This is a genomic window from Pantoea sp. AG1095 (genome assembly GCF_003208415.1).
Classification (GTDB): domain Bacteria; phylum Pseudomonadota; class Gammaproteobacteria; order Enterobacterales; family Enterobacteriaceae; genus Pantoea; species Pantoea leporis.
Genome location: NZ_QKMJ01000010.1, coordinates 1 through 57,671 on the forward strand (window position 1 = coordinate 1; position 57,671 = coordinate 57,671).

The window sequence follows — 57,671 nt, forward strand, 5'->3', positions numbered from 1 at the left end:
AGTTCATGCGCCATACGAAGCAGGTCAGTGATGTCGTCAGACGAGCGGTTGGGGGAGTGATGGGGTATGCAGGGGCGGTCCTCAAGACCGGATTCCCCCTCTTCAGCCCAGCGGCGAAGCCACTTGTAGGCAGTGGCGGAAGAAATGCCGTAGTGACGGCAGAGTGCGCGGATGTTCGCCCCGTCTTGCGAGGCGAACAGAACAAACTCTTTACGTAATGACACGGTATCTCTCGCATCCCAGGACATAAGCGACTCCATAAACGGGTTCTTATGCCTTAGTTGTAAGTGTCTACCATGTCCCCGAACAAGTGTTCACCATGTCCCCGGACTGTACAGCGGGAGAGGGTTAGGGTGAGGGAAAAGTCCTTACAGCAACTTACCCCAGCTCTCCACCCACGGTGAGGTCACTGATTCGGGCTCCGGATCTTCCGTCGCATCCACCAACAGCACCTCGCCGATGCGCTGCGCGCTCTGCTCCTGCAAGGTGGCATCAAAGGTTTTAGCTGCACCGCAGAAATTGTCATAGCTGCTGTCACCCAAGCCAATCACGCCATAACGCAATTCTGGTTGATAACCCAGCTGATCGCGCACTGCAACATACAGGCGGGCAATGTTATCCGGGAAGTCGCCCTGACCGGTGGTTGAGGTGACAATCAGCACCACATCCTGGCTGTATGCCTGCCAATCCGCCATCGACGGATCTTCAAACACCTTCACGTCGTGGCCCTGCTCTTCCAGCACCGTCTGTGCTTCTTCAGCTACCAGCAGCGCATTGCCGTAAACCGTACCTGTAAAAATGCCAATCTTTGCCATCTTGCCGCTCCTTTATTCTGTCGGCTTATCCTGGACTGCATCATTGGCAAACTCAACCCTGGGAACATCAGGGATCTGATCCTGCCAGCCAAACTGCTCAAGCATCTGCTGCCAGACGCGATCCAACCCGGCGCGAATCACTATGGCCTCGCCGGTAACGGGATGGGTAAAGCTGAGTACGCTGGCGTGCAGCATCAGGCGATTGAGGCCAAAATGTGCCGCCGCACCGCGATTCTGGCGCAGATCGCCGTGCGCGCTGTCGCCAATAATCGGATGACGCAGATGCACCATGTGGCGACGCAGCTGATGTTTACGCCCGGTGTGCGGCGCCATCTCCACCAGTGTATAGCGCGCGGTGTTATAGCGGCTGATGGCGACCGGCATCTCAACGTGTGCCAGCGCCTGGTAATCCGTTACCGCCGGTTGGGCAACAGGTTCCTGGGTGGCAAATTTGTCGGCAATCTTATCCAGCTCTTCCACCAGCGGATAATCCAGCGTCGCGCCGCCTTCCAGCCAGCCGCGCAGCACCGCATGATAGGTTTTCTGCATCTGATGCTGTTCAAACTGCTGCGCCAGTAAATGGGCGACTTCACTCGATAAGGCCATCAGCAACACGCCGGACGTTGGGCGATCGAGGCGGTGCACAGTGAACACATGCTGGCCAATCTGATCGCGCACCGTTTGCATCACCACCACTTTTTCATTGCGATCGAGCCAGCTGCGATGCACCAGCCAGCCGGCCGGCTTATTCACCGCGACCAGCCACGCATCTTGATAAAGGATTTCGAGCATCAGGCGGAAGGTTCCTGGAACAGCGCATCAAACTTGTTGAGCGTCAGCAATAGCACCGCATAGCCCGGCGTGTCGGCTGGCAATGCGACTTCATAATAGGGAGCGATGGCAAAATTCTGCGGCAACGGCGCGCCGCTTTCGAGCAGCGCATAAAAACGTGGCATGAACACCCATTGTAGCCATTGCAGCGGCTCCATGGTATCAAGACAGAAAGGTTCGGTACTGGCGAAGGCGCCCGCCTCGGGGGATTGTGACTGCCAATGGCCGTGTTCACGCATCACCGCTTCGACCTGCTGCAGGCGCTGAAAAATCATTTGCGACGACATGCGCCACCTCCAGAGAAAAATTGGGCGGCAAGCATACCATCAGTCACGCCCGGCGTAAAAATGGCATAAAAAAAGGGAGCACTGTGATTACAGTGCTCCCGGTTTTCGTTTGCAGCATTCCAGCTACTGCTGTGCTCCCTGCTCATCCATGACAACTTTTCCTGCGCTTTCCGTCGCTTGTCATCATGACATTGGTCCTTAGCATCCTGGCCCGCCACGTTCCGCGTGGCTCTCATTCTCCGTCCTGGAGGTGTCCTTTATACTCAATCCTGAGTGTCCTGCTTTGTCCTGAAGCCTTCCTTGTGCCGTAAACTCCGTTACGTTCCCGCCTCATGGCTGACATTCTCCTGAACGTCTCTTAATCCCCAGCATCCTGCCAGTGGTGACTATTCTCCCAGAAACCATCGCAATAACAAGCCAGTAAGAAGCGTTAATGGATTAAGTCCTGTCTTAATTTTCAGATTGATGCCATAAGTTCATGATTCACAATATTTTTACATTTAGGGCTTCCGCAAGTCTGCGCAATGATCTAGCGATCTCTCACACGTAACGTGAGAGATCTCTCACAAAGCGCAGCCTAAAAATCTGCAAATCACTGAGTAACCGGTTGTAAAGCATTAAGAAATGTCTTAACCGATGTCGCCAGGACTTCACGCTTTTTAGTGCCAGGCTCCTCAATAATGACCTCGCCGGTAAGATTGCACAGCGCAATCACATCATTCTCTGAGTTGGTGGTGGCAATAAACAGCGTTGGCGCTTGTCTTAAGCGGCGCTTCATAACCAAGTGACCAATCAGGTTTTCCTGCAGGCGAGTGAAATCCGCTTCACTCCATACCTGCAGCAGGGTAATCGGCTGCTGTTCAAAGGTTGCCGTCATATCACCTGCAAACTGGCTGGTGTAAAACGCACTGATTTCTGGTTGCAGTTGCAGATCCAGCGCACGCTCTACCGCTTCAAGCGTGGCTGGTAACGTAAACGGCTGCGGCTGCCACAACACGCGGTCATCCAGCGTGCTGATGATGCAGTCGGAGGGAACGCCAAGCAGATCGGCGCTGGCGGGAAAATGTCCGGTTTGTTGCTGCCAATGTTCCACGTAGCGGGCGGTAAACTCACGCAGAGCATCTACGGTTTGCTGCATCATTCATATTCTCGCAAGTGTTAGGTTACACTTAACCACTTTGATGAAATTCAGTGGTAACCGTTATGTCTTCTGAAAACCGGGATCAGGCATTAAGCGGCCTGACCTTAGGTAAGCCCACGGCTTATGTTGATCGCTACGATAACACGCTGCTGCAATCCGTGCCGCGCAGCCTTAACCGTGAGCCGCTGGGGCTGTATCCCGATAATCTGCCGTTTACTGGCGCAGATATCTGGACGCTCTACGAACTCTCCTGGCTCAACAGCAAAGGCGTTCCGCAGGTCGCAGTGGGCGAAGTGGTACTGCGCGCCGATAGCCAAAACCTGATCGAGTCGAAGAGTTTCAAGCTCTATCTTAACAGTTTTAATCAGAGCGTTTTCGCCGACTGGGGCGAAGTTCGCCAGACGCTGGAGCGCGATCTCAGCGCCTGCGCGAAGGGTCAGGTCAGCGTGGCGCTGTTTCGTCTCAGCGAAGTGGAAGGCCAGCCGATCGGCCATTTCAGTGGCGAAGTGATTGATGAACAGGATATCGAAATCCACGATTACGCCTTCAATGCAGATTATCTGGCGCAGGCTGCAGGCCGTGAAATTGTTGAAGAAACGCTGGTTAGCCATCTGCTGAAATCGAACTGCTTAATTACCAATCAGCCCGATTGGGGCTCGGTGATGATTCGCTACAAAGGCCCGCGTATTAATCGTGAAGCGCTGCTGCGTTATCTCATCTCATTCCGTCAGCATAATGAGTTTCATGAGCAGTGCGTTGAGCGCATTTTCAACGACGTTCAGCGCTTTTGTCAGCCAGAAGCCCTGAGCGTTTATGCACGTTACACCAGGCGCGGCGGTCTGGATATCAATCCGTGGCGCAGTAACGTGCCCTTCTCTCCGGGATTTTCCCGCCTGGTTCGCCAGTAATAGTTTGCGAGACGCCTCGCAGGCCGCTGCACGGATGCGCGGTTCCCCTTGAGCATTCACAGCGGACAACGTTACTCTGTTGAAGGCGCGATCGAAGCATGCGCGACCAGGGATTTTCGTCGCTGCGTTAATAAGTTAAGCGCAGCGTCATCAGCCACGCATTTGCGTGTAAAGGAGTTCTCTTGATTACACATATCAGCCCGCTTGGCTCGATGGATCTGCTCTCCCAGCTTGAAGTCGACATGCTGAAGCGCACCGCTAGCAGCGACCTTTATCAGCTGTTTCGTAACTGTTCTCTTGCGGTACTCAACTCCGGTAGCCAGACCGACAGCAGCCAGGAATTGCTTTCGCGTTTTGAAAACTTCGACATCAACGTGTTGCGCCGTGAGCGCGGTGTGAAACTGGAGCTGATTAACCCGCCGGAAGAGGCATTTGTTGATGGCCGGATTATTCGTTCGCTGCAGGCAAACTTGTTTGCCGTGCTGCGCGACATTCTGTTTGTAAACGGACAACTGGCGGCAACAGAACGCTACCAGAACGAGGAGCCGGAAGACTCTGCGCATATCACCAATCAGGTGTTTTCGATTCTGCGTAACGCGCGTGCACTGCACATCGGCGAATATCCGAATACCGTGGTGTGTTGGGGCGGCCACTCAATCAATGCGGTGGAATACCAATATTGCCGCAACGTCGGCACACAAATGGGTCTGCGCGAACTCAACATCTGTACCGGTTGCGGACCTGGCGTCATGGAAGCACCGATGAAAGGTGCGGCGGTAGGACATGCGCAGCAGCGTTATCATGACAGCCGTTTTATCGGCCTGACTGAGCCCTCAATCATTGCCGCCGAACCACCGAATCCGCTGGTCAATGAGCTGATCATCATGCCGGATATCGAAAAACGCCTTGAAGCCTTTGTGCGTATCGCCCACGGTATCGTGATCTTCCCTGGCGGCGTGGGCACAGCCGAAGAGCTGCTGTATTTGTTGGGTATTTTAATGAATCCGCACAACAGCGATCAGGTATTGCCGCTGATTCTGACCGGACCCAAAGAGAGCGCCGACTACTTCCGCGTGCTGGATGATTTCATCGTCAATACGCTGGGCGAAGCCGCACGCAAGCACTACAAAATTATCATTGATGGTGCCGCTGAAGTGGCGCGTCTGATGAAGAAAGCCATGCCGCAGGTGAAAGAGTATCGCCGCGAAACCGGCGATGCCTACAGCTTCAACTGGTCGATTCGTATCGCACCCGAATTGCAAGTGCCCTTCCTGCCGACGCACGAGAATATGGCAAACCTGAAGCTGTTCCCGGATCAGCCCGCCGAGCTGCTGGCAGCCGATCTGCGTCGCGCCTTCTCCGGCATTGTGGCGGGTAACGTCAAAGAGATCGGAATTCGTGAAATTCGCGAGAAAGGCCCGTACAAACTGCACGGCGATGCCAATCTCATGCACCGCATGGACGAACTGTTGCAAGGTTTTGTCGCACAGCAGCGCATGAAGCTGCCGGGCAGCGCCTACACGCCTTGCTACGAAATCATCAAATAACCCATCAGGAAGGCAGCCTGCGGGCTGCCGCTATCGCTATGTCGCTTCATCTTCTTATCATTGATGCACTCAATCTGATTCGCCGTCTGCACGCTGTTCAGGGTTCGCCGTGCCGCGACAGCTGCGTTGCCGCCTTGCATCAGTTATTGGGACATACACAACCCACGCACGTGGTGGCGGTGTTTGATAGCCATGAGCGTCAGCCCGGTTGGCGCCATCAGCTATTGCCGGATTACAAAGCGGGTCGCCCGCCGATGCCGGAGGATTTGCATCTGGAGATGCCCGCGTTGCAGGATGCCTTCCGCGCAGCAGGCGTCAGCTGCTGGGTGGCTGATTTAGACGAAGCCGACGATCTCGCCGCCACGCTGGCGGTGAAAATGGCGGACGCTGGTCATCAGGCAACGATTGTTTCTACCGATAAAGGTTATTGCCAGCTGCTGGCACCTAACATTCGTATTCGCGACTATTTCCAGAAGCGCTGGCTGGATGTGCCTTTTATCGAGCAAGAGTTTGGCGTAACGCCCGCGCAGTTGCCCGACTATTGGGGATTGTGTGGTATCAGTAGCAGCAAAATTCCCGGCGTGCCCGGCATTGGCCCGAAAAGCGCCCGCGAGTTGTTGATGCAGTTTGGATCGCTGGATGCGATCTATCAGCAATGGGATCAGGTACCGAGCAAATGGCAGGGAAAATTGCAGGAACAGCGGGAAATGGCAGAAATTTGCCGCAAAGTATCGACGTTAAAACGTGATTTGGTACTGCAAGGCAATCTCAATACATTGAGATTTCAAACGAAACAGCCGTCGCCATAAATGGCGACTGTGCAAAACAGTTATCCTGCAAAATAATTTGTGCTACAGCAAGGCGGCAAGTGCGCGAGTCCCCGGGAGCATACATCAGTATGTGACCGGGGCGAGCAAACGCAGCCAACGCCGCTGTAGTGCAAAGTATGAAGCAGGACCGCTGTAGCGCAAAGTATGAAGCAGGATTAGCGCTCGTCGCGACGGCCGCCAACAGCCGCCCAAAGTCGACGTACGTGGACGGTGACTTCTTCTCGGTCGTGATAGAGCTGACGAGCCTGAATCTGGGCATTAATACCCTGCGCTTTCAGCGCGTCATCAATCATCGTCAGGTTCTGTGTCACTTCTTCGTAGCGCTTTTTCATGGGCAGCTTGAGGTTGAAGATCGCCTCGCGGCACCAGCCATTCACCAGCCATTCGGTCATCAGGCTTGCGACGCGCACCGGTTTTTCCACCATGTCGCACACCAGCCAGCTGATATTGGTACGCGGCGGACGGAATTTAAAACCATCTTCGCGGCAGTGCGTCACCTGTCCGGTGTCCATCAGGCTTGGCGCCATCGGGCCGTTATCTACCGCAAAAACCCACATGCTGCGTTTCACCAGTTGATAGGTCCAGCCGCCGGGGCAAGCGCCGAGATCGACGGCGTACATGCCGCTGGCTAAACGCTCATCCCACTCATCCGCAGGCACAAACACGTGAAACGCTTCTTCCAGCTTGAGCGTAGAACGGCTCGGCGCATCGGAGGGGAATTTCAGGCGCGGAATGCCCATGTAGAATGGCGAGTTGTTTTCCGGCAGCGAATAGCCGACGTAACAGGTGCCCGGCGCAATAAAGAACACGTGCACTACCGGACGCTTAGCCGTTTCGTAATTAAGCAGGATTTTGCTTTCACGCAGGCTGGCACGCAGCGGCACGGTTAATTTACGGCAGAACTTGGTGAGCTCTTTCGCTTCATTGGTATCCGGCACTTCAACCCGCAGTTCACCGCCCTTCTCCACCACACCGGTCAGCATGCCGACAATCGGCGTGATGCGGTCTTCTGGTGGCAGATCGCGCAGTAGCTCTCCCACCACCAGCATCTGCCGCGCAAAGATCAGTTCGGCAAACGGCAGCGTTTGGATCAGCTTTTCAGCATCTTGCTGCTGATAGCACTCATACAGCACGTAACCTGAGTCATCTTTGACGCGCGGGAAGCCGTAAATCTCGCGCTCAGCCGCTTTCGCGCTGATTTCTGCCGCGCACTCTTTCTCAAATCCTGGACGGCAATAGAGTAAAACTTTATTCATGGCGATCTGCCTTTCGTTTCAGACGCAGTGCGCCAATCAACATCAAGAACCAGCCAATAAGGAAGCATAAGCCTCCCACCGGCGTAACAAAAACCCAAAACTTCATGTGCGACAGCGCCAGACAATAGAGGCTGCCACTGAACAACACGATACCGAGCGCCATCGCGGCGCTACTCCAGTAAAACCAGATATTGGCACGACGCAGCATAGCGGCACCCAGGCCAATCACCGCCAGCGTGTGATACGCCTGATATTCAAGCCCGGTATGTATCCACGCCATTTCGGCTGGGCCGAGCGATTTGCTCAGCACATGCGCGCCGAAAGCACCAAACGCCACCAGCATAAATCCGCTAATGGCAGCAAAAACAAACATGGCACGACTGGACATCAAACAATCCTCAAGGTAATGCGCACATCATTGTGCAGCCAGCAACGCATTAGTGATCGTAGCGAAAACGGAATTTTTCTTGTTCATTGGCCGCTTTTTCCAGGATCCACTGACGAAAGGCGGCTATTTTACCCAGTTCTGCCTGGCTGTCATGACAAACCAGATAAAAAGCATTTTTACTGACCAATACGTCATTAAAAGGACACACCAGACGACCGGCTTCAATTTCACTCTGCGCCATCACATTATTCGCCAGCGCCACGCCCTGACCATGAATCGCCGCCTGCAACACCATGGCGCTGTGGCTGAAGATCGGGCCCTGTTGCACATTAATATGCTGCACGCCCAGCTGACGCGTATAGGATTGCCAGTCACGGCGCGATGCATCATGCAGCAGCGTGCAGTGCGCCAAATCGGCCGGCGATTTGAGAGGATGATCACCCGTCAGCAACATCGGTGAGCAGACTGGCAGCAAATATTCGGCATACAATTTCTCAACCCGCAGGCCTGGCCAATTGCCACGACCGTAGAAAATCGCCACGTCGACATCGTCCGCCAATTTCTCCTCATCACGGTCCACCGCCTGGATACGCACGTCGATGCCCGGATAAGCCATATTAAAGCTGGAAAGGCGAGGAACCAGCCACTGAATGGCGAAACTCGGCAGCAAACTGACGGTCAGCGCACCCTTAGCGCTGCGCGCCTGCAACTTGCGCGTGGCATCGTTAAGAGCGGAGAAAATCTCCTTAATATCTAAATAGTAGCTTTGACCTTCTTCCGTCAGTAAAAGCGAACGATTCCTCCGGCGAAACAGCTTAAGACCGAGGAAATCTTCCAGAGATTTGATCTGATGGCTGACAGCAGCCTGGGTAACAAACAGCTCTTCAGCGGCTTTGGTGAAGCTCAAATGACGGGCAGCAGCATCAAAGACGCGTAAAGCATTAAGCGGCGGAAGGCGTTTAGACATGGTTTTCCGTATCCGGATTGACAAAGTAATACTTCAACTTATACAAAGTCGCTACGTATTAGTTTTTTTAATCCGAGACATTATAATTTGTCCGTTGAGGAAGCTCCAGCAAATACCTATAGTTGCCGCACTTCCTGAGCCGGAACGAAAAGATTTCTGGAAACGTGCGAGAGATCGCAGACTTTTGGAGAGCTTTTGGCTTGTGGTCGTGATGTTGTGTTTGCATTTTGATCTGACGCTTGCAGATCAAGCTTTTAATTCCTGTAGATTTACCCTGTCTGTCCATAGTGATTTTAAATAGCACCGCAAATTGCGGTGCTTTTTTTTTGCCTTACTGCCCCATCTCCACCATCTCTTTGACGTCAGAGCGGTTAATCTGCTGCTTGTTGCCATTGGCATCCTGATAGCTGATCATACCGGTTTCGTCATCAACTTTAGGTTTGCCATCGGCGACGATGGTGCGACCATCGTTAGTGTGCATTACGTAATTGCTGGAACATGCGGACAGGGTAAAGGCCAGAGTACACACGGCCAGCACTGCGGTGAGTTTATTCATCTTCTATCTCCTTGCAGATTGATTGCATTAAACCACCCGCATGCGCTCACCAAAGGTAGCGCCAGTGAAATCGACTATGAATAGCGACGCGTTATGCGGGTTTCGGTTCAAACCTTGCAATAATTAGCATAACGCGCTTTTCCAGCTTTGCCAGGCAACGGGCCAGCTTTCAGCCTGGTCCTAACATGATTAACAGTGGGCTGAGTATGACCATTTTTTCTCCCGGCGCCTTCCGCCAGCAGTTCCCCGCGCTGAGCGATGCCGGAATCTACCTCGATAGCGCGGCTACTGCGCTCAAGCCGCAGGCGGTGATCGACGCAACCGCACAGTTCTACAGCCTCAGCGCTGGCACCGTGCATCGCAGCCAGTTCGCTGCCGCTCGCGCATTAACGGAAAAATACGAACAGGCGCGCGGATTAGTGGCGCGCTGGCTCAATGCTGCCGACGATCGGCAAATTGTCTGGACGCGCGGCACCACCGAAGCGATCAACCTGGTGGCGAACAGTTGGCTGGCTCCGCGATTACAGGCTGGCGATGAAATCGTGGTTAGCGAAGCCGAACATCACGCCAATCTGGTGCCGTGGCTGATGGTGGCAAAAGCGGCGGGCGCGAAAGTGGTGAAATGGCCGTTGGGCGACGATCGTTTGCCGGATATCACGCTGTTGCCAGCACTGCTCAATTCACGTACCCGATTGCTGGCCGTTGGTCAGATGTCGAACGTCACCGGCGGCTGTCCGGATCTGGCGCAGGCGATCCGTTTAGCCCATGACGTCGGTGCCAAAGTGATGGTCGATGGCGCACAAGGTGTGGTGCATTGTCCGCCGGATGTAGAGGCGCTGGATATTGATTTCTATGCTTTTTCCGGCCATAAGCTTTACGGCCCAATGGGCATTGGCGTGCTGTATGGCAAAGCGGAACTGCTGGAAGCGATGGATCCATGGCAAGGCGGCGGCAAAATGCTGACGCAGGTCGATTTTGACAGTTTTACACCGCAGCCGGTGCCGTGGCGTTTTGAAGCCGGAACGCCTAATGTTGCCGGCGTGGTGGGGTTGAGTGCCGCGCTAGAGTGGCTGGCGCAACATGATGGCAAAAAGGCCGAAATGTGGAGCCAGCAACTGGCGAGCCTCGCCGAGGAGCAACTGAGCGAGATCCCCGGTTTTCGCAGCTTCCGCTGTGGCAATGCCAGCCTGCTGGCGTTTGATATTGCCGGCATTCACCACAGCGATATCGTTACGCTGCTCGCCGAGCATGGCATCGCATTGCGCGCCGGGCAGCACTGTGCGCAGCCGCTGATGGCGGCGCTGGGCGTCACCGGCACGCTGCGTGTCTCGTTCGCCCCCTATAATAATTTGCAGGACGTGGATGCGCTGGTGCGCGCCATGCGCCATGCCGTAGACTTACTGAGTGAATAAGCCCATGACATCAACCCTGCTCGCCCCGCATCCGTTCGGCGATCTGATTACCGCCGCCAGCCTGACGGAAAAATTCACCCATTTTCATCAGTGGGAAGATCGCTATCGTCAACTGATCCAGCTCAGCCGCCAGCTGCCAGCGTTAGCGGAAGAGTTAAAGACGCCAGATATCGAACTCACGGGCTGTGAAAATCGCGTGTGGCTAAGCAGCCAGTTGCTGAACAACGGCACGCTGCACTTTTATGGTGACAGCGAAGGACGCATCGTGCGCGGATTGCTGGCGGTGTTATTGACGGCGGTGGAAGGCAAAACGCCAGCCGACTTGCTGCAGCAAGATCCGCTAGCGTTGTTTGATACGTTAGGTCTGCGCGCGCAGCTCAGTGCGTCGCGCAGCAGCGGCTTACAGGCGCTGGCGGATGCGGTGCAACGCGCTGCCCGTCAGCACGCTCAGGCCGTTTGACGCGCCGCTTTCGCCAGAAACTTCTTCAACGCGTGCGAAACCGCCACAAACCCGAACGTGGCGGTTACCATGGTCGCCGCGCCAAATCCGGCGGCACAATCCATGCGTTTCGGGCCTTCTGCGGTGGAGCGTGAAGTGCACACGCTGCCGTCCGGCTGCGGATACATCAGCGCTTCCGTCGAGAATACGCAGTCGATGCCGAGCTTGCCTTTGCTGTTCTTCACCACGCCAAAATCCCCTTTCAATCTCTCACGCAGCTTTGCCGCCAGCGGATCCTGAATGGTTTTCGCCAGATCGCTCACCTGGATCTGCGTGGGATCGATCTGGCCGCCCGCGCCGCCGGTGGTTATCAGCGGGATCTTGTTGCGACGACACCAGGCAATCAACGCAGCTTTGGGCCGCACGCTATCAATCGCATCAATCACGTAGTCAAAACCCGCCGATAACAGTTCAGCGGTATTTTCCGGCGTGATGAAATCATCGATGCAGATCACTTCGCATTCCGGATTGATGGCGCGCATACGTTCCGCCATCACTTCGGTTTTCGCCTGGCCCACTTTGCCCTGCAGCGCGTGAATCTGGCGGTTGGTATTGGTGATGCAGACATCGTCCATATCAATCAGGGTGATTTTACCGATGCCGGTGCGCGCTAAGGCTTCCGCCGCCCACGAACCCACGCCGCCAATACCGATCACGCAAAAGTGCGCGTCGGCAAAACGCTGCAGCGCGTCCTGGCCATAGAGACGCGCGGTGCCGCCAAAACGTTGTCGCCAGGCGTCGCTTACTACTGTCATAACCAAACCTTTCCGGGAAAACGGGACATTAATTAGAACCTAACAGCAGCGAACCGTTGTTGCCATTTTGTGGGTTGCTAAACAGCGGCTGACCGGTGCCCGGCGCGGCTTTCAGCACCCAGACGCGGCCATAATGGTTGTAGAAACCGGCCAGATGCGCCGCATCCGGGCCAACGCCCTGATAGATATCGAAGTGCTGGCCTTTAATCGCGCCACCCACGTCTAACGCCACCATCAGACGCATCTCATATTTGCCATTGAACTTGCCCTTCTCGTTCAGCTGCGGCACTTCGGCTAACAGCACGGTTCCGGCCGGAATCAATGAACGATCGGAGGCAACGGAAGCCTTGGCAATCAGCGGCACCGCGCTGGCACCGCGCACCGGCACATACTCTTCCGGTTTGAAGAAGACGAAGGATTGGTTGGTTTCCAGCACCGAACGCACTTCCTGTGGCGAATGCTCTTGCGCCCACTGACGAATCGCCTGCATCGACATATCTTCGCGCTTCACTTCACCGCGATCGATCAGCTCTTTACCAATACTGTGATAAGCCCAGCCATTTTTGCCGCCGTAACCAAAGAAGCGCAGCGGACGACCATCACCAAAATCAACGTAGCCGCTGCCCTGCACATCCATCATGAAGTTATCGATCAGCGAATTGCTGTAGGCAATGATGTAGCGATCGTCGAGCCCACCATTATAGATAGAAGCGCGGCTCGGCAGTTTCTGTCCACGCGGACGCGGTGGCATACGATAAATCGGATACTGGAACTCGCCCTGACGGGTATAACGCGCTTCCACAACCGGCGTGTAGTAACCGGTGAACTGCACGTTGCCGTAATTGTCAGTGCCTTCCATCTGATAAGCATTCAAACCAAACTGGTTGAGCTGGCGCGTATCCGCGCCGGACAGCAGCCAGTTTTGCACTGCGCTGTAAGTACCGTTGTTGCGCCCGAACAGGCCGGATGAGGCGGTTTGAATCTGCACCACCTGATCGCTAAAGTCTTTGCCGTTCACCGGACGCCCTTTAGCATTCGGTTGGTTGACCAGCCCAAGCGGTTGCTCCAGCTTGCCATCTATATACTGTTGACCGCGGTCGGTCGGTTTAGAACTACAGCCCGCTAGCAGCGCGATAAATGCGCCAGTGAGTGCATACTTCGCCCAATGTCCTTTCATAACCTTCTCTTTTTATCGATTGTTTGCCCGGCGACGATAGCAAAGGGGCAGAGAGAATGAAATCTGCCATCAGCGGTCACGCTCACATCTGTACAATAATCCACCCAATGGCGAGTTTATTCATCAACTGACTGTAAATTTGACGTTTTGTCTCAAAAAGGGGTTGCATCGCCGCGCGTCCAGAGTATAGTGCGCATCCACGGACGCGGGGTGGAGCAGCCTGGTAGCTCGTCGGGCTCATAACCCGAAGGTCGTCGGTTCAAATCCGGCCCCCGCAACCAATTCTTCTTAAATGAAGAGACAATGTGAAGTGTCGTGTAACGCGTCAGTCGGACGCGGGGTGGAGCAGCCTGGTAGCTCGTCGGGCTCATAACCCGAAGGTCGTCGGTTCAAATCCGGCCCCCGCAACCAATTGTCTTAAGAAGAATACAATGTGAAAAGTCGCTTAATGCGACAGACGGACGCGGGGTGGAGCAGCCTGGTAGCTCGTCGGGCTCATAACCCGAAGGTCGTCGGTTCAAATCCGGCCCCCGCAACCAATCATTTAAACACCTTAACGGGTGTTTTTTTGTTTCTGGCGTCCGGAAAAAAGCGGCATTGCTGCCGCCCTCCTCAGCGATGCGCTAGTGCAGCACCCTTATCAAAATACGCCTTAATCCCATGCAGAATCGCCTCAGCCACCTGATGCTGATAGCGCGACGTGCGCAGCTTGCGCTCCTCTTCGACATTACTGATAAACGCGGTTTCCACCAAAATCGAGGGAATATCCGGGGCTTTCAGCACCGCAAATCCCGCCTGATCGACGGTGCGCTTGTGCAGGTGATTGATATGTCCCATGCGTGACAGCACTTCTTTACCAAACTTCAGGCTGTCGCTGATGGTTTGCCGCTGCACCATGTCGAACATGGTGTGGTCGAGATAACGATCGCCGCTCATGCTGACGCCGCCAATCAAATCGGCTTCATTCTGCGTTTGTGCGAGGAAGCGCGCCGCCGCTGAGGTAGCGCCGCTGGTCGAAAGGGCAAACACCGACGAACCGCGCGCGGCCCGACTGGTGAAGGCATCAGCATGGATCGAAATGAACAGATCCGCACGCTGCTTTCGCGCTTTCGCCACGCGGACACGCAGCGGGATAAACACATCCTCATTGCGCGTCATGTAAGCTTTCATGTTGCGCTCTTTGTCGATCAGCGCCTTCAGATAGCGACCGATCTTCAACACGATATCTTTCTCACGCGTTTTATATTTGCCATGCGCGCCGGGATCCTCACCACCATGGCCAGGATCGATCATGATGATAATCGGTCGATCGCGCCCCGCTTTGCCCGGCAGCGCCGCCTGCACCGGCTGATCGCGTTCTAGATCGCCCTGATTGTAATTCTGCAGTAATGCCAGTAGCGGATCCTCTTCCCGTGATTGCTGATTAGGATACAGATCGACCACTAAGCGATGCTTGATACCTGCCACTGGCGCAAGAGTAAATGTCTTGGGCGCAATGCTACGCTTGAGTTCCAGCACCAGTCGCACCGTGTTAGCGTCAAACTGACCGACGCGCGCGGTTTTGATATAGGGATCGTCCACGCGCACCAGCTTATCGACTCCTTTCAGGACCGGGTTGATGTGCATATTTTCGATATCAATAACCAGACGATCGGGATTCCCCAGCGTGAACTGTTTGTACTTGAGGGGAACGTTTGATTCCAGGGTTACGCGGGAGTAAGTCGATGAGGGCCAGATGCGCACCGCCACAATATGCTGGCTGGCAGCCAGCCCGGTACGCGTCACGCTTAGCATTAATAATGCGCCAGCGCCCTGTAATAATCGTCGTCGTGTAAAAGCTTCGGACATGCCGCTCCAACTGCTGTGTTATGTCTAAAAAATCATCACTCGATGGCAAGAAAGTGAAAACTTTACTCGATGAGAATCGTCTTGTCTTGCCGGAAAAACCAGATAATGCAGTCTGTTAGCGCGTGTTGCATCATGAAAATCGTAAAGTAACGTCAGGCCCGGCGCTTGCAATAAAGAGCAAAAGAGCATAAAAATACGAAAATTACGAATAAACATGCATAGAGGGCTTTGCCGTGAAGGAACGCAGTACAGAACTGGTTCAGGGTTTTCGCCACACCGTTCCCTATATAAATACCCATCGTGACAAGACGTTTGTCATCATGTTGGGTGGCGAAGCCATCGAGCATGAGAACTTCTCAAGCATCGTTAATGACATCGGTCTGCTGCATAGCCTCGGCATTCGCTTAGTGGTGGTTTATGGTGCGCGTCCGCAGATTGACGCCAGCATGGCCCAGCAACAGCTGGAACCGATTTATCACAAACATACGCGCGTTACCGATGCGCAATCACTTGAGCTGGTAAAGCAGGCCGCCGGTCGCTTACAGCTGGATATCACCGCGCGTCTGTCGATGAGCCTCAACAACACGCCGCTGCAAGGCGCGCACATTAACGTAGTGAGCGGCAACTTCATCATTGCGCAGCCGCTGGGGGTGGATGATGGCGTTGATTACTGCCACAGCGGGCGTATTCGTCGTATTGATGAGGAAGCGATCCATCGTCAGCTGGATAACGATGCGATTGTGCTGCTCGGTCCGGTAGCGGTTTCTGTGACCGGCGAGAGTTTTAACCTGACGTCAGAAGAAGTGGCGACGCAGCTGGCAATAAAATTGAAGGCCGAGAAGATGATTGGTTTCTGCTCCGAGCAGGGCGTGACCAATCGCGAAGGCGCGATTATTTCTGAACTGTTCCCGAATGAAGCCCAGGCGCGCATCGACGAAATGGAGAGCGATGGCGATTTCCTCTCTGGCACCGTGCGGTTCTTGCGTGGTGCGGTCAAAGCCTGCCGCAGCGGCGTGCGTCGCAGCCACCTGATTAGCTATCAGGAAGATGGCGCGTTGCTGCAAGAACTGTTCTCGCGCGACGGTATCGGTACCCAGATTGTGATGGAGTCGGCCGAGCAGATTCGGCGCGCCAACATCAACGATATCGGCGGTATTCTCGAACTGATTCGCCCGCTGGAGCAGCAAGGGATTCTGGTGCGTCGCTCCCGTGAGCAACTGGAGATGGAGATTGATAAGTTCACCATTATCCAGCGTGATAATTTAACCATCGCCTGTGCCGCGCTCTATCCGTTCCCAGACGAGCAGATTGGTGAGATGGCTTGTGTGGCAGTGCATCCGGATTATCGCAGCTCGTCGCGTGGAGAACTGTTGCTGGATCGCGTGGCGTTGCAGGCACGTCAGATGGGGCTAAAGAAGCTGTTTGTGTTAACCACGCGCAGCATTCACTGGTTCCAGGAGCGCGGTTTTACGCCGGTGGATATTGAGTCCCTGCCCGAGAGCAAGAAGCAGATGTATAACTATCAGCGCCGTTCAAAGGTGCTGATGGCGGATTTGGGGTAGTCGCATCATTTAACTGTGCCGTTGCGTAGTTGCACATACCGCAGCGGCGCAATTTATTGCGCAATATCCGCATGGGCAAGCTGCCGCCATTGATATGCGCGATTCATCGCGCCGCGACGGATTGTGCGGAATCGATACTTAATTACTCCCCGCTCAACCGCTTCAGTAATCCGCTGCGTCGCTGGGTACGCAACTGCACGGCACGACGGAACACGCCGTCATCGCTGTACAACGTCAGCTGCTTACGCGCGCGGGTAATCGCGGTATAAATCAGCTCGCGCGTTAACACCGGCAGGAACTGCGCCGGCATCACCAACGCCGTGTGGTCAAACTCCGAACCCTGCGATTTATGCACCGTCATCGCCCACGCGGTATCGTGCGTTGGCAATCGGCTCGGTTGCACCGCCTTGATGCTGCCATCCGGCAATGGGAAGAACACCTTCAGCAGGCCTTCCTCATCAAACAGCGTAATGCCGATATCGCCGTTAAACAGGCCCAATGCGCTGTCGTTACGCGTCACCATCACCGGACGTCCCTGATACCAGCGACTGCCGCCGGTTGGACGACGAATCAGCTGCAGCTGCATCAGCTTCTGCTCAATACGCTGATTCAATCCCTGCACGCCAAACGGCCCTTCACGCAGTGCGCACAGCAGCTGATATCCGCCAAACGCCGCGATAATCTCAGCAGGATCAGCGCGTTGGCGAATGAGTGTCAGGAACGGCTGATAACCGGCCGCAATCTCCATCAGCATCGCCTGGTACGCATCCGCATCCTGCAAAGGTTGACGGGTGATATCGCTGAAACCAGCCTTGAATGCGGCTTCAACCGCCTTTGCATCACCGGCGTTAACCGCTGCGGCCAGTTGGCCAATGCCGGAGTTGGCGTCAAAGCGGTAGCTTTTACGCAGCAGGCAAATCGCGTCGCGTACCGCGGGAGCGCGGATGTCATCAATGCCTGCCACCTGGCTGCCGGTGAGCTCGCTCAGCTGCGCAGCACGCATCGGGCTGTAACCGGCTTCGGCACAGCGACAGATGTCACCGAGCACCGCGCCCGCTTCCACCGATGCCAGCTGATCGCGATCGCCGAGGAACACCACGCGCGCCTGCGCTGGCAATGCGGCAATCAAATTCGCCATCATGCTGAGATCGACCATTGAGGCTTCATCCACCACCAGCACATCCAGATGCAGCGGATTGCCGGCGTGATAGCGCAGGCGCTGCGTTTCCGGCTGCGCGCCTAACAAGCGGTGCAGCGTGGTGGCATCGGCCGGAAAGCGCAGCCGCTCCGCCTCGCTCACCGGCAACTTTTGCAGCGCCTTGCCCAGCGATTCGGTGAGACGCGCCGCCGCTTTGCCGGTTGGTGCAGCCAACTGAATACGTAACGCGCCTTCACTAAGACGGATCAGTGCCGCCAGCAGTTTTGCCACCGTGGTGGTTTTTCCGGTTCCGGGACCGCCCGAGATCACCGCAGTTTTCTGCGTCAGCGCCACCGCAGCCGCAATCTTCTGCCAGTTATCCGGCTCGCTGCCAAACAGCTGATCCAGCACTTCCCTGACCCGTTCAGGCGCAAAAGGCTGTGCTGTTGACTGTGACTGAAAGAAGCGTGCCACCTGCCCTTCGTTGTGCCAAAGGCGATGCAGATAGAGACGATCTTCGCTCAGCACGATGGGTGCCGCTTGCTCGCTGCTACTCAGCGCCGACCAGCCGGCTAAAATTGCCGGCCAATCCTGCGGTTCGCCTGCCGCTTGCCAGATGGCCTGGGCCAGCTCCGCATGACGCCCTTTAAACAGGTTGTCGCGGCTCAGCTGTGATAACGGCAAACAGACATGCCCATCTCCCGCTTCCGCGCTCAGGCAGGCCGCCAGCAGCAAACGCGCCGGTTGATCATCATCAGCCAGCAGTTGAGCGAACTGGACATCCAGCGAACGCAGCAAACGCAGCTCAGCCGCCTGTGCTAAAAGCGCGGTCATACCGCTCATGCTGTCGCTCCCGGCCCGCGAAACAGGCTATCCAGTTGTGAAATGAAGTCGAAGGTGGGACGGGTATGAAACACGCCGTTGTCTGGCGAGCTGCCGTCCATGCCACGCAGGAAGAGATAAAATACGCCGCCGAAATGCTGCTCATAATCGTAATCCGGCACGCGATGTTGTAAATAGCGGTGCAGCGCCAGCGTATAGAGCTGGTACTGCAAATCGTAGCGGTGGTCGATCATCGCCTGCGCCATTGCCTGCGGCGTATAAGCTTCATGGCTGTCACCGAGCCAGTTGGATTTATAATCCAGCAGGTAATATTTGCCCTGCCAGCGGAACACCAAATCGATAAAGCCTTTCAGCATGCCCTGCACCTGACGGAAATCGAGCGGCGGAGCCTGCGCCGATAACGCATCCTGAGCAATCAACGCGCTCAGTTCACGCGCGGTCAGCACATTGTCAATTGGCAGATAGAATGCCATCTCCACCAAACGATCGCTGCTTTGCACCTGCGCCAGATGAATACCCTGCGCGTTAAGCGGCGTGCTCAATACACGCCTGATCCACGTACTGAGCATCGGCTGCCAGTGCAGCGGATAGCCGTTTTGCTGCAGATGTTGCGCCAGCGTCTCCTCGGAAGGCGGCTGCGGGAAATCCAGCGATTCGAACAGCTCATGCAAAAACGTTCCCGGCGCAGCACCGCGCGGGAAGTGATGGGGCGTGAGCGCCGCTTCCCCTTCCTCTTCCCGATCCTCTTCGCCGGCTGCTTCCACATCGAAATTCGGCATCACCTCAAGCAGACGGTGAGAACTGTGCTGCTGCAAACCGGAATAACTGGTGACGCGCCACGGGTCGGCCAGCACGCGCGTTACGCTTCGCGCCCCCAACTCGCTATCGGCGACCGCCTCAACCTGCCAGCGCTCGGCTTGCATATCTTCAGCCAGCACCACCTCGGTGCCCGCCGCGTCCATGTTATGCAGCAACGCGCCGAGCTGTTCGGCTGTTGCCGCTACACCGCGCTGCAACAGAAAACCGAGCGCGCTTTTATGCAAATCGCTCTCGCCCTCTTTCTTACGCGTGCCGCGAAACAGCGGTGCCACGCCGACGCTGCAGTGATAGATCGAACGGGTCAACGCCACGTAGAGCAGGCGCAAATCCTCCGCCAGACGCTCCTGTTCGGCCAGCGCCAGGCTCTCTTCATCGGCTTGCAGATCCAGGACCGCGTTAAAGCTCTCACGATCGTGATAAAGCGCGGTATCCGCCTCGCGAAAACCGGCGGCGAATGGCAGCCACACTAACGGATATTGCAGCCCTTTAGATTTGTGGATGGTGACAATCTGCACCAGATGACGATCGCTCTCCAGACGCAGTTGCTGGCTGGCAGACTGGCTATCCGGGCGGGCGATCTGCTGTGCCAGATGACGCACCAGCGCGTGTGGGCTATCCAGCTGCGCAGCCGCTTCCTGCAGCAGTTCGCCGAGATGCAGTAAATCCGTCAGACGACGCTCGCCGTTCTCCGATGCCAGTAGATTTTCCGCCAGCTGGCGCTCCAGCATCATCTCGCGCAGCATCGGCAAGACGCCACGCTGCTGCCACACCAGCTGCCAGCGGGCAAAGGTATCCACCAGTTCATCCCAGCCGCGCGCGTCCTGATCCAGCGCATCCAGCTGCGAGGCATCAAAGGCAAAGAGCGAGGTTGCCAGCGCGGTACGCAGCATACGCTCCTGCTCCGGTGCCAGTACCGCCTGCAACAGCCATAACAGCTCTCGCGCTTCCGGCGTGGTGTAAACGCTGTCGCGATTCGACAGGTAAACCGACGGAATACCGAGCAGATTGAGCGCTTCGCGAATCAGGTTAGCTTCGTTACGGCTGCGCACTAACACTGTGATGTCAGAGGCTTGTACCGGCCGCAAATTGGGCGCTTTGCCCAGCATCGCGCGCTGCTGCTGCCCGGCCTGCAACCAGCGACTGATATCGGCCGCACACTGCTGCGCCATACGTTGTTGATAATCTCCAACGCTGCAGCCTTCACCCGGCTGCAGCCAGAAGCGTAACGCCGCTTGCTCAACCTGATCGATACTGAGCGACAGTTGCTGGTTGGGAGGCGCAAACTGCACCGGCTGGAACGGGATCTCAGCGAACAGGAAGGGCGCGTCGAGGCGCGCAAATAGATGGTTAACGCTGTTGACCATCGCAGGCGACGAGCGCCAGTTGGTATCCAGCGTGTAATGCGCACTGACTTCACTGCGCGCGCGGATATAGGTAAAAATATCCGCGCCACGAAAGGCGTAAATCGCCTGTTTGGGATCGCCAATCAACAGCAGCGCATGCGCTGGCTGATTGATATAAAGCGTGCGGAAAATACGGTATTGCAGCGGATCGGTATCCTGGAACTCATCAATCAACGCCACCGGGAAACGCTGGCGAATCGCCTGAGCCAGTTGCTCACCGCTCGGCTGCTGCAGTGCTTCGTCGAGGCGGCTCAGCAGGTCATCAAAACCCAACAGTGCCTGCTGACGTTTCTCTTTGCGCACCGCAGCGCGCACCTCTACCAGCGCACGCGCAATCACCAGATCGCGCAGCGACAGCGGCTGAGCAAGGAAAGTGTCGATGGCGTCAAACACACTGTGATGCGGCGGATTGCCCTTTTTGGTCTTCTCTTCAAGCATGCGCTGACCGAAGCGCGCCAGTTCGGCGGGCACCTGATAATCACGCGTTTCGCTCTGCGCCCAAAAGCTGACTTTATTGACCCAAACCGGCAAATTCTTGCTGCTGTAGCTGCGCTTATCCACGTCAGATTGCCCCACCAGCGTCAGCACTTCGTCACCCACCGCCAGCCATTGCGCTTTCATCGCGGCGATACGCGCCAGGTTTTCGCTGTGGCGCGAAGCCAGGGTTTCACTGTCGGCAGGCGGCAGACGCAGGCTGGGCGATTCGCCCTGCAACCACGGACGCAAGGTGGAAAGCAACTGCTCCGGGCCGCTCCATTCGCTGACAATCACTCGCGCGACATCCAGCGTCAGCGGATAGCAGTGACGACGCCAGAAATCGGCAGTCGCCTGGCGCAGCAGCAGCTGTTCATCCTCAATCAGCTGCTGTTCAAACAGCATGCCGGACTCAAAGGCGTTGAGATTCAGCATGCGCTGGCAGAAGCCGTGGATGGTGAAGATGGCGGCTTCATCCATCTGTCGTTCAGCGGCCAGCAGCAGCGAAGCCGCATCGGCGGGCTGTGGAATCTCCTGCAGCAGCTGCATCAGCATCGGGTTGCCGCTGACGCCGCGCAGGCAGGCCAGCCGCAGCTCGTGAATGTTGGCGCGTATACGCCCGCGCAGTTCAGCGGTCGCGGCCTCGGTAAAGGTCACGACCAGAATCTCTTCTACCGACAACGGGCGCGAATAATCATGTTGTCCGCCCAATCCCAGTAGCAGCCTTAGATAGAGCAGGCCGATGGTGAAGGTTTTGCCGGTGCCGGCTGAGGCCTCAATCAGACGCTCACCGCGCAGCGGCAGCGTCAGAGGATTGAGCGATTCAGGTAGCAGACTCATTGGGCATCACTCTTCACGGGCAACGACTGCTGCAGCTTCTGGACCTCATCCCATGTGGTCCAGCCCGGCAGCTGGGCGTAGTCATCTTTGGTCGCGCCATCATGGCTGCCACCGATCTGCGAAATCATCGCCATGCCTTGCTGCGCTAAAACCGCCTGATGGAAGAAGTCGGCCAGGCCGGCTGGCGTCAGTTGCTGAATTTGCTCAATCGCTTTTTCACGCGTATCGAAGGCAAAGTTCTGACGTTTAAAGTCACGGTTAAAGCGGTTCGCCTCTTCATCCAGCGTTTGCGGACGCTGCTTCATATCGTTGATCAGCGCCTGCTGATACTGGGCGAAATCTTCCGCTTTCATGCTGCGCAGACGCTGTTCAGCCTGCGGATAAAACGCCTGGAAGCGTTGCAGTAAAAACGCTGGCTGCTTGCTGTTACTTTGCAGCAGGAAACCGATGCCCCACTGGCGTCCGATCGGCATCTGGTAAGCAAACACCGCATAGCCGAGTTGCTCTTCGGTGCGCAACTGGTTGTAGAACCAGGGTTGAACGATCTGGCTCAGCATGGTGCTGTTGGCCATGCTTTGATATTCGCTGTAGCCCAACGGCACATAAAGCGCGGCCAGCGCCGAATCAGTGCTGCTGCCGGCTTTCTGCAGATTGGCCTTCATCGCTTTATCCACCGCCACATAATCACTGTGCCAGTAGCCGTGACCATCGCTGTGCAACTGTTGCTGCAGCTCATCGCCGAGCTGTTTCACGCGCTCTGCAGAGAGATTGCCCACCACCATCATCTCCGGGGTTGCATGATGAATCAGCGCATCGCGGTAATCGGTGACCTGTTTCAGCGTGATGTCTTTCACCAGATTGCGGCGCGTTTCACGTTGGGTGTAAGGCAGCTGCGACAACATCTGCATCGGCTGAATCGCCTGCTCAAACGCTTTGCCCTTCTCAGCCGCTTCCAGTCGATCCAGATACCAGGATTTGGCCTGTTCCAGCTGCTGCTGGTCCGGCGTAAAGGTGGCGTAACCCTCCACCAGCTTCTTCAGCAATTCCGGCAGACGTTGGGTAAACCCGCTGGCGCTAAACACGATGCCATCATCTTCCCCGGTGGAGAAACTGATGCCGCCAACCGAAGCCTGCGAATTCAATTCATCCAGCGCCAGGCTGGAGAGATAGTCATTCAACCCAAACAGCACCTGCTGGCGCGCGTCGCTGATCGCCGATTTATTGCGCAGCGCTAAGGTAATAGCGGCTTTCGGTTCGCTGGCAAACTGCTGACTTGGCATCCAGTAAATACGCATGCTGTCGCCATTGGTCAGTGCGACCGGATGATCGTAGGTTTTGCCATCGGAGGGGATAAGGGCGAAATCCGACGGAATGTAGGGATTCAGCGTGGGCATCGACAGCTGGAGCTGCGCGGCACGTTGCTGCCAGTCGCTAATTTGGGCGTCGCTGATTTTGTCCACCTGATAGGGCGCATTCACAAAGTAGGCTTCTTTGTTATGCGGCTCCTGCGGACTGATGTACCAGATGCGCGCGTTCTGCGGCGTCATTTCGGCGAGACGCGTTTTGATTGCCGCGGGATCGAACTGATCGGCCAGATAAGGCGCATCCAGCGTGTGCTCAACCGGCACCCGCAGCATGGTATCCACCAGCCACTCGATGTAATCCATATCACGGGTAATTGATGGGTAGCGGAAATCCAGCGCCAGCACGTGGGAGACTTCATCGAAGTATTCTTTACTGATGCCTTTGGTGCGCAGCATATCAAGGTAGTTGAACACCGCAGCCACCACTTCATCGCGCTGCGCCAGACCTTTGTCGGTTAACGACACGCTGATAGCGAAGACGCCGCTGTTGCGCTCGGTCATCGGGTCTGCACCGGCGCTGACGCCATCCGCCAGCCCTTGCTTTTGCAGCCAGTCGTTGAGGGTGTTTTTGCTGCGATTGCCCAGAATGTAGCTGATCAGCGTATCGGTTTTACTGCGGAACTGGCCGCTGTTGTTCGGGATGCGGAACTCAATTTTCAACTGCTTGCGCGGCTGTGCGGGCACGTAATGGATAATGATGCCCTTCTGCGCGTCGGTCACTACCGGCACGTCAATCTCTGGCACCGTCGTTTGATGATTAGCCACACGACCAAAGGTTTTTGCCGCAATGTCGGCCATCTCTGGCAGCGGTTTGTTGCTGTAAATCACCGCCTTCATCAGATTGGCGGAGTAGTGGCTGTGATAAAAATCGGTCAGCGCCTGATGCAATTTGCTGTCCGGCTTGTCACTCAACGTATCAAGGTTGCCACCGGAATAGCGCGAGCCGGGATGCGCAGGGTTGAGAGTTTCTGCACCCACCTGTGCCATACGCAAGCCATCGCGTGAGCGAGCCATGGTCAGTTCTGCGTTAACCGCATGGCGCTCACGATCGGCATTAACCGGATCGAGCAGCGGTTCAGCAATCGCATCGGCCAGACGATCAACTGCGGGCTGCAACGCGCTGTTTTCCACTTCCAGATAGAACGCCGTGCGATACGACGCGGTGCTGGCATTGTGGCTGCCACCATTTTTTTTCAGGAATTCGGCGAGATTATCAGGCTGCGGATAACGCTTTGAGCCCATTAACACCATGTGTTCGAGATAGTGCGCCAGACCCAGCTGCTGATTAGGATCATCCAGCGAACCGATCGGTAAGGTCAGCGCCGCCAGCGATTTAGGCGCTTCGGCATCCGAGACCAGCAGCACGGTCATACCGTTGTTTAACGTAATCGCCTGATAACGGCGTGGATCGTGATCGCTTTTACGAATGGTGTCATTGATGGGTTGCCAGCCGCGATCGGTATCGGCAAAGACATTCAGCGCTAACGTGCTCAGCAGCAGCGCTCCAATCCAGCGTGCGTAAATCCGCATTTAAACCCCTTACATTACCCTTTTCCGCTGGCTGTGTGCCCAGCGGTGAAATAGACAAACTTTCTTATCGTGTCAGGAACAACCTCAAACGAGGCCGTATCCCCTTGCTATTCATCATTTTGATGCGCCAGGCGCACCGGCAAATACCATTGGCGTGCGGCGGCAGTAATCGCCTGCACGGCATCATCGTCCAAAGACCGACTCAGGCGTTGCAGATAGGGATCGCTGCCCTCGCCTTCCACCTGGAAACCACCCTGCCAGGCTTGCAGTAATTTGTTAAGTGCCTTTTTCTGCGTGGCTTCGTCTTCCAGCAACTGCTGCGACTTGCTATCAAAGCTCGCTTCCAGCCAGGCTCCGCCGGATTTATTCAGCAGCATCAGCGGCTCGACTAATCCAGCCTGGTAACCCGCAACATACGCATGCAGAAACGACAGCGCCTGTTCAGCAGGCAGCGCCGCGAAGCGCCAGTGACTCTGTTTACGGCCGTACATGCGGCTTTCACCGCTGCCGCCCAACGCGCAATACACCAGATGTTCCAGCCATAGCAGCAGACCATCGTTCATGTTCAGCACGCCCGGACGCCAGCGCAGCAGGCCATCAGCTTGCACCTGCGTCAGCCAGCCGGTCAATTGCACTGCGCCGATCGTCAGATTGATTTCCCAACTTTCAGCGGGCTGGCGTTGACCACTCACCTCGGCGGCCACTTCCTGCATCTCTTCGGTTTGGCTCTGCCAGAAAAGTTCCCCGAACGCGCCATAAGGCAGATTGCCAGCGGCGCGGTGACGCGCATACAGCTGCGCCGGATCGTCACCGTTGACCAACGTATTCAGCAATTGCGCGTTGATTTGGTAGCGTTCCAGGCTGTCAGGCGCGAACGGTTCGCTGTCGGGCAGCTCGCTCTCTTCCATCCAGAAAGCCACCCCCAAGCGTTGCTGGAACCAGGCGCGTACCGGATGGCGCCAGAAACGCAGCAGTTGCTCCAGCGACAAGGTTTCTATCGGTGCAGGCAGCAAGGGCTGCACAAAATCCGGCTGTGCCACGCCGCTGCCGGTGGCTGCGGGCAACCACTCCGCAGCAAAGCTTTGCCCGTGAGCGCCCGGCTGGAAGTTCTCTGCGGCAAACGGCATGCGGCTATGCAGCTTTTGCAGATGTTCACGCACGCGCTGCTCGCTGATATCAGGTTCGAGCGCTTCATCACCCGGCAGACGGAAGCTTTGCCCCAGGTAATCCACCAGCTCGCTCACTAATACCGATGGATAGCGCTCCGTGTTGTCCTGAATCGCCCGGCCGATGTAACTGATATAGAGCTGCTGCTGCGCCGAAATCAGCGCTTCGAGGAACAGATAGCGGTCATCATCGCGGCGGCTACGGTCGCCTTTGCGCATCTGTTGCTGCATCAGGTCGAAACCCAGCGGCGCTAAAGTGCGCGGATAGACGCCATCGTTCATGCCCAGCAAACACACCACTTTGAAGGGAATCGAACGCATCGGCATCAGCGTACAGAAGTTGATGGGACCGGCGAGGAAACGCTGGCTGATACGCTGTTGATCGAGGCGTGAACGCAGCTCATCACGCAGCAGCGTAACCGGAATCGGCTGTTGATACGCCGCCTGCATGCCCTGCTCGATAATCTGTTTCCACTGCGTTTCCACCAGCAGCAGCGCGGCTTCACTTTCGGCGTCTCCGCTAAAGAAGCACTCAATCAGCTCACGACACAGCGGCTGCCACTCCGCTAACGTGCGCTCTTCTGCCAGACGCGCACGCCACTCTTCGAGTCGCGATAGCAGTTCAGCCAGATGCCCCGCCAGCTCAGCGATCAAACCGCTGGATTCGTCATACGGCAGGATCCCTTGCCAGTCGCCGTTGCGGCTCTCCAGCGCATAGCCGAGCAGCATACGCTGCAGGCCGAAGCGCCAGGTGTGTTGTCCGGTTACCGGCAGCGCCAGCGCTTCCACGCTGGCATCGTCCAGTCCCCAGCGAATGCCGGATTCCATCACCCAGCGGCGCAGCAGGCGCAGCCCGCTTTCATCCACCGAGAAGCGCTGCGCTAATGCGGGAACCTCAAGCAGCGCCAGCACATCTTCGGAGGCAAAGCGACTTTCAGGCAGAGACAGCAAGCTGAGCAGCGCCAGAATTGCCGGGTGCGCCTGACTGGCGCGGCGGTCGGAGATGGCGAACGGCAAATAGCGTTCGCTCGGCGCGCTGGCAAAAGCGGCCTGAATAAAAGGGGCGTAGCTGTCGATATCCGCCACCATCACGATGATGTCGCGTGGTTTGAGTTCGGGATGGGCTTCCATCAGCGTGAGCAGATGATCCTGCAGCACTTCAACTTCACGCTGTGCGCTGTGGCACACCTGCAGAGTGATCGAGCGATCTTCAGGATCAAGCAGCCGTTTTTCGGCGCTGTTCGCCAGCTCACCGGCGTTGAGGCCAATGATCGCTTTATCGTCCAGATTGAGCAGATCCGCTTGCACGCTGTGCAGCAGATTGTCTTGAGGCATCTCGACGAAGGCATCAATGTCGTTGGCGGCGGATTCCATCTGGCTCAGCAGATACAGGTTATCGCGCCCCAGCTTGCCCCATGACGCCAGCAGCGGATTGGTCAGCTGCTGCTCGCCAATATCGTTAAACAATGCTGACGCGCTAGCCGGATCGCGGAACAGCGGCTGCAGCTCATCCGACTGGATGCGGCGGCGCTGGCGGCTTTGCAGCTTCGCCAAAAAGGCATAATCCTGAATGTCGCCCCAATAGTGACGGCAGGGATTGGTGAACAGCAGATGGATATCAATGTGACGGCCCAGCGCTTCCAACGCCTGCAAATAAACCGGCGGCAGCGCGGAGATACCGCAAATAAACACGCGCTGCGGCAAGCCCGGCGGCGGCATTTGCGCCTGTTCCAGCTTTTGGATAAAGCGCGCATAGAGGTTAGCGCGATGCCACATCGGCTGACCCAGGCTTTCGGTAAAGTTAACCAGATCGCACCACAGCAGCGCCTGCCACTGCTGCGATTCGCCTAAGCCATCAATCCGTTCACCGCGCTCCCAGCTGTTGAGCCAGTCCGAGCGATACACCAGATATTGGTCAAACAGATCGGCAACACGGGCGCTGAGCTGATACAGCTTGCGCTTGTCGTCGTCATCATTGAGGTAGTGACGCAGCGGCTGGAAAGCGTCCTGCTCCAGCAAAGTTGGCAAGCGATGCATCAGCTTCCAGCTCATGCTGGCCTTGGTGAAGGCGCTCTCTTCAGGAATATCGGGCAGCACCTTAACGAACATGTTCCAGATGAAGCTCGCAGGCAGCGGGAAATCAATGTTGGCGGCAATGCCGAAACTGTTAGCCAGTTCCATTTGCAGCCACTGCGCCATGCCTGGGCTTTGTACCAGCACCTGTTCAGCCGCCAGCGGATCGGTCAGCGGTTGATTTTCAATCAGAATACCTGCCAGATTTTTCAACAGATCAAGCTGATTAGAGTGATAGACCCGGAACATATTTCTCCTAAACACAAGACAACAACGCAGCCGAGCCACTCTACCGTTTATCACCTGCGATGCCTACCGCTAGTGGCAATTGAGCTGCGCCAGTGAGGCGGAACGCTGCTGTGGCCCCGTAACCGTAACGCGCTCCAGCGTGCAGCCGCCCGCCAGACTCTGCTGCTGGCGCTGACTCTGCCATCCCTCAACGTCACGGCCAAGCAGCGCCTGGCCGGCAACGCGCCACGCCTGACGCTGCTGCCACTGCTGGCTAAACCCCAGCGCCAGCGCGCGATGATATTGCAGCAATGTGCTGATGGTCATCGCCAGCAACAGCATCGCCACCAGCGTTTCCGCCAGGCTAAAGCCCTGCTGCTTCTGGCTGGCACAGCGCCGGCTGCGACAGCGGGCAGTAATCGATCCAGCCATGCGCTTGCGGCTGGGGTTGCGTGTTGGGGATGGATACCCAACGATAGAGCCACAGCGCGCGCCCTTCTCCATGTCCCGATAACAACGCATTGTCATCCTCCATTCGTAGCAGGCAGCTTTGCCACTGTTCTGCTGTCCATTGCTGACATTGCCAGCCGGTGGCCTGCGGCCAGTTTTGCACGCTGCCCCACGTTAACGCCGCCTGCGCCTGCCAGAAATCCTGACTGTGCAGCTGCTCATCAGCCACTAACACCATGCCTTGCGAGAGCTGCGTTCGCGTGGCGTGTAGCGTCAATCCGCCCATCAGTAACATCATCAGCACCATGCCCAGCGTGCTATTGCCGCGCTGCTTCACAGATTGATTCCTTCTATCCAGCTTGCCAGCTCTACGCTTTGGCTGTTAGCGTGTCCCGCCAGTTGCAGCACCAGACGCGATCCCTGCCGTTCAAGCTTGAAGGCATCGATGGTGAGAAACGCCGGATCGGAGAGTTTCTCCCAGCCGCTGCTGTTGCACTCATCCACGCCACGCTGCATTTCAAGCTGTCCGCTGCGCAGCCGATAGCCGTAATAGTCACTTTCGCTGTGGCCCACGCCTTCCCAGCGCCCGTTGCTGTTCTCATCCCAGCGCAGTAAAACGCAGCTGCCGCTGGCGGCAATCGTTAGCGCCGAACCGCTGCACTGGCCGTGGCAATAGCCGGCTCGGCGCAGCGCTTTTTGCAGCGTATTGGCGATCTGCTGCAGCTCCTGCTGTAACTGCACGCGCTGTTGCAGGCGCAGATTCTGCTCCAGCAGCAGCGGTAAAAATCGCCCGACGCTGATCATCAGCACCGCGCCAATCGCCATGGCAATCAGCATCTCCAGCAGGCTGAATCCGAGTTGCGCTATTCGCATCCTTTCTCTCCCGGCTGACAGGCACGGATGCGCGCTCTGGCGGAGATAATTAAGCGCCAGCGTCCCGCCGCACTGGCGAGATCGATGCTGCCAGGACGCGCGACATCACGCCGACCGTAAAAACCGACGTCACCATTGATGCCGACAAGGCGCACGCTGTCGTGCGGCGGTTTAAATAACCAGCGCGAGGGCAGTGCGCAGCCTTCTGCAGGTTTAGGTCCCGCCCCAAGACAGCCGTTTTCACCGCTCTGTACCCACAGCGTGAGATCGCGGTTGTGCCAGTTAGCATGGGCGCGCAAGCGCAGAAGAAATCCCTGCAGTTGCAGTACGCTGTCGCGCAGCTGTTGATATTGCTGCCAGCGCTGCCAACCCTGCAGCGCGCCGACGCTAAGTATGCCGGCGATCACCATCACCAATAACAGTTCGGGCAAAGTGAAACCGTGGATATCGTTTCTGTTCATGGCGGGTAATGTGCCCAGCAACATGAAGTTCAACAAGGGAGAGAAATCGACGTTGGGAAACGTTGCTCAGGAAATCGAGGAGAGGTGCAGAGAGATACAGCGTTTTGTGAGACAGATTCAGGATTAAAGTGCGATTTGGGCGTGGTCGCCATGAATGGCGACCTTGCGGGAGTGGCGTTAAATGGCGACGGGCGCTTTAATGGCTGGATGCGGATCGTAACCTTCAATCTCGAAATCATCGAACTGATAATCAAAGATAGAGGACGGTTTACGCTTGATTACCAGCTTCGGCAACGGACGCGGCTCACGCGTTAATTGCAGGCGCGCCTGCTCTAAATGGTTGCTGTACAGATGCGTATCGCCACCGGTCCAGACAAAATCGCCCACTTCAAGATCGCACTGCTGCGCCACCATATGCACCAGCAGCGCGTAGCTGGCGATGTTGAATGGCAGACCAAGGAAGATATCGCATGAGCGCTGATAGAGCTGGCAAGAGAGCTTGCCGTTGGCCACGTAGAACTGGAAGAAGGCGTGGCAAGGCGCCAGAGCCATGTGATCCAGCTCGCCCACGTTCCATGCCGAGACAATGATGCGGCGCGAATCGGGGTCACGCTTCAGCTGCTCAATCACTTTACTGATTTGATCAATCTCTTCACCCGAGGCGCTGCCCCAGCTGCGCCACTGCTTGCCGTAGACCGGGCCAAGATCGCCGTTCTCATCGGCCCATTCGTCCCAGATGGTGACCTTGTTCTCTTTCAGGTAACCGATGTTGGTCTCACCTTTCAGGAACCACAACAGCTCATGAATGATCGAGCGCAGGTGCACTTTCTTGGTGGTGACCAGCGGAAAACCGTCCTGCAAATTGAAACGCATCTGGTGGCCAAAGATGGAGAGCGTGCCGGTGCCGGTACGGTCGGCCTTTTCTGCGCCTTCATTCAGCACATGTTGCATTAGGTCCAGATACTGTTTCATTTTACCTCACGAGTTTGTTGCTGCGGGCGACGACGATACGCCCAGATCATCATAATTACCCCGGCCAGAATCATTGGGATCGACAGAATCTGTCCCATGCTGACGCCGCCTTCAAACAGACCAAGCTGCGCATCCGGCTGACGGAAGAACTCCACGATGATGCGGAATGCGCCGTAGCCAATCAGGAACAGGCCCGAGACGCTGCCCATGGGGCGCGGCTTGCGAATAAACAGGTTGAGAATGATGAACAGCACGATGCCTTCGAGGCACAGCTCATACAGCTGCGACGCGTGACGCGGCAGCACGCCGTAGGTGTTCAACAATTCCTGGTACTGCGGATTATTGGCTGCCAGCGCGATGTCTTCGCTGCGTGAACCGGGGAACAACATCGCGTATTTGAAATCGGGCGCCACGCGGCCCCACAGTTCGCCGTTGATGAAGTTACCGAGACGACCGGCCCCCAAACCAAACGGGATCAGCGGTGCAATGAAATCCGCTACCTGGAAGAACGTGCGCTTGGTACGGCGTGCGAAAATCAGCATCACCACAATCACACCAATCAGGCCGCCGTGGAACGACATGCCGCCATCCCAGACCTTAAACAGATACAGCGGATTCTCAAGGAACAACGGCAGGTTGTAGAACAACACATAGCCGATACGTCCACCGAGGAATACGCCGAGGAAGCCCGCATACAGCAGGTTTTCCACTTCCTCTTTTTTCCAGCCGCTGCCAGGTTTGTTGGCGCGTCGCGTCGCCAGCCACATAGCAAATACAAAGCCCACCAGATACATCAAGCCGTACCAGTGAAGCGAAACCGGTCCGATAGAGAAAATTACCGGATCGAATTGGGGAAACGAAATGTAGCCGTCAGTCATCTTTCACCATCATTTTTCTGCCCTGAAACGGGACAATAAAAGGCTGCGCATCATAGCACAGCCACTTTTTTTACAGGTCGTGAAGTTGTAACCGTTAACGCCCGCCGCGAATCAAACCGCCTAAACCACGGCGCTCCATAAAGGTGGAGACCAGATGGCGCACTTCCGAGGCGGTATGCGCGGCCAGTCCATGCTCGCTGAGCTTCTGCGCCTCTTCAAAATCGAGATGGCGCAGCAGATATTTTACCCGCGGCACGTTCTTGCCGTTCATGCTGAGATGGTGATATCCCATGCCCACTAACAGCGCGACACACATTGGATCGCCAGCCATTTCACCACACAAGCAGAGCTCCAGCTTGGCCTGGCGGGCTTCGCTGGCAATCGTGTGCAGCGCCCGCAGCATCGCCGGATGCAGCGAATCATACAGGTTCGCCACGCGCGTGTTGTTGCGATCAACCGCCAGCAGATATTGCGTCAAATCGTTGGTGCCGACGGAGACAAAATCGACGCGATCCGCCAGATGCGGGATCATAAACAACATCGACGGTACTTCAATCATGATGCCAATGCGCGGCTTGGGAATCACATAGCCGAGCATCTCTTCCACTTCGCGGCCAGCGCGATCGATCAGACGACGCGCATCATCGATCTCATCGATATGGCTGATCATCGGCAGCAGAATGCTCAGGTTACCGGAGGCCACGTTGGCACGCAGCATGGCGCGCACCTGCACCAGGAAGATTTCCGGCTGATCGAGCGTTAAGCGAATGCCACGCCAGCCAAGGCACGGATTCTCTTCGCTGATCGGCATATACGGCAGCTGTTTATCCGCGCCGACATCCAGCGTACGCAGCGTCACCGGTTTGTCGTAAAACAGCTGCAGCATGCCCTGATACTGCGCCACCTGCTCCTCTTCGGACGGGAAGCCGTTGTGCAGCATGAACGGTATTTCAGTACGATACAGGCCAATGCCATCCACCCAGTTATCCAGCGCCTGCTCGTGTTCCGGGCTGAGGCCGGCATTCAGCATCACCTGAACGCGCTCACCGCTTTTCAGCTCACCGGGCTGCTCGACCACGCCTTCGGCCATTTTGCTCAGCGCGTTCTCTTCGCTGATTAAACGCTGATACTCCTGCACCAGCACCGGTTCCGGATCGATCAGCACTTCGCCGCGATAACCATCAACAATCAGCAAGCGTTTGTTAAGCTGCGCTGGCAGAATATCCGCGCCCATCACGGTGGGAATACCCATCGCGCGCGTCAAAATCGCCGCATGCGAGTTGGCGGCACCGTCGCGCACCACCACGCCCGCCAGACGCTCCTGCGGCAATTCAGCCAGCGTGGTGGCGGTGAGTTCATCCGCGACTAACACGAAGCGTTCCGGCCAGGCATTGGTGCCGACCAGCGAATCATCGAGGTGGAACAGCAGACGTTGACCGAGCACGCGCAGATCGCCAGCGCGCTCGCGTAAATATTGATCCTGCAAATTGGCGAACTGCTCGGCGAACTTCTCGATCACCGTTTTAACCGCCCACTCCGCTACCGATCCGCGCTCGATCTCATCAAACAGATCCTTTTTCAGCCGCGCATCGGTAAGCAGGTGCGAATAGAGATCGAAGATCGCCGCGCTCTCTTTCTGCACGCTGGCAGCAAAGCGTTTACTGAAGCGGCGGAATTCGTTGCCGGCCTCGCCCATCGCCAGCACCAGGCGCTCGCGCTCGCGCTGCACGTCAAGCGTGGACGCAGCGGAAACCTGATCGAGCAGCGGCTGAGTTTCATCCACCCAACCCGGCGCGACCGCCACACCCGGCGCAGCGGCAATCGCTTTTACCCGCGTCTGACGGAATTGACCAAACAGTTGACCGAGCTGCGACTGCGACAGCAATCCCGCCATTTGCGTGGCGAGCGTGACGAGGAATGACTCTTCGCTTTCATCAAACTGACGGTGTTCGCGCTGCTGGATAACCAACACGCCAAGCAGCTGGCGGCGGCTGATAATCGGCACGCCGAGGAAGGAGCGATAACGCTCCTCTTTAACGGAAGGAATGTATTTGAAGCTGGGATGGCTTTGCGCGTCGGCGAGGTTGATCGGCTCGGCTAAGCGTCCAACGAGGCCAACAATGCCTTCGTCAAACGCCAGCGTGACCGTACGACCACGCGGCTTTTTTAGCCCGCGTGTCGCCATCAGGTAGTAGCAACGACGATCGTGATCGGCGAGATAAACCGAGCAAACCTCGGTTTCCATCGCAAGGCAAATTTCGTTTACCAGAATGTCGAGTGCTTCATTCAGACGTGGAGCACTCGCCACTTTCTCTACTATTTCGCGTAACTGAGTGAGCATAAAGGGCGTGGCCTATCCTCTTTTACGTCGTTGGGCGGCGTTATTACGCTGCCCCGCACTCTCCTGCATAGACATCACTACGCCCGCGAATTCTTTCATTACGCGGCGATATACATCGCGCTTGAAAGAGACCACCTGACGTACCGGATACCAGAAGCTAACCCAGCGCCAACCATCAAACTCGGGCGTGCTGCTGTGCTGCACATTGATTTCCGCGTCACTGCACATCAACTGCAGAAGAAACCACTTTTGTTTCTGGCCGATACACACCGGCTTTGTGTCCCAACGCACCAAACGTTTTGGCAACTTGTAGCGTAACCAGTTTCGGGTTGAAGCAAGTATTCGAACATCTTTGCGGTGTAAACCCACTTCTTCGAACAGCTCGCGATACATCGCCTGTTCAGCAGTTTCACCCGGATTGATGCCTCCCTGAGGAAATTGCCAGGAGTGCTGTCCAAAGCGCCTGGCCCACAACACTTGTCCTTGCCTGTTACAGATTACGATACCAACATTCGGGCGGTAGCCATCATCATCGATCACTGGACTACCTCAAAGCTAAATTTGAATAGCCTGATTGTTTCACACTCCTTACAGGCGGTAAACCACTGGATAGCGGGCCGCAGGCGGAATAAAAACAGGATAACTCACAGAGATTAGCCAAGTTATAAACAGAGAGGCCCATTTATCGGCGATCTTATTCACCTTTTCTGTGGATAGCTTTGTGCAGAACACGGGAATGAATTGAATAACCTCTTCGGATAAATCTCATTACCCAACATAGCAACACTCAAAAAAATCATCATATTCATTGAGATATAACTTATTAACCGTTAAATCATTACCAGGATCCGTAGTTATACTCCGCTCAGTTTTTTCGATCGGTTAAAGATCCATCACCGACGTTTTTATCCACAGAGAATGCCCTAAACCTGGTCAAAGAAAGGAAAAAAAGCGTTCAAAACGCGAAAGTCAAGGCTGTAAATGGAAACAGGGGTATGGCCAAAAGGGTGTTACCCCACTTTTCTGTGGATAACCAGGTTCAACACCTGTTCATTGTCGATAACAAGCTGGGATAACCGGGCCATATCACTGGATCGTCCCATTCTATTGAAATAAAAAAGCATGCTGAATCATGCTATTATCACCTTTATTCAACTAACTGCCATGTGGACAAACCCGGCTCGCGTTTACTGTTCACTATTTAACCAATGTAGGTTTTAGCATGCACTTCTCACCGTTATTGCCATCGCCACCTGAAAACGAAGCGGAATTACTGCAGCGCGCACAGCAGCTGGCGGGACAGACCTTTGCCGCGCTGGCGGCGCAGATTAACCTGCCGATTCCGGCAGATTTGAAACGCGACAAAGGCTGGGTTGGCATGCTGTTAGAGCTGCATTTGGGTGCCAGCGCTGGCAGCAAAGCCGAGCAGGATTTCGCCCATCTCGGCATTGAGCTGAAAACGATTCCGGTAGATGCGCAGGGCAAACCGCTGGAGACCACCTTCGTGTGCGTCGCGCCGTTAACCGGTAATAGCGGCGTAACCTGGCAAACCAGCCATGTGCGGCACAAACTGGCGCGGGTGCTGTGGATCCCGATCGAAGGCGATCGTGCTTTGCCGCTGGCCGAGCGCCGCGTCGGTTCGCCGCTGCTATGGCATCCGAGTGCAGAAGAGGAGCAACAGCTGCGCGAAGACTGGGAAGAGTTGATGGACATGATTGTGCTCGGTCAGGTGGAGCGCATCACCGCACGGCACGGTGCCTGGCTGCAAATCCGCCCTAAAGCCGCCAACAGCAAAGCGTTGACCGAAGCGATTGGCGAACACGGCGAGCCGATCATGACGCTGCCGCGCGGCTTTTATCTGAAGAAGAGCTTCACCGGTCCGCTTTTGGCGCGACATTTTTTACTGTAAATGCATATTGCTGCCGATAATTTTAGGAATGATGCGATTACTCCTAACGACGAAAGCATTTATTACTACACTTTTGCTGTTGAAGTCGCGAGAAGGAGATAAGAATGAAAGGGTTGGTGAGTGCAGTAGGTTTAACCTTGGTGACGCTGTTATTAAGTGGTTGTAGCAGTGATTACGTCATGGCGACCAAAGATGGCCGCATGATCATGACAGATGGCAAACCCGCCATCGATAAAGAGACCGGATTGGTGCAGTACACCGATGAGCAAGGCCATCAGATGCAGATCAATGGTGACGAGGTTTCAACCATCATTGAGCGTTAAGTGCCAAATTGCCCTGCCTGCACGCGTTTTCCCCTTGTGCAGGCGATTTCCCGAACTTTCCCCTCTTCCTTCCGCGCCGCTTCACACGCTATAGTCCCAAAGGACACAACATTCCCTTTCATAATGAAAAAAGGATGCCGGCACATGCACTATCACCGTATTCCCCATAGCACGCTGGAAGTGAGTCAGCTGGGGCTTGGAACCATGACGTTTGGTGAGCAGAACAGCGAAGCCGACGCCCACGCACAACTTGATTACGCGGTTAGCAGTGGCATCAACCTGATTGATACCGCAGAAATGTATCCGGTGCCGCCGCGCCCGGAAACCCAGGGATTAACCGAACAATACATTGGTAGCTGGCTGAAGAAGCGCGGCAGCCGTGACAAAATCATCCTCGCCAGCAAAGTAGCCGGTCCGGTACGCGGCGCGGATGCGTCGATTCGCCCGAACCAGGCGCTGGATCGCAAAAACATCCGCGAAGCGCTGGATGCCAGCCTGAAACGCCTGAACACCGATTATCTCGATCTCTATCAGCTGCACTGGCCGCAGCGTCAGACCAACTACTTCGGCAAGCTGGGTTATCAATACACCGATTCCAGCGTGCCGGTGACGCTGCTGGAGACGCTGGAAGCGCTGACCGAACAGGTGCGTGCCGGTAAGATTCGCTACATTGGCGTGTCGAACGAAACTGCGTGGGGCGTGATGCGTTACCTGCAGCTGGCTGAAAAACATGAGCTGCCGCGTATCGTTACCATCCAGAACCCGTACAGCCTGCTGAACCGCAGCTTCGAGGTTGGTTTAGCGGAGATCAGCCAGCATGAAGGCGTCGAGTTGCTGGCGTATTCCAGCCTGGCGTTTGGTACGTTGAGTGGCAAATACCTGAACGGTGCCAAACCCGCCGGTGCGCGCAATACGCTGTTTAGTCGCTTTACCCGCTACAGCGGCGATCAGTCACAGCAGGCGATTGCAGCCTATGTTGCGCTGGCGCAGAAACACAATATGGATCCGTCGCAGATGGCGCTGGCGTATGTGCGTCAACAGCCGTTTGTCGCCAGCACCTTGCTGGGCGCCACCACGCTGGAGCAGCTGAAGATTAACGTTGAGAGTTTCAATCTGACGCTGAATGCCGAGGTGTTAGAGGAACTGGAAGCGATTCATCGCCAGTTTACCTATCCAGCGCCATAAATCGCATCACACCGTAGCGGCGCGATTTATCGCGCGCTTTAAAAACGCCGCACATTTTTCCACTTGTGCGGCATTCGCCATTGCGCAATACATTGCCCCGCTACGACGCTATGCTTTTGTTACTTCCGCGCTTTCCACCACAACACCGCAATCGCCACGGCGAAAATCGCGCCGAATCCGACGCCGGTCGCCACCGCAGGCGCGCCCAGCTTAATCGCCACGGTATACAATCCCAGCATCAGCAGCATCGCGGTATTCTCACCGAGATTTTGCACCGCAATCGCGTTGCCCGAACCCACGGACGCCTTGCCACGCTCCTGCAGCAGCGCATTGAGCGGTACCACGAAGAAACCACCCAGCGCACCAATCAGCATCAAAACCAGATAGGCATTGAGCAAGCTGGTTTGCAACGCGAACACCACCACCATCACGCCAATCAGCACACCGGCTGGCATGCAGCGACGCACGGTTTGCAGCGTCACCAACTTCGCCGCTGCTGCCGCGCCAATCACGATGCCAATCGCCACCATGGCATTCAGCGTGGTCGGGGTTTTGTTATCGCTGATGCCGAGCGCCACCGGCACCCACAGCACCAGCAGGAAACGCAGCGTCACGCCCGCGCCCCAGAACAAGCTGGTGCCGAGCAGCGAGAAGCGCGTTTCGCCATTGCGCCACAGCAGCTTAGTGGCCGCGATGAAACTGCGCAGCATGGCGCCAAAATGCCAGCTCTGACCGGGACGCGCTGCCGTCAGACGCGGAATAAAGATGTTCGCCACCACCGCCATCGCATAGGTCATGGCACACACCACCAGCGCGGCGACCAGGTTCCAGTCCGCCAGAATACCGCCCGCCACCGAACCCAGCAGAATCGCCGCAATGGTCGAACCTTCCATTAAGCCGTTGGCTTTGACCAGGCGTTCACCGCTGGTGATCTCCGTCAGGATGCCGTACTTGGCTGGCGAATAGGATGCCGCGCCAATCCCCACCAGCGTATAGCCGAGGAACGGATTGAAGCCGAAACAGATAACCAGCGCGCCGAGCAGCTTAAGACTGTTGGCGAACATCATTACCCGACCTTTGGCAAAGCTATCCGCCATCTGCCCCACAAACGGCGCGAGCAGAATGTAAGTGGCCACAAACAGCATTTGCAGGATCGGCTGACTCCAGTCCGGATAGAACTGATTTTTCAGCACCGCCAGCGTCACAAACAACAGCGCGTTGTCGCCAAATGCCGAGAAGAACTGCGCCACAATCACCGCCAGCATGTTGCGCGATAACAGCGGTGCATCCTTATTTAACGCCTGGCTCATGCCTGCTCCTCTTCCGCCAGCTGCTTGAGGCTGACATAGTCCGGTTTGCCGCTGCCCAGCATCGGCAGCTGTTTCATCACGCGGATATCGCGCGGCACCGCCAGTTCCGGCGCGCCAATTTCACGCGCCGCTTTCAGCAGCGTGTCACGGCCCAACTCGCTGTCGGTAGTAAACAGCACCAAGGCCTCACCTCGATTACCGTCCGGACGCAGCGACGCCGCATGTTGCTTCTCGTTAGAGGCTTTCAGCGCAATATGCTCCACAATCTCCAGCGACACCATCTCACCGGCAATTTTGGCGAAGCGTTTCGCACGGCCCTGAATCTGGCAGAAACCGCCTTCATCAAAGCTGACGATATCGCCGGTGTCGTACCAGCCCGCTTCCATCTCGCCTTCGCCGTTATCGGCGACCGGGACTTCCAGCACGCCTGGATTTTCCACGCGCAGATACCCGTTCATTACGTTCGGACCGCGCAGCTGCAGGCGACCGCCCTGCTCAATGCCCGGCACCGAAATCAGACGCGAATCCATGCCCGGCAGAATGCGGCCCACGGTGTGATTTTTCGCCGCCATCGGCACGTTGATCGCCACCACCGGCGCGCACTCCGTCACGCCGTAGCCTTCGAGAATACGGATGCCGTATTTTTCCATGTAGATCTGACGCGTCGCTTCCTGCAGTTTCTCCGCGCCCGCCACCACATAGCGCAGACGCGCAAAATCGTACGGGCTGGCGAAACGCGCATAGTTGCCAAGGAAGGTTGAGGTACCAAACAGCACGGTGCAGTTACGGTCGTAAACCAGCTCCGGCACGATGCGGTAATGCAGCGGGCTCGGATAGAGAAACACCTGTGCGCCGGTCAGCAACGGGGTAAACAGGCCAACGGTTAAACCAAAAGCATGGAACAGCGGCAGCGCCGACATAAAGCGGTCGCGCGGGGTGAAATCCGCCACGGTACGAATCTGCTCAACGTTCGCCAGCAGACTTTTATGCGAGTGCACCACACCTTTGGGATGGCCTTCCGAACCGGAGGTAAACAGCACCATCGCCGCATCTTCCGGCTGCTGCGCCACCAGCGCACGGCGCGGCATCAGCAGATGCGCCACAATCCACAATTTGTCCTGCAGCGTAACGGTATCTTTCAGATCTTCCAGATAGATCCACTGCACTTCGGTCAGTCCCTGCGGCAAGTGCCACAGGTTGCCTTTTTCGAGGAACTGCCGCGAGGTAAACACGGTTTTCACCTGCGATGCGGTCAACGCCGCACGCATGCCATTCACGCCTGCGGTGTAGTTGAGCATCGCCGGAATGCGCCCGCGCAGCGAGGCACCGAGAATCGCCGCCGCCGTCACCGTGGCGTTCGGCAGCAGCAGACCGACGTATTCACCTTGCTGGCTGTAGCGCTCCAGAATGCGGCCCACGCCAAGCGCTTTCTTCAGCAAACCGGTATAGCTATCCGGTTTGAAGTTGACGTCTTCGATGCACGGCTTCATCGCGCCATAACGCTGACGCGCATTGAGGAAAGCCTCGAACAGCGTCTCACGCGGACGCACTGCCATGCGGGCTTCCATCATCACATGATGCAGGTGCTCGCCCGCCAGCGTGCGGCGATCGCGCGCGCGTTTGGCTTCAGGCATCGGGATTACCGTTGGCGGCAGCACCGTTAAGGTGATGCGCGGGAACAGGCGCCGTTTAAACACGCCCGCCAGACGACCAAATGGCGTATATTCCGCGCCTTCGATACGCATCGGCACCACGGTGGCACCGGATTTCGCCGCCACAAAGCCGGCGCCGCTGTAGATCTTCATCAGCGATCCGGTCACGGTGATGCGCCCTTCGGGGAAGATCACCACCGGACGGCCCTGATTGATCATGCGCACCAGATGTTTGATCGACATCGGCTTGGTGGGATCGAGCGGAACGAAGTCGATGATCGGCTTCAGCAGACGCATGAACCATTGATCGCTGATCGAGGAATAGACCGCAAACACCGGTTTGATCGGCAGAAACAGCGCCAGTAATACCCCATCCAGAAATGACGTGTGATTGGGGGTGATCAGCACTTTCTCTTTATGCAGTGCCGCGAGGTCGCCGCGCAGTTCCACACGCCACAGCAGGCGGAACAGGAAACGGAAAAAAGTGAGTAGCATGCCAGCTCCTTAGCAATCGTAAAAATGGCTCTTACGATGCAGGATCTGGGGATTTTCGACAAGTGGCGTGGTGATTTAAACGCAATAGCGGTCGTAGGGCCGCCATTCATGGCGTAATCCTTGTCAGTTAAGCCAACGATGAGTGCGCAGGCCGGGGCCACTTTTGGGCCGGCGGTCCTCGCGCCGCTAGCGCGGTGCCTTCACTTCGCTCATTTGCCAGAGGCGCTGGCGCGTCAGCTGCGGCAAAGGGCCATTCGCAGCGCTGAGGCTTTTACGTTGGGCCAGGAGCCTCACGCAGGGATGCGTGAGGCAGTTCGGGGCGGCCAGGACGGCCGATCCACGAACGATCCGTCGGCACGACGTGGAAGCCGAAGGCACCGCGTTAGCGGCGCGAGGACGGCCCGTGACGCAGCAGATGTGTCAGAGCCCACACCAAAAATGCTTTCTTAACTGACAAGCATTACGCCATTCATGGCGACCTGGTTTTACCGCGTATCCGCCTGCCAGCCACCGCCCAGCGCGGCGATCAGACCGACGCTGCTGACCCACTGCGTGCTCTGCAGCGACAGCAAACTCTGCTGCGCGCTCAGGCTGCTGTTTTCGGTGGTGGCGACGTCGAGATAGTCGATCATTCCGGCATCATACTGATTACGCGTTACGCGCGCCGATTCCTGCGCCGCGTCGGTGGCGCGCTGTTGTGCGGCGATTTCGCCCTGCAAAGTATTCAGCTGCACCAGATAATCCTCCACTTCGCCCATGCCGGTCAGCACCGACTGGCGATAGCTGGCAACGCTGGCATCATAGGCGGCGCGCGCCTGTTCGACTTTCGCTGAGGTGGCGCCGAAATCTAACAGCGTACCGCTCAGCTCCGGCCCCAAAGACCAGACGCGATTGGGCAGCGAGAACAAACTGTTGATCGCCGATGAACTCACGCCGCCGCTGGCGCTCAGCGTCAAATCGGGATAGTAACCGGCAATCGCCACGCCGACCGCCGCATTCGCCGCCGCCACGTTGCGCTCGGCGTAGGCGATATCGGGACGGCGCTGCAACAGTTGCGACGGCACGCTGTTCGGGATCGCGGGCAGCGCGGCCTCCAGCTTCGCCACCGGCAAGGAGAAATCCGCCGGAGCTCGGCCCAGCAGCAAGGCAATCGCGTGCTCCATCTGTGCACGCTGCCACTGGTAATCCTGCGCCGAGGCGCGGGCGCTCTCCAGCTGCATCTGCGCCTGCGCTAAGGTGGCGCGTGATTCGCTGCCCGCCGCATATTTGTTTTCAATCACCGTCAGATAGCGTTGATAGGCCGCGATACTGCGCTGATAGAGCGCGATTTTCTCGTCGATAATGCGCAGCTGGAAATAGTCCTGCGCCAGTTCGGACTGCGCGCTCAAGGTGATATTCGCCAGCTCGGCTTTGCTGGCTTCGGCGCTGGCATGGTTCTCCTCCAGCGTGCGTCGCAGTTTGCCCCACACATCCAGCTCCCAGCTGGCGCTGAGATCGGCGGCATGGCTGTTGCTGACGCTACGTTGATCGCTGGCGCTGGCGCGGCTGCCGCTGCGCGTGCTGCTGGCGTCGTAGCCTAGCGACGGCAACAACTCCGCGCGTGATTGCCCAACTAACGCCTGCGCTTCGCGGTACTGCGCGGCATAGCTGGCAACGTTCTGGTTGGAGATGCTCACCTGCTTCAGCAGGCTAGCCAGCGTGGCATCGTGATATACCTGCCACCATTCACCTTTGCTGTTTGCATCCTGCGGCGTCGCCTGCGTCCAGCCTTTGGCTTCTTTGAAATGGGTCGGCATCGCCATGCTCGGGCGCTGATAATCGGGGCCAACCGCGCAGCCCGCCAGCAACATCACGGTGAGCAACGGCGTAATTTTCAGAGACATTTTCATCTATCGGGATTCCACATGACGCAACCGCTGCCACTGACGTTGCGTGGCGCGGCTTAAACGGTCGAGCCAGAGATAAACCACCGGCGTAGTAAACAGCGTTAATAATTGGCTCAGCGCCAAACCACCGGCAATCGCCAGCCCGAGCGGGCTACGTAAGTCGGCATCGCCGCCGCTGCCCAGCGCCAGCGGCAGCGCGCCAAAGAAGGCGGCCAGCGTGGTCATCATGATCGGCCGGAAACGCATCAAGCAGGCTTGGGTGATCGCCTGCTGCGGCGTCATGCCTTGGCTACGCTCGGCGTGAATCGCAAAGTCGATCATCATGATGGCGTTCTTTTTCACGATACCAATCAGCAGGATGATGCCGATCAGCGCGATCACCGTCAGCTGCGTGTTGGTCAGCAACAGCAACAACAGCGCGCCCACACCCGCCGACGGCAGTGTTGAGAGAATGGTGAGCGGATGGATGTAACTCTCATACAGCACGCCGAGCACGATATACACCGCCGCCAGCGCCGCGATAATCAGCCACGGCATGGTGGCGGTAAGCTGGGCGAAGGCGGCGGCGGTGCCGGCAAAACCGGCCTGAATACTGGAGGGTAAACCGAGCTGCGCCATCGCCTGCTTAATCAGCGCCTGCGCCTGCTCCAGCGACACGCCATCGTTGAGGTTAAACGCCACGGTGCTGGTGGCGGATTGGCCCTGATGCGCCACCGACAGCGGCGCGTTGCCGCCCTTGAAGCTGGAGAATGCGGCGAGCGGCACGCGATCGCCGCTGTCGTTAATCACATACAGCTGCTGCAAAATCGCCGGATCGCGCGTGTAGCTATTCTGCAGCGACATCACCACATGATACTGATTAAGCGTGTGATAGAGCGTGGCGACCTGACGCTGGCTGAAGGCGTTATTCAGCAGGGTGTCGAGCATCTGCACATCCACGCCCAACCGTTTCGCGCGGTCACGATCGATATTAATCACCACTTCCTGACCGCCGGTTTGCGAGTCGGAATCGACGCTATTCAGCTGCGGGATTGCCGCCAGCGCCGCCTGCACTTTGGGCGTCCACTCACGTAGCAGATCGAGATCGTCGGCCTGCAAGCTGTATTGATAGGTGGCGTTGGCGCTGCGCCCGCCGATGTGCAGATCCTGCGCCGCCATCAGGAACATCTGCGCGCCGGCAATATGGCTGGTTTTCATACTCAGGCGGTTCGCCACTTCGGTGGCGGTGGCATCGCGCTTGTCAAAATCCTTCAGGCGCACAAAGAAGTTGGCGCTGTTGCGCGAGCCGAACATGCCGCTGCCCATCGACGACATCACGCTCTCCACCGCCGGATCGGACTGGATGATGTGGGTGAACTGCAGCATTTTCGGCTTCATCGCCTGGAAGGAGATGTTCTGATCGGCGCGCAGCGCGCCCATCAGCAGGCCAGTATCCTGATTGGGGAAAAAGCCTTTCTGCACCACGGAAAACAGGAACAGGTTGAGCAGCACGGTCAGCACCAGACTAAACATCGTCAGCTTTTGGTGCGCCATCACCCAGGTTAACCCGCGCGAATAAGCCGCCAGCAATGCGTTAAGTTGGTTTTCGATAAACTGATACAGCGGATGCGAGCGTTGCGTGACTTTGGGCTTTGGCTTCAGCAGGCGCGCGCACAGCATCGGCGTCAGGCTCAGCGAGACAAACATTGAAATCAGCAGCGATACCGTTAGCGTGACGGCAAATTCGCGGAACAAGCGTCCGACGATGCTGCCCATCAGCAGAATCGGGATGAACACCGCAATCAACGACATAGTCATCGACAGCACGGTAAAACTCACTTCCTGCGCGCCACGCAGCGCCGCGCGCAGCGGACTGAGCCCTTCTTCGATATGGCGCGTGATGTTTTCCAGCACCACAATCGCGTCATCGACGACAAAGCCGGTGGCGATAATCAGCGCCATCAGCGACAGGTTATCGAGGCTGTAACCCAGCAGATACATCACCGCGCAGGTGCCAATCAGCGAGACCGGCAGCGCCAGCGCCGGGATAATCACCGCCTGCACGTTACGCAGAAACACAAACACCACGGCGATCACCAGCAGCATCGCCACCAGCAGCGTCTCTTCGGTGTCATACAGCGAGGCGCGCACCGTCGGCGAGCGATCCACCACCACTTTCAGTTGCGTATCGGCGGGCAGATCTTTTTCCAGCGCCGGCAGCTGCGCTTTGATGGCATCAATGGTGTCGAGCATGTTGGCACCGGCCTGGCGCTTAATGCCCACCATCACCGATGGCGTGGCGTTGAGGAAACCGGCCTGATACTGATCTTCAACCGAGTCATACACGGTGGCGACATCATGCAGCCGCACCGCTTTGCCCTGTTTATACGTGACAATCAAATCCTGATACTGCGCGGCTTTATCCAGCTGGCCGTTGCTGTCCACCACCCACGACTGGCTGCTGCCCTGCAAAATCCCCTTTGGCTTATTGCTGGTGCTGTTGGCGATGGCGCTGCGCACCGTATCCAGCGAAATGCCGTACTGCGTCAGCTTCAGCGGCTGCAGATCGATGCGCACCGCCGGTAAGGCGCTGCCCATCAGCGACACTTCGCCCACGCCTTTCACCTGGCCCATTGCCTGCTCGATTTTGCTTTCGGCCAGATCGTAGAGTTCGCCCGGCGTGCGCGTGGCGGACGTCAGCGCTAGCATCACAATCGGCGCATCCGATGGATTGGCTTTGCGATAGGTCGGCAGCGACTCCATCGCGCTCGGCAGCAAACTGCGTGCGGCGTTGATCGCCGCCTGCACGTCACGCGCCGCGCCGTTGATGTCGCGATCGAGGTCAAACTGCAAAATCACGCTGGTCGATCCCTGCGAACTGGTCGAGGTCATCTCGGTGACGCCGGCAATCTGCCCCAGCGAACGCTCCAGCGGCGTAGCGACGGTGGCTGCCATGGTTTCCGGGCTGGCACCGGCCAGGCTGGCGCTCACCATGATAGTGGGGAAATCCACCTGCGGCAGCGGCGCCACCGGCAGCAGTCGATAGCCCAGCGCGCCCAGCAGCAGGATCGCCAGCGTCAGCAGTAACGTGGCAACCGGGCGGAAGATAAACAGCCGGGTGAGGTTCATCGCTCGCCTCGCGCCTGCTGCTGCTTGCGCTGCATGTAGCGCTTGCCGCGCTGCGCGATGCCATCAAACCACAGGTAAATTACCGGCGTAGAGAACAGCGTCAGCACCTGGCTGACGATCAAACCGCCAACAATCACCAGACCGAGCGGCTGCCGCAGCTCGGCACCGGAACCGGACGCCAGCATCAGCGGCAGCGCACCGAGCAGCGCCGCCATGGTGGTCATCAGAATCGGGCGGAAGCGCAGCAAACAGGCCTGATGAATCGCGTTCCGCGCGCTCATGTGCTGCTTGTTTTCCGCCTCCAGTGCGAAGTCGATCATCATGATTGCGTTCTTCTTGACGATACCGATCAGCAGAATTACGCCAATCAGCGCGATCAGGCTGAACTCGCTGCCCGCCAGCAGCAGCGTCAACAGCGCGCCGACCGCCGCCGACGGCAGCGTCGAGAGAATGGTCACCGGATGGATAAAGCTCTCATAGAGAATGCCGAGCACCACGTACATGGTGATTAATGCCGCCAGAATCAGCCACAGGGTGTTGCCGGTGGCGCTCTGGAATGCCGAGGTTTCGCCCTGATAACGCAAGGTGATACTCGACGGCAAATTCAGTTGCTGCGTTACTGTGGCAATCGCCTTCTGCCCCTCTTCCAGCGAATAGCCTTTGTTGAGATTGAACGACACCATCACCGCCGGGAACTGATTGAGGCGCATGTGCATCAGCGAACCGGTGCGCTGGTGAATGGTGGCGATGGACGTGAGCTTCACCATGTCGGTGGTGGTTGTGGTGGTGTCATCCGTGGTGGAAGTGCTGCTGCTCGCGCTGGTCACCGGCAAATAGACATCATCAAACGAAGCGGGCGATTGCTGATACTGCGGCGCCACTTCCAGCACCACGCGATATTGATTGGCCTGGGTAAAGATGGTGGAGACCAAACGCTGACCGAAGCTGTTGTACAGCGCGGTATCGACGTCGGCGGCGGTAATGCCGTAGCGCGCCGCTTTATCGCGATTCAGCTCGACATAGGCCACGCGGCCCTGATCCTGCAGGTTACTCACCACGCCGTTAAACTCCGGACGCTGCTGCAAGGCGGCGACCATCTTTGGCGTCCAGCGCACCAGGTTTTCGCTGTCGGCATCATCCAGCGTAAATTGATACTGGCTCGGCGACACCTGATCGTTGACGGTCAAATCCTGCGCCGGTTGCAGATAGAGCTGAATGCCCGCCACCTGCTGCGCCGCCTGTTGCAGCTGTTTGATCACCACGTCGGCTTTGTCGTCGCGCTGGTCAAACGACTTGAGGTTGATCTGGATGCGCCCGCTATTCAGGCTGGTGTTGCTGCTGCCATCAATGCCGATGGTTGAGGACAAACTCTCCACCGACGGATTTTGCAGAATCACTTTCGCCAGCGCCTGCTGCCGCTTCGACATCTCGCTAAACGACACATCCTGCGACGCCACGGTGACGCCCTGAATCAGCCCGGTATCCTGGGTCGGGAAGAAGCCTTTTGGGATGGCGATGTAAAGCAGCGCGGTGAGCGCAAAGGTCGCCAGCGCCACCAGTAGCGTCAGCTTCTGATGGTTCAGCACCACCGTCAGCATGCGGTCGTAGCCGCGCACCAGCTTGTCGAACAGTTCGCCGCCTTTACGCGAGAAGCGCGACTGTTTTTCCGGCGGAATGTGCTGTAACAGATAGGCGCACAGCATCGGCGTCAGGGTTAGTGACACCACCATCGACACCAGAATCGACACCGCCAGCGTGATGGCAAATTCGCGGAACAACCGCCCAACCACGTCGCCCATAAACAGCAGCGGGATCAGCACGGCAATCAGTGAGAAGGTCAGCGAGATGATGGTGAAGCCAATCTGCTGCGAGCCTTTCAGCGCCGCCTGCATCGGCGTTTCGCCCTCTTCCAGCCGCCGTGAAATGTTCTCCACCACCACAATCGCATCATCGATAACGAAGCCGGTGGCGATGGTCAGCGCCATCAGCGACAGATTATTCAGGCTGAAGTCGGCCAGATACATCACGCCGAAGGTGCCAATCAGCGACAGCGGTACCGCCACGCTGGGAATTAGCGTCGCCGCCACGTTGCGCAGGAACAGGAACGTCACCATCACCACCAGCGCCACCGACAGCATCAGCTCAAACTGCACGTCGCTGATGGAGGCGCGAATGGTTTGCGTTCGATCCGACAAGATGCTCATCTTCACGCCGTCCGGCAGCGCCGCCTGCAGCTTCGGCAGCTGCGCTTTGATGCTGTCCACCACCTGAATCACGTTGGCGCCCGGCTGGCGCTGCACGCTGATCACAATCGCCGGACTGTTGTTGGCCCATGCCGACTGGAAGCTGTTCTCCGGTCCCTGTTCGATATGCGCGATATCTTTTAGCCGCAGCGCCGCACCGTTTTGGTAAGTGATGATCAAATTGCCGTACTCATCGGCGGTGCGCAGCTGATCGTTGGCGTCGATGGTCACCGAGTGATATTTGCCGTCGAAGCCGCCTTTCGAGCCGTTCACGTTGCTGTTGCCGATCAGCGTGTTGACGTCCTCCAGCGACAGCTGATGCGCCGCCAGCGCTTTCGGGTCCATCTGCACGCGAATCGCCGGTTGATGGCCGCCCGCCAGCGTCACCATGCCGACGCCGTTAATCTGCGACAGCTTCAGCGCCACGCGCGTGTTCACCAGATCCTGCACCTGCGTCAGCGGCAGCGTGTCGGAACTCACCGCCAGCGTAATCACGGCGGTATCGGCTGGATTGACCTTTTTGTAGGTTGGCGGATTGGGCAGATCGCTCGGCAGCAAGTTATTGGCAGCATTGATCGCTGCCTGCACTTCCTGCTCGGCGACATCCAGCGACAGATCGAGGCTGAACTTCAGCGTGACGATCGACGATCCGCCTGAGCTGGTCGACGTCATCTGGCTCAGGCCGGCCATTTGACCCAGCTGGCGCTCCAGCGGCGAGGTGACAGAAGACGCCATCACATCCGGGCTAGCGCCGGGATAGAGCGTGGTGACCTGAATAGTCGGGTAATCCACCTGCGGCAGCGCCGAGGTGGAGAGAAAACGGTAGGAGAAGATCCCGGCGATCAGCACGCCGACCATCAGCAAAATGGTGGCGACCGGACGCTGGATAAACAGGCGAGACGGATTCATTTGGCCTCGGCGGTCGCGGTGGTTTTGCGCTCATCCGCCAGCTGCACTTTGCTGCCGTTGGTCAGGCGATCGATGCCTTCGGTCACCAGACGATCGCCCGGTTCCACTCCGTTGAGAATCGCCTGCTGATCTTCACCAAACGTTGGCCCAGTGGTGACCGCTTTGCGCGTCACGGTGTTGTCTTGGTTGATGACAAATACGAAGCTGCCGTCGCTGCTCAGCTGCAGCGCCTGTGCCGGGATCACCGTGACATGTTTCAGGATGTTGGTTTGCAGCCGCAGATTGACGAACTGGTTAGCGAACAGCGATTCGTCTTCATTTGGGAAGGTGGCTTTCAGCTCAATGGTGCCGGTCGCGGTATCGATCTGGTTGCTGATGAACTTCACCTCGCCCTGCGCCAGCGCGCGGCTGTTGTCCTGATCAAAGGCGGTGGCGGGCAGACTTTGCCCGCCGTGCAGCGCGTTGGTCAGCTGCGGAATGTTGCCCTGCGGCACGCTAAAGGTCACGGCGGCGGGCTGCATCTGCGTCACCACCACGATGCCAGTGGTATCGGTGGTTTGCACCATATTGCCGGGATCGACCAGACGCAAACCGACGCGTCCGCTGATTGGCGAGGTGATGCGCGCATACTCGATATCCAGTTTGGCGCTGGCGATCTGCGCTTCATCAGCGGCGACCGCGCCTTTGTACTGGCCGACGGTGGCGGTTTGGGTATCAAGATCCTGGCGCGACAGCGAGTCCTGCGCCGCCAGTTTCTGATAACGCACCAGCGTTAACTGCGCGCTTTTCAGCAAAGCCTGATTCTGATTGAGATCGCCCTGATACTGCGCCAGCGTGGCCTGATAGCTGCGCGGATCGATCTGCGCCAGCAGCTGGCCGGCGCTGACTTTCTGCCCTTCGGTGAAGAACACTTTCTCCAGCTGTCCGGCGACGCGGCTGGTGACGGTGACGCTGGCGTTGGGGATCACCGTGCCGAGCGCGTTGAGGTATTCCGGCACATCCGCGCTGCTGGCAACGCCGCTGTGTACCAGCGTGGCACCGCCCATCATCATCGCCATGCCCGGCGGGCCGCCCGCGCCACCGCGATGACCGCCGCGTGCGCCCGGCGGCTTTCCGCCGCCCGGCATGCCGCCATGACCACCGACCACGCGCCAGATCACGCCCGCCACAATCAATAGCACAAGCAACAACAGGAGCCATTTCAGCCAGCGAGAAAACGGGGAGCGGGAAGCGTTGTTAGTCATCAGGATCTTCAGGTTAGCCAGAAAACGGAAAATCCCCTGTAAAACAGGGGACTATTTCAAGGGGAAATCATCACTACGCGCATTATCGGTTGAATGCCCGCGCGAATTCCATACGCGAACCGTAAGGGTTTCGTTAAGGTGATTAAGATTTCCAGCCGCCGCCTAACGCCTTGTACAGGGTGATTTTCTGGCTCAATTGCCCCAAATGCGCACTGATCAGCGACTGCTGCGCACTGTAAAGCGATCGCTGGGCCACTAACACATTGAGATAATTGTCGACGCCTTGCCTGAAGCGCAATACGGAATAGTCGTAGTCGCGCTGATTGGCGCCAACCTCCTGTTGCAGCGCCGTCAGCTGATCCTGCCAGGTATCCTGACCGGCCAGCGCATCGTTCACCTCTTTAAACGCGGTCTGGATCGCCTTCTCATAGTCAGCAATCTCAATGCGTTTCTCGATATGCGCGATATTCAAGTTGGCCTGGTTTTTACCACCGTCAAAAATCGGCAGGTTAATCGATGGCATGAATGACCATGCGCCGCTGCCGCCGCCCAGCAGGCTGCCAAGCGAGCTGCTGGTGGAGCCGCCGGACGCGGTCAGCGTGATGCTCGGGAAGAAGGCGGCACGCGCCGCGCCGATATTGGCATTAGCCGCCTTCAGCGTGTGCTCCGCCGCCATGATATCCGGGCGACGCGTCAGCAGATCCGACGGCAAGCCAGCGGGCGTGGCCGGGAAGTGCCAGTTGGCGTCCAGCGTGGCGTGTGACAACAGCGTGGCGGGCAGATCGGTGCCGACCAGCAAGCGCAGCGCATCGACATCCTGCCGCACCTGACGCGTGTAACTCGCCACGTCCGCCTGCGCCGCCCGCACCGTGCTTTCGGCCTGCGCCAGATCCTGATCGCTGCTGGCACCGCCGTCGTAGCTGAGCTTGGTCAGGCAATACGATTCCTGCTGGCTTTGCGCGGTGTGTTGCGCCAGATGCAGCAGATCGTTATCCGAACTCAGCGTCAGCCACGCCGTCGCCACTTCCGCGATCAGTGAAATGCGCGTGGCGCGTTCGGTGGCGGCGCTCGACAGATAGGTTTCCTGCGCCTGATCGCTCAGGCTTTGCAGGCGACCAAAGAAATCCAGCTCCCACGAAGTGACGCTCAAGCCGCTGTTCAGCTCGTGATAGGTCACCGCGCCGCTGGTTTTGGTGTTGTAGAGATTGGCCGGTTCATGCGCCGAAGTCTGGCTGGCCGTGGCGTTGATCGACGGCATCAGCGCCGCGCGCTGCACCGTGACGCCCTGCTGCGCCTCTTGCACGTTCAGCGCCGCCACGCGCAGGTCGCGGTTGTTATCCAGCGACAGCTGAATCAGGTTGCGCAGCGTGGCGTCAGTGAAAAAGTTCTGCCACGGCAAATCGGCGACGTTGCCGACGGGCGTCGCCTGATCGTATTTAGCGTCCACCGGCAGCGCCGGGCGCTGATAGTGCGGTGCCAGCGTACAACCGGCCAATGCCAGCGCGAGCGGCAACAGCGCCAGACGGAAGTTATTCATGTTCATTTTTAACCACCTCTGCGGATGTTTGTTTCTTACGCGCAAAGAACTGCGAAACCACCACGTAGAACATCGGCACAAAGAAGATGGCGAGGAAAGTCGCGGTGATCATACCGCCCGCCACCGCCGTACCAATCGAATGCTGGCTGCCTGCGCCCGCGCCGTTGGATATGGTCAGCGGCAGCACGCCGAGAATAAACGCCATTGAGGTCATGATAATCGGACGGATACGCAGCCGCGCCGCTTCTACCGCCGCTTCCACCAGCGTTTTGCCCTCGCGCTCATGCAGCTCTTTGGCGAACTCGACGATCAGGATGGCGTTTTTCGCCGCCAGCCCCACGGTGGTCAGCAGGCCAACCTGGAAGAAAACATCGTTCTGCAGGCCGCGCAGCAGCACCGCGCTAATGGTGCCGAGGATGCCGAGCGGCACCACCATGATCACCGAGAACGGAATCGACCAGCTCTCGTACAGCGCCGCCAGACACAGGAACACCACCAGAATCGAGATCAGATACAACTGCGTGGTTTGGCTGCCGGAGGCCTGCTCCTCATACGAAATACCGTACCACTGCACGCGGAAACCGTGCGGCAGCTGCTTCGCCAGCTGTTCCACCGCCTTCATCGCTTCACCGGTACTTTGACCCGGCGCGGGCGATCCGAGGATCTCCTCAGCGGTTAAGCCGTTAAAGCGTTCAAAGTGCGGCGAGCCGTACACCCATTTGCCCGAGGCGAAGGCGGAGAATGGCACCATGGTGCCGCTGCTGTTGCGGAAGTACCATTTGTCGAGATCCGACGGTGTGGCGCGCGAGTCCGCTTTACCCATCAGATAGACCTCTTTCACGCGGCCGTTATACATGAACTGATCGATGTAGCTGGAGCCCCACGCCACCGACAAAGTGTTGTTGATGTCGGTCATGCTCAGGCCGAGCGCGCTGGCCTTCTCATCATTGATCTCCAGCTGATACTGCGGCTCATCTTCCAGCCCGTTAAGACGTACCTGCGCCAGATGCGGATCTTTGTTCGCCAGCGTAATCAGCTGGTGCGCGGCATCCATCATCTGCTGATGGCTATGCGCGCCGGTATCCTGCAGATAGAGATCGAAACCGGTGGCGTTGCCCAGCTCCATCACCGCCGGCGGCACCATGGCGAAGATTTTGGCGTTCTGGTAGTTGGCGAAGTGCGCCATCACGCGGTTCGCCAGGTCCTGCACGCTTTGCCCGCTGTGCGTGCGGTCGCCCCAATCTTTCAGGCGCACAAAAGCCATGGCGTTGCTCTGGCCGCGACCGGCAAAGTTAAAGCCCGCCACGCCAAAGGTGGTGGTCACCACCGACGCTTCGTTCTGTTGCAGATAGGCGTTGAGATCGTTGATCACCTGCTGAGTGCGCTGCGATGACGAGTTCACCGGCAGCGTAATCTGCACCATCATCAAGCCCTGATCTTCACCCGGCAGGAAGGTGGTCGGTACGCGGGTGAACAAAAATCCCGTCACGCCGACGATCACCAGATAGATCACCAGGAACAGGCCGCGACGGGAAATCACTTTGCTGACGCCGTGGGTGTAGTGCATCGCGCCGCTGTCGAACTTGCGGTTAAACCAACCGGCGAATCCGGTGGTTTTGTGCTCCGCCGCCGCCGGTTTCAGCAAGGTGGCGCACAGCGCAGGCGTGAAGATCAGCGCCATGATCACCGACAGCGCCATCGCCGAGACGATGGTGACCGAGAACTGGCGGTAAATCACACCGGTCGATCCGGAGAAGAACGCCATCGGCAGCAGCACTGCCGACAGCACCAGCGCAATGCCAAACAGCGCGCCCTGAATCTGCTGCATCGATTTAATGGTGGCGGCTTTCGGGTCGAGCTGCTCTTCGTGCATTACGCGCTCAACGTTCTCCACCACCACAATGGCGTCATCCACCAGTAGCCCGATGGCCAGCACCATGCCGAACATGGTGAGGGTGTTAATGCTGTAACCAAACGCCGAAAGAATGCCAAAGGTGCCCAGCAGCACCACCGGCACCACCAGCGTGGTGATCAGCGTGGCGCGCAGGTTTTGCAGGAAGATCAGCATCACGAAGAACACCAGCACCACCGCTTCGATCAGCGTTTTCACCACCTCTTCAATTGAGGCGCTGACCACCGGCGAGGTGTCGTACGGATACTGAATCTCGACGTTATCCGGCAGCGAATCTTTCAGGTCGGCGATGGTTTGGCGCACCGCCTTGGCGGTATCCAGTTCATTGGCACCGGTTGCCAGACGCAGCGCGATACCGGCGGCCGGTTTGCCGTTCATGGTGGCATCGATGCCGTAGCTTTGCGGCCCGAGCGCGACGCTGGCCACATCTTTCAGCCGCACCTGCGAGCCGTCGCTGTTCACCTTCAGCAGCACATTCTCAAACTGCTGCACGGTGGTGAAACGGGTTTTGCCGAGGATCGTCGCCTGGGTTTTTGCGCCCTGAATGGTCGGCAAACCGCCGAGTGAACCGGACGACACCTGCACGTTCTGGTTATCAATCGCCGTGGTGACATCGCTCGGCATCAGGTTGTATTTGTACAATTTGGCCGGATCGAGCCAGATGCGCATCGCGTATTCGGATCCCAGCACCATGAAGTCGCCGACGCCCGGCGTACGCGAGATCGGATCTTCCAGTTTCGACACCAGCATGTCGGCCAGATCGCCGTTGGTCAGCTTGCCGTCTTTGGCGATCAGCCCGATAACCATCATAAAGTTTTTTTGGTACTTACGGATGCGGATACCTTGCTGGGTGACATCGGTGGGCAGCTGCGACTCCGCTAGCGACACGCGATCCTGCACCTGAACCTGGGCGATATCGGGATTGATGCCCTGATTAAAGGTGGCGATGATCTGCGCGCTGCCGTCCGAGGCGCTGCTCGACTCCAGATAACGCAAACCATCCAGGCCATTCAGCTGCTGCTCAATGACCTGCACCACGGTGTTTTGCGTGGTTTCGGCGCTGGCACCCGGATAGGTCACCGAGATAGAGACCGCTGGCGCGGAGATATTGGGATATTGATTGACCGGCAAACTGATGGCGGCAATCGCGCCGACCAGCATCACGATAATGGCGATAACCCAGGCGAAGATTGGACGTTCTATAAAAAACTTCGACATGCCGCCCCCTTATTGCGCCGCTGCGTCAGTCATCGAAAGACTCACCGCATTGGCGGATGGCGTGTCGTTGGTATTGGCGGCGCTGGTGGTGACTTTCACCCCGCTGCGCACGCTTTGCAGGTTGTTCACCACCACGTTTTCCCCTTGCTGCAAGCCCGAGGTCACCAGCCATTCTCCTTTAATCATCTCGCCGGTGTGGATACTGCGCTGCTCGATGGTGTTGTCGCTTTTCACCACAAAGACATACGGCTGACCTTTGGTGTCATGCATGATCGACTCTTGCGGCAGCAGAATGCCTTGCTGCTGAATGCCCTGCGGGAAGCTGGCATGCACGTACATGCCAGGCAGCAGTTGGTTATTCGGGTTCGGGAACACCGCGCGCAGCACCACGGTGCCGGTGGCGGTATCGACGTTCACTTCCCAGAACGCCAGCCTGCCCTGCTCGGCGTACTGGCTGTTATCTTCCAGCGACAAGCCCACGGCGGCGGTGTTGTCGGCCACTTTGGCGATTTTGCCGTCGGCCAGCGCGCGGCGCAGGCGCAGCAGATCGGTGGAGGATTCGCTGACATCGACATAGATCGGATCAAGCTGAGTGATGGTGGCGAGATAATCGGTTTGCCCGTTGGTGACCAGCGCACCGGCGGTGTACAGCGAGCGGCTGATGTGGCCGGAGATCGGTGCTTTCACCAGCGTGTAGTCGAGATTCACTTTGGCGGTTTCCACGTCGGCCTGCGCTTCACGCGCGGCGGCGACCGCATCGTCGTAGGTTTGCTGGCTGATGGCGTGCGCGTTGGCCAGCGGCTGATAGCGCTTCACCACCATCGCATCGTTCTGCCAGGTCGCCATGGCTTTGTCGTAGGCGGCTTTATAGGTGGCCGGATCGATTTGATACAGCGGCTGGCCGGCTTTCACTTCACCGCCCTCGGTAAACAGGATTTTTTCAATTACGCCGCTCACCTGCGGACGCACTTGCGCAGTTCTCACCGCCGTGGTGCGGCCTGGCAATTGGCTGACAAGCGTAACGGGTTGCGCTTTGAGGTTGACCACGCCCACTTGCGGGGTGGCGGATGCGGCGGGCTTTGCTCCGCCCTGGTCACAGGCTGCCAGTAAAAACACCACGCTGGCAGAAAGAAGTTTCAGGCGCATAGTTGTTCTCTAAAAGATAGGAAGGGAATAGTCACGAAGGTAATGACTTGAAAGCCATTGTAGGGAGGCGGGTTAAGCGGGGTTGTTAAGGTTGCGTAAAATATATTTTCCAAAGGAAAATGGTAAACCTTTCGTGCCATAAAGGGTTAGGATTTTTAGCGTTTTGCGGGTTTTCAGCCCCGAAATCGATTATCGAAAATTTCGTAGCGGCGCAATTTATTGCGCAAGATAACAGCGGGAAAATGGTCAACGGAGCGCAATGAATTGCGCCGCTACGGTTATGTGCACGCAATAACAACCGATTTAACCTTTGGGTTCAATGCCTCTGCGGCGCAGCTCGCGGCGCGCCAGCTCTTTTAACCAGCACGACAGCGTGACGTTGTCGTCGTCGGTCACACTGCGCAGCTGTTCGTGCAGCTCCGGGTGAATACGTAACTGAAACGCCGAAGAACGGCCCTCGCCTTTTGGCGTGCGGTCTTTGGTTTTTGGCATCGCGGGTTGGCCTCAACGAGTCGCAATAAAAAATCGCCCCTTAAAGCGCTACCAACACCGTAAGGGGCTAGCGAACCGCCATGGAATGCGACATCGCGGTGCGTTACCTACAGGTTACACAACCCGATATTTTTATGTTGCCGGGGAAGTGTTAAGACTCAGACAAGAGGTGTGAGCGAGTTCGCACGGCAGTAAATTACAGGCAAAAAAAACCCACGCATCTGCGTGGGTCGGTGTAATAACAGGGTACTGCCAAAGCAGCTTGTTTCACACCCATCAATACCTCTGGGATCTCCATACTCGCACCGTTGAGTCGGTGAAAGACAGGTGCAAAAAGCAACGGTGTTTGGGGAAGTGAAACGAGGTGTGAATATTCTCCACACCTCACTTACACTTTTGATTTAACTAAGATTTGTCTGAAGAAGGTTTACTGTAGATCGCATCGGGTGCCACGTTCATGTGCTTGAGTA

The 57,671-nt window shown here is 57.2% G+C and carries 44 protein-coding genes and 3 tRNA genes (1 of these 47 running past the window's edge); 12 read left to right on the forward strand and 35 right to left on the reverse strand.

Annotated features, from left to right (window positions below; genetic code table 11):
• From DEU53_RS18000 to syd, 5 genes are all read right to left on the reverse strand, one after another.
• The coding region (locus DEU53_RS18000) for a helix-turn-helix domain-containing protein (RefSeq protein WP_146222855.1) at positions 1-260 on the reverse strand (260 nt) is incomplete at its 3' end.
• A gap of 108 nt (positions 261-368) precedes the next feature.
• Complete coding sequence (locus tag DEU53_RS18005) at positions 369-815, reverse strand: flavodoxin (RefSeq protein WP_110867948.1); 447 nt, start codon at positions 813-815, stop codon at positions 369-371.
• 12 nt (positions 816-827) lie between these two features.
• Positions 828-1,607 (reverse strand): tRNA pseudouridine(65) synthase TruC, encoded by a 780-nt coding sequence (truC, locus tag DEU53_RS18010; RefSeq protein WP_110867949.1) that lies wholly within the window; start codon positions 1,605-1,607, stop codon positions 828-830.
• Positions 1,607-1,933: a YqcC family protein gene (locus tag DEU53_RS18015; protein WP_101762014.1), complete on the reverse strand. Its 327-nt coding sequence runs from the start codon at positions 1,931-1,933 to the stop codon at positions 1,607-1,609. Before DEU53_RS18015 ends, truC begins: the two co-directional genes overlap by 1 nt.
• A gap of 592 nt (positions 1,934-2,525) precedes the next feature.
• Positions 2,526-3,074: a SecY-interacting protein gene (syd, locus tag DEU53_RS18025; protein WP_110867950.1), complete on the reverse strand. Its 549-nt coding sequence runs from the start codon at positions 3,072-3,074 to the stop codon at positions 2,526-2,528.
• Positions 3,075-3,136: 62 nt separating this feature from the next.
• Here syd and queF point away from each other — a divergent pair, with 62 nt between their 5' ends.
• The 3 genes from queF to xni all read left to right on the forward strand — a co-directional run bounded on the left by queF (position 3,137) and on the right by xni (position 6,338).
• Positions 3,137-3,982, forward strand: a complete 846-nt coding sequence (gene queF / locus DEU53_RS18030; RefSeq protein WP_110867951.1) for an NADPH-dependent 7-cyano-7-deazaguanine reductase QueF — start codon at positions 3,137-3,139, stop codon at positions 3,980-3,982.
• A gap of 182 nt (positions 3,983-4,164) precedes the next feature.
• A complete protein-coding gene (gene ppnN / locus DEU53_RS18035; protein ID WP_110867952.1) occupies positions 4,165-5,529 on the forward strand; it encodes a nucleotide 5'-monophosphate nucleosidase PpnN in 1,365 nt (454 codons plus the stop codon).
• Between the two features lie 38 nt (positions 5,530-5,567).
• Positions 5,568-6,338, forward strand: a complete 771-nt coding sequence (gene xni / locus DEU53_RS18040) for a flap endonuclease Xni (protein ID WP_110867953.1) — start codon at positions 5,568-5,570, stop codon at positions 6,336-6,338.
• Between the two features lie 176 nt (positions 6,339-6,514).
• Here xni and rlmM read toward each other — a convergent pair whose 3' ends face one another.
• The 4 genes from rlmM to DEU53_RS18070 form a co-directional block, all read right to left on the reverse strand.
• The gene (gene rlmM, locus DEU53_RS18050; RefSeq protein ID WP_110867955.1) at positions 6,515-7,615 is read right to left on the reverse strand and encodes a 23S rRNA (cytidine(2498)-2'-O)-methyltransferase RlmM; all 1,101 of its coding nucleotides are present in this window, start codon (positions 7,613-7,615) and stop codon (positions 6,515-6,517) included.
• A complete protein-coding gene (locus tag DEU53_RS18055) occupies positions 7,608-8,003 on the reverse strand; it encodes a DUF423 domain-containing protein (RefSeq protein WP_101762007.1) in 396 nt (131 codons plus the stop codon). The genes rlmM and DEU53_RS18055 overlap by 8 nt, the downstream gene beginning before the upstream one ends.
• A gap of 49 nt (positions 8,004-8,052) precedes the next feature.
• The gene (locus tag DEU53_RS18060) at positions 8,053-8,970 is read right to left on the reverse strand and encodes a transcriptional regulator GcvA (RefSeq protein ID WP_101762006.1); all 918 of its coding nucleotides are present in this window, start codon (positions 8,968-8,970) and stop codon (positions 8,053-8,055) included.
• 331 nt (positions 8,971-9,301) lie between these two features.
• Complete coding sequence (locus DEU53_RS18070; RefSeq protein WP_008109575.1) at positions 9,302-9,526, reverse strand: YgdI/YgdR family lipoprotein; 225 nt, start codon at positions 9,524-9,526, stop codon at positions 9,302-9,304.
• A 206-nt stretch (positions 9,527-9,732) separates the two neighbouring features.
• Between DEU53_RS18070 and csdA the strand changes: the two genes are divergently transcribed.
• Both csdA and csdE read left to right on the forward strand, forming a co-directional pair.
• Positions 9,733-10,938 carry a cysteine desulfurase CsdA gene (gene csdA, locus DEU53_RS18075; protein ID WP_110868037.1) on the forward strand — a complete coding sequence of 402 codons (1,206 nt, stop codon included), beginning with the start codon at positions 9,733-9,735 and terminating at the stop codon, positions 10,936-10,938.
• A gap of 4 nt (positions 10,939-10,942) precedes the next feature.
• The gene (csdE, locus tag DEU53_RS18080; protein WP_110867956.1) at positions 10,943-11,398 is read left to right on the forward strand and encodes a cysteine desulfurase sulfur acceptor subunit CsdE; all 456 of its coding nucleotides are present in this window, start codon (positions 10,943-10,945) and stop codon (positions 11,396-11,398) included.
• On the opposite strand, the gene tcdA is transcribed toward csdE, so the two are convergent.
• On the reverse strand, positions 11,386-12,192 hold the full coding sequence (tcdA, locus tag DEU53_RS18085) for a tRNA cyclic N6-threonylcarbamoyladenosine(37) synthase TcdA (protein WP_101762004.1): 807 nt from the start codon (positions 12,190-12,192) through the stop codon (positions 11,386-11,388). The genes csdE and tcdA overlap by 13 nt on opposite strands.
• A gap of 28 nt (positions 12,193-12,220) precedes the next feature.
• Complete coding sequence (mltA, locus tag DEU53_RS18090) at positions 12,221-13,369, reverse strand: murein transglycosylase A (protein WP_101762003.1); 1,149 nt, start codon at positions 13,367-13,369, stop codon at positions 12,221-12,223.
• Positions 13,370-13,573: 204 nt separating this feature from the next.
• On the opposite strand from mltA, the gene DEU53_RS18095 reads away from it, so the two are divergent.
• The 3 genes from DEU53_RS18095 to DEU53_RS18105 all read left to right on the forward strand — a co-directional run bounded on the left by DEU53_RS18095 (position 13,574) and on the right by DEU53_RS18105 (position 13,908).
• Positions 13,574-13,650: transfer RNA gene (locus DEU53_RS18095), tRNA-Met, on the forward strand.
• A 53-nt stretch (positions 13,651-13,703) separates the two neighbouring features.
• Positions 13,704-13,780: transfer RNA gene (locus DEU53_RS18100), tRNA-Met, on the forward strand.
• 51 nt (positions 13,781-13,831) lie between these two features.
• A tRNA-Met gene (locus tag DEU53_RS18105) sits at positions 13,832-13,908 on the forward strand.
• 73 nt (positions 13,909-13,981) lie between these two features.
• On the opposite strand, the gene amiC is transcribed toward DEU53_RS18105, so the two are convergent.
• Entirely contained in the window at positions 13,982-15,217 is a 1,236-nt protein-coding gene (gene amiC / locus DEU53_RS18110; protein ID WP_146222856.1) for an N-acetylmuramoyl-L-alanine amidase AmiC, read from the reverse strand.
• Between the two features lie 233 nt (positions 15,218-15,450).
• On the opposite strand from amiC, the gene argA reads away from it, so the two are divergent.
• Positions 15,451-16,779, forward strand: coding sequence for an amino-acid N-acetyltransferase (argA, locus tag DEU53_RS18115; RefSeq protein ID WP_007891884.1), 1,329 nt, complete (start codon positions 15,451-15,453; stop codon positions 16,777-16,779).
• 142 nt (positions 16,780-16,921) lie between these two features.
• On the opposite strand, the gene recD is transcribed toward argA, so the two are convergent.
• The 12 genes from recD to rppH form a co-directional block, all read right to left on the reverse strand.
• Positions 16,922-18,760: an exodeoxyribonuclease V subunit alpha gene (gene recD, locus DEU53_RS18120; RefSeq protein ID WP_110867958.1), complete on the reverse strand. Its 1,839-nt coding sequence runs from the start codon at positions 18,758-18,760 to the stop codon at positions 16,922-16,924.
• Positions 18,757-22,296 carry an exodeoxyribonuclease V subunit beta gene (recB, locus tag DEU53_RS18125; RefSeq protein WP_110867959.1) on the reverse strand — a complete coding sequence of 1,180 codons (3,540 nt, stop codon included), beginning with the start codon at positions 22,294-22,296 and terminating at the stop codon, positions 18,757-18,759. The genes recD and recB overlap by 4 nt, the downstream gene beginning before the upstream one ends.
• Positions 22,293-25,190 (reverse strand): pitrilysin, encoded by a 2,898-nt coding sequence (gene ptrA, locus DEU53_RS18130; RefSeq protein ID WP_110867960.1) that lies wholly within the window; start codon positions 25,188-25,190, stop codon positions 22,293-22,295. The genes recB and ptrA overlap by 4 nt, the downstream gene beginning before the upstream one ends.
• A gap of 107 nt (positions 25,191-25,297) precedes the next feature.
• Positions 25,298-28,678 carry an exodeoxyribonuclease V subunit gamma gene (recC, locus tag DEU53_RS18135; protein WP_110867961.1) on the reverse strand — a complete coding sequence of 1,127 codons (3,381 nt, stop codon included), beginning with the start codon at positions 28,676-28,678 and terminating at the stop codon, positions 25,298-25,300.
• Positions 28,679-28,747: 69 nt separating this feature from the next.
• Positions 28,748-29,089 carry a prepilin-type N-terminal cleavage/methylation domain-containing protein gene (locus tag DEU53_RS18140; protein WP_110867962.1) on the reverse strand — a complete coding sequence of 114 codons (342 nt, stop codon included), beginning with the start codon at positions 29,087-29,089 and terminating at the stop codon, positions 28,748-28,750.
• Positions 29,022-29,444: a DUF2509 family protein gene (locus tag DEU53_RS18145; RefSeq protein WP_110867963.1), complete on the reverse strand. Its 423-nt coding sequence runs from the start codon at positions 29,442-29,444 to the stop codon at positions 29,022-29,024. Before DEU53_RS18145 ends, DEU53_RS18140 begins: the two co-directional genes overlap by 68 nt.
• Positions 29,441-29,980: a prepilin peptidase-dependent protein gene (locus DEU53_RS18150; RefSeq protein ID WP_110867964.1), complete on the reverse strand. Its 540-nt coding sequence runs from the start codon at positions 29,978-29,980 to the stop codon at positions 29,441-29,443. The genes DEU53_RS18145 and DEU53_RS18150 overlap by 4 nt, the downstream gene beginning before the upstream one ends.
• On the reverse strand, positions 29,971-30,441 hold the full coding sequence (locus DEU53_RS18155; protein ID WP_110868038.1) for a prepilin-type N-terminal cleavage/methylation domain-containing protein: 471 nt from the start codon (positions 30,439-30,441) through the stop codon (positions 29,971-29,973). Before DEU53_RS18155 ends, DEU53_RS18150 begins: the two co-directional genes overlap by 10 nt.
• A 177-nt stretch (positions 30,442-30,618) precedes the next feature.
• On the reverse strand, positions 30,619-31,413 hold the full coding sequence (thyA, locus tag DEU53_RS18160; RefSeq protein WP_110867965.1) for a thymidylate synthase: 795 nt from the start codon (positions 31,411-31,413) through the stop codon (positions 30,619-30,621).
• Positions 31,410-32,291: a prolipoprotein diacylglyceryl transferase gene (lgt, locus tag DEU53_RS18165; protein WP_008109262.1), complete on the reverse strand. Its 882-nt coding sequence runs from the start codon at positions 32,289-32,291 to the stop codon at positions 31,410-31,412. Before lgt ends, thyA begins: the two co-directional genes overlap by 4 nt.
• A gap of 94 nt (positions 32,292-32,385) precedes the next feature.
• Positions 32,386-34,632, reverse strand: coding sequence for a phosphoenolpyruvate--protein phosphotransferase (gene ptsP, locus DEU53_RS18170; protein WP_110867966.1), 2,247 nt, complete (start codon positions 34,630-34,632; stop codon positions 32,386-32,388).
• A gap of 12 nt (positions 34,633-34,644) precedes the next feature.
• Positions 34,645-35,172 carry an RNA pyrophosphohydrolase gene (gene rppH, locus DEU53_RS18175; RefSeq protein WP_007890933.1) on the reverse strand — a complete coding sequence of 176 codons (528 nt, stop codon included), beginning with the start codon at positions 35,170-35,172 and terminating at the stop codon, positions 34,645-34,647.
• 682 nt (positions 35,173-35,854) lie between these two features.
• Here rppH and mutH point away from each other — a divergent pair.
• From mutH to DEU53_RS18190, 3 genes are all read left to right on the forward strand, one after another.
• Entirely contained in the window at positions 35,855-36,541 is a 687-nt protein-coding gene (gene mutH, locus DEU53_RS18180; RefSeq protein ID WP_110867967.1) for a DNA mismatch repair endonuclease MutH, read from the forward strand.
• Between the two features lie 104 nt (positions 36,542-36,645).
• Positions 36,646-36,864: a YgdI/YgdR family lipoprotein gene (locus DEU53_RS18185; protein WP_101761992.1), complete on the forward strand. Its 219-nt coding sequence runs from the start codon at positions 36,646-36,648 to the stop codon at positions 36,862-36,864.
• Positions 36,865-37,008: 144 nt separating this feature from the next.
• On the forward strand, positions 37,009-38,049 hold the full coding sequence (locus tag DEU53_RS18190; RefSeq protein WP_110867968.1) for an NADP(H)-dependent aldo-keto reductase: 1,041 nt from the start codon (positions 37,009-37,011) through the stop codon (positions 38,047-38,049).
• Positions 38,050-38,168: 119 nt separating this feature from the next.
• Here DEU53_RS18190 and lplT read toward each other — a convergent pair whose 3' ends face one another.
• The 11 genes from lplT to DEU53_RS18245 form a co-directional block, all read right to left on the reverse strand.
• Positions 38,169-39,359 carry a lysophospholipid transporter LplT gene (lplT, locus tag DEU53_RS18195; protein ID WP_110867969.1) on the reverse strand — a complete coding sequence of 397 codons (1,191 nt, stop codon included), beginning with the start codon at positions 39,357-39,359 and terminating at the stop codon, positions 38,169-38,171.
• The gene (gene aas / locus DEU53_RS18200; protein WP_110867970.1) at positions 39,356-41,506 is read right to left on the reverse strand and encodes a bifunctional acyl-ACP--phospholipid O-acyltransferase/long-chain-fatty-acid--ACP ligase; all 2,151 of its coding nucleotides are present in this window, start codon (positions 41,504-41,506) and stop codon (positions 39,356-39,358) included. The genes lplT and aas overlap by 4 nt, the downstream gene beginning before the upstream one ends.
• A 485-nt stretch (positions 41,507-41,991) precedes the next feature.
• Positions 41,992-43,395, reverse strand: coding sequence for an efflux transporter outer membrane subunit (locus DEU53_RS18205; protein WP_110867971.1), 1,404 nt, complete (start codon positions 43,393-43,395; stop codon positions 41,992-41,994).
• A complete protein-coding gene (locus DEU53_RS18210; protein ID WP_110867972.1) occupies positions 43,396-46,500 on the reverse strand; it encodes an efflux RND transporter permease subunit in 3,105 nt (1,034 codons plus the stop codon).
• The gene (locus DEU53_RS18215) at positions 46,497-49,652 is read right to left on the reverse strand and encodes an MdtB/MuxB family multidrug efflux RND transporter permease subunit (protein WP_110867973.1); all 3,156 of its coding nucleotides are present in this window, start codon (positions 49,650-49,652) and stop codon (positions 46,497-46,499) included. The genes DEU53_RS18210 and DEU53_RS18215 overlap by 4 nt, the downstream gene beginning before the upstream one ends.
• The gene (locus DEU53_RS18220) at positions 49,649-50,896 is read right to left on the reverse strand and encodes an MdtA/MuxA family multidrug efflux RND transporter periplasmic adaptor subunit (protein ID WP_110867974.1); all 1,248 of its coding nucleotides are present in this window, start codon (positions 50,894-50,896) and stop codon (positions 49,649-49,651) included. Before DEU53_RS18220 ends, DEU53_RS18215 begins: the two co-directional genes overlap by 4 nt.
• A gap of 142 nt (positions 50,897-51,038) precedes the next feature.
• A complete protein-coding gene (locus DEU53_RS18225; RefSeq protein WP_110867975.1) occupies positions 51,039-52,439 on the reverse strand; it encodes an efflux transporter outer membrane subunit in 1,401 nt (466 codons plus the stop codon).
• The gene (locus tag DEU53_RS18230) at positions 52,426-55,563 is read right to left on the reverse strand and encodes an efflux RND transporter permease subunit (RefSeq protein ID WP_110867976.1); all 3,138 of its coding nucleotides are present in this window, start codon (positions 55,561-55,563) and stop codon (positions 52,426-52,428) included. The genes DEU53_RS18225 and DEU53_RS18230 overlap by 14 nt, the downstream gene beginning before the upstream one ends.
• A gap of 9 nt (positions 55,564-55,572) precedes the next feature.
• The gene (locus DEU53_RS18235; RefSeq protein ID WP_110867977.1) at positions 55,573-56,709 is read right to left on the reverse strand and encodes an efflux RND transporter periplasmic adaptor subunit; all 1,137 of its coding nucleotides are present in this window, start codon (positions 56,707-56,709) and stop codon (positions 55,573-55,575) included.
• A gap of 303 nt (positions 56,710-57,012) precedes the next feature.
• The gene (locus DEU53_RS18240) at positions 57,013-57,201 is read right to left on the reverse strand and encodes a hypothetical protein (protein ID WP_061719884.1); all 189 of its coding nucleotides are present in this window, start codon (positions 57,199-57,201) and stop codon (positions 57,013-57,015) included.
• A 405-nt stretch (positions 57,202-57,606) separates the two neighbouring features.
• Positions 57,607-57,671: the end of a penicillin-binding transpeptidase domain-containing protein gene (locus DEU53_RS18245; RefSeq protein WP_101761978.1), read on the reverse strand. It continues 1,666 nt past the right edge of the window; 65 of the gene's 1,731 nt are visible here — the last part of the coding sequence; its start codon lies off the right edge, out of view — the gene reads right to left on this strand; its stop codon occupies positions 57,607-57,609.

Coding starts and splice junctions, on each gene's coding strand:
- DEU53_RS18005 (WP_110867948.1), bottom strand. CDS start 815: ATGGCAAAGATTGGCATTTTTACAGGTACGGTTTACGGCAATGCGCTG.
- truC (WP_110867949.1), bottom strand. CDS start 1,607: ATGCTCGAAATCCTTTATCAAGATGCGTGGCTGGTCGCGGTGAATAAG.
- DEU53_RS18015 (WP_101762014.1), bottom strand. CDS start 1,933: ATGTCGTCGCAAATGATTTTTCAGCGCCTGCAGCAGGTCGAAGCGGTG.
- syd (WP_110867950.1), bottom strand. CDS start 3,074: ATGATGCAGCAAACCGTAGATGCTCTGCGTGAGTTTACCGCCCGCTAC.
- queF (WP_110867951.1), top strand. CDS start 3,137: ATGTCTTCTGAAAACCGGGATCAGGCATTAAGCGGCCTGACCTTAGGT.
- xni (WP_110867953.1), top strand. CDS start 5,568: ATGTCGCTTCATCTTCTTATCATTGATGCACTCAATCTGATTCGCCGT.
- rlmM (WP_110867955.1), bottom strand. CDS start 7,615: ATGAATAAAGTTTTACTCTATTGCCGTCCAGGATTTGAGAAAGAGTGC.
- DEU53_RS18055 (WP_101762007.1), bottom strand. CDS start 8,003: ATGTCCAGTCGTGCCATGTTTGTTTTTGCTGCCATTAGCGGATTTATG.
- DEU53_RS18060 (WP_101762006.1), bottom strand. CDS start 8,970: ATGTCTAAACGCCTTCCGCCGCTTAATGCTTTACGCGTCTTTGATGCT.
- DEU53_RS18070 (WP_008109575.1), bottom strand. CDS start 9,526: ATGAATAAACTCACCGCAGTGCTGGCCGTGTGTACTCTGGCCTTTACC.
- csdA (WP_110868037.1), top strand. CDS start 9,733: ATGACCATTTTTTCTCCCGGCGCCTTCCGCCAGCAGTTCCCCGCGCTG.
- csdE (WP_110867956.1), top strand. CDS start 10,943: ATGACATCAACCCTGCTCGCCCCGCATCCGTTCGGCGATCTGATTACC.
- tcdA (WP_101762004.1), bottom strand. CDS start 12,192: ATGACAGTAGTAAGCGACGCCTGGCGACAACGTTTTGGCGGCACCGCG.
- mltA (WP_101762003.1), bottom strand. CDS start 13,369: ATGAAAGGACATTGGGCGAAGTATGCACTCACTGGCGCATTTATCGCG.
- amiC (WP_146222856.1), bottom strand. CDS start 15,217: ATGTCCGAAGCTTTTACACGACGACGATTATTACAGGGCGCTGGCGCA.
- recD (WP_110867958.1), bottom strand. CDS start 18,760: ATGAGCGGTATGACCGCGCTTTTAGCACAGGCGGCTGAGCTGCGTTTG.
- recB (WP_110867959.1), bottom strand. CDS start 22,296: ATGAGTCTGCTACCTGAATCGCTCAATCCTCTGACGCTGCCGCTGCGC.
- ptrA (WP_110867960.1), bottom strand. CDS start 25,190: ATGCGGATTTACGCACGCTGGATTGGAGCGCTGCTGCTGAGCACGTTA.
- recC (WP_110867961.1), bottom strand. CDS start 28,678: ATGTTCCGGGTCTATCACTCTAATCAGCTTGATCTGTTGAAAAATCTG.
- DEU53_RS18140 (WP_110867962.1), bottom strand. CDS start 29,089: ATGGCTGGATCGATTACTGCCCGCTGTCGCAGCCGGCGCTGTGCCAGC.
- DEU53_RS18150 (WP_110867964.1), bottom strand. CDS start 29,980: ATGCGAATAGCGCAACTCGGATTCAGCCTGCTGGAGATGCTGATTGCC.
- DEU53_RS18155 (WP_110868038.1), bottom strand. CDS start 30,441: ATGAACAGAAACGATATCCACGGTTTCACTTTGCCCGAACTGTTATTG.
- thyA (WP_110867965.1), bottom strand. CDS start 31,413: ATGAAACAGTATCTGGACCTAATGCAACATGTGCTGAATGAAGGCGCA.
- lgt (WP_008109262.1), bottom strand. CDS start 32,291: ATGACTGACGGCTACATTTCGTTTCCCCAATTCGATCCGGTAATTTTC.
- ptsP (WP_110867966.1), bottom strand. CDS start 34,632: ATGCTCACTCAGTTACGCGAAATAGTAGAGAAAGTGGCGAGTGCTCCA.
- mutH (WP_110867967.1), top strand. CDS start 35,855: ATGCACTTCTCACCGTTATTGCCATCGCCACCTGAAAACGAAGCGGAA.
- DEU53_RS18185 (WP_101761992.1), top strand. CDS start 36,646: ATGAAAGGGTTGGTGAGTGCAGTAGGTTTAACCTTGGTGACGCTGTTA.
- DEU53_RS18190 (WP_110867968.1), top strand. CDS start 37,009: ATGCACTATCACCGTATTCCCCATAGCACGCTGGAAGTGAGTCAGCTG.
- lplT (WP_110867969.1), bottom strand. CDS start 39,359: ATGAGCCAGGCGTTAAATAAGGATGCACCGCTGTTATCGCGCAACATG.
- aas (WP_110867970.1), bottom strand. CDS start 41,506: ATGCTACTCACTTTTTTCCGTTTCCTGTTCCGCCTGCTGTGGCGTGTG.
- DEU53_RS18205 (WP_110867971.1), bottom strand. CDS start 43,395: ATGAAAATGTCTCTGAAAATTACGCCGTTGCTCACCGTGATGTTGCTG.
- DEU53_RS18210 (WP_110867972.1), bottom strand. CDS start 46,500: ATGAACCTCACCCGGCTGTTTATCTTCCGCCCGGTTGCCACGTTACTG.
- DEU53_RS18215 (WP_110867973.1), bottom strand. CDS start 49,652: ATGAATCCGTCTCGCCTGTTTATCCAGCGTCCGGTCGCCACCATTTTG.
- DEU53_RS18220 (WP_110867974.1), bottom strand. CDS start 50,896: ATGACTAACAACGCTTCCCGCTCCCCGTTTTCTCGCTGGCTGAAATGG.
- DEU53_RS18225 (WP_110867975.1), bottom strand. CDS start 52,439: ATGAACATGAATAACTTCCGTCTGGCGCTGTTGCCGCTCGCGCTGGCA.
- DEU53_RS18230 (WP_110867976.1), bottom strand. CDS start 55,563: ATGTCGAAGTTTTTTATAGAACGTCCAATCTTCGCCTGGGTTATCGCC.
- DEU53_RS18235 (WP_110867977.1), bottom strand. CDS start 56,709: ATGCGCCTGAAACTTCTTTCTGCCAGCGTGGTGTTTTTACTGGCAGCC.
- DEU53_RS18240 (WP_061719884.1), bottom strand. CDS start 57,201: ATGCCAAAAACCAAAGACCGCACGCCAAAAGGCGAGGGCCGTTCTTCG.